The organism is Castellaniella sp. (assembly GCF_034674885.1).
GTDB lineage: Bacteria > Pseudomonadota > Gammaproteobacteria > Burkholderiales > Burkholderiaceae_B > Castellaniella.
The window spans coordinates 1-52,283 of record NZ_JAUCDS010000023.1 but is presented as its reverse complement, the minus strand read 5'-3'; the positions used below and the strand labels follow the sequence as shown (position 1 = coordinate 52,283).

Genomic DNA, 52,283 nt, shown 5'->3' with positions numbered 1-52,283 from the left:
TGGACTTGCCACAGCCGTTGGGACCCACCACGCCGACCAGTTCACTGGGCGTGGGGATCACGGTCGGATCCACAAAGGACTTGAATCCGGCAAGTTTGATCTGCGTGAGGCGCACGGAAGTCTGGTGGGCAAAATTCGGGGGTGAATCGCAACAGCGTATGATAACGCACCAGAATGAGCCCCTTGGCGGGGCCGCCCCGTCCTGGCCCAGTAACCCGCTATACTGCAACTCCATTTTACAGTCGCGCACCCCGGTGCCGACCTGCCACCACTCACTTCGGGGTCCGCGATTGAACAAGGGCTTTTACATGGTCATGGCCGCGCAGGCGCTCTCGTCCGTCGCGGACAACGCCCTGCTCATCGCCGCGATCGGGCTGATCGCCGACCTCAGCGGCCCGGACTGGATGGCCCCCATGATGAAGTGGTGGTTCGCCCTGGCCTACGTGGTGCTGGCCGCCTTCGTCGGCGCCTTTGCCGACTCCTTCCCCAAGGGCCGGGTCATGTTCGCCACCAACGCGCTCAAGACCTGTGGCTGCCTGCTGATGTTCAGCTATGGGGCCTTCGGATTCACCCACGAACACCAACTGGTGCTGATCTTCGTCGCCTACACCATTGTCGGCGTCGGCGCGGCCGCCTATTCCCCGGCAAAATACGGCATCGTCACCGAAATGCTGGCACCCGAACTGCTGGTCAAGGGCAATAGCTGGATCGAGGGCCTGACGGTGCTGTCCGTGATCATCGGCACCGTGCTGGGCGGCGTGCTGATCAGCCCGGCGGTATCGGCCTGGCTGATGTCCTTTGACTGGGTGGACAGCCTGGCCGACAACACGGCGCAGTGCGCGATCCTGATGATCGGCCTGGTATACGTGGCCGCCGCCATCTGCAACCTGCTGATTCCGGACACCCACGCCTTCTACCCTCGCCAGCAGACCCGTCCGGCGGCGCTGATCCGCAATTTCACCGCCTACGTGCGCATCCTGTGGTCCGACAAACTGGGGCAGATTTCCCTGGCAGTCACGACCCTGTTCTGGGGGGCGGGCGCCACCCTGCAGTTCATCGTCATCGAATGGGGCGCCCAGCACCTGGGCTACCGTCTGGACCAGGCATCCGTGCTGATGGGGGTGGCGGCCTTTGGCACCGTCATCGGCGCCATGCTGGCCGGCCGCGTGCCGCTGCGCCGCGCCCTGTCGGTGCTGCCCGTCGGCGTCGTGATGGGCCTGGTCGTGCTGTTGATGCCGCTGGTCTATCAGCCCTTCACCGTCTACTGCCTGCTGCTGCTGATCGGCGGTTTGTCAGGGTTTTTCGTGGTGCCCATGAACGCCCTGCTGCAGCATCGCGGCCATGTGTTGCTGTCGGCCGGGCATTCGATCGCCGTACAGAATTTCAACGAGCAGCTGAACATCCTGCTGATGCTGGCCGTCTACAGCCTGATGCTGTGGATGGGCCTGCCCATCAATGCCATCATCGCGCTCTTTGGCGTGCTGGTCGCCTGTCTGATGGTCGTGTTCATCCAATGGAACCGCCTGAACCACCGGGCCAACCCCGAACTGGAACACCAGATCGGGCAGACCGGCCACGGAACCGCCCTGCATTAGGCCGGTTCTGCGGCTGCGCTGTCCGGCTCGGCCGCGCGCACTGCCTGCGCCAGGCCCACCAGATCTCGCCAGGCCTCGGCCTTCAGCGCCGAGCGCACCAGCAAGGACGCCGGCTGGTGCGTGACCCAGACCGGGATTTCGCGACCGTCTTCCTGCCGATAGCGATGCGGGGCGCCGCGCAGGGCGTCCAGATCTGCAGCATCGCCCAGCACGGCCTGGGTAGCCACACGCCCCAAGGCCAGGATCCAGCGCGGCTGCAGCAGGGCGATTTCACGATGCAGGTGCGGCACACAGGCAGCGATCTCGGCCTGGCTGGGCTCATGCCCGCCCGGCGCCCGGCATTTCATCACATACGTGCCGTAGCGGGCCTCCGCATGCGGCAGACGAACGGCAGCCAGCATGGCGGTCAGCAGGCGACCGGAATCGCCCTGGAAGGGCTGACCGGCAACCTCGTCGTCGATACCCGGCTGTTCCGCCACGATCAGGTAATAGGGTCGATCGGCCTGACCGGCCCCGGGCACGGCCCGCAGCCGCTGCTCGTGCCGAGGGCATTGCCGACAAGCGCCGACGATCCGGGCCAGGGTCGGCAGATCGGCGTCCGCGAGCGACGGGATGGCCTCGGACGCAGCGATCGGAGCGGCGGGATCGGACGCCCGGCTCGATGGACGCGGCATCGGGGCGCGAGTGACGGGAGCCTGCGCAGGCAGGCGTTCCGTCGACGCATCGTGGGCGGGCTTGGCCATCTGCCCGGCCACCGCCGCCGGAGCGGGCTGCGGTGTCTGCGCATCAAGCGCAAGTGTCTCGGCCGTGATCGGCCGCACATCCAGCCAATGCATGTCCAGCCCGATTTCTGCCAGCCAGGCAGCCTGCGCGGGACGCAACTGGGGTTTCATGCCGGGGTTTCCTGAAAGGTCAGGGTCATGATCCAGGCGTCCTCGCGGGCGCCATGGGCAGCCGGATAATAGCCGCGCCGCAGCCCCAGTTTCCGAAAGCCATGCTGCTGGTAGAAGGTGATCGCCTGCATGTTGCTGGGGCGCACCTCCAGGGTCAGCGCCGGCAGGCCGGCCTGGTGGCAGTGTGCCGTGCAATACCGCAGCAGTTCGGCCCCCACGCCCCGCCGCTGGCTGTCCGGGCGGACCCCGATGACCAGCAGATGCGCCATGTCCGGGGCATTCATGACCAGAGCGAAGCCCAGCAGAGCCCCCAGGCGGCGCACGATCCAGCCGTGATATCCGGCCGCCAAGCCATCGGCGAAATTCTGCCGCGTCCAGGGAAAGGACTGGACTTGTCGTTCGATGGCGGCGACCTCGTCCAGATCGCTCATGCTCATGTTGTGCACCGACCAGTGCGCCGCGTCGGCCTGGGGATTGCCGCCCAGCCCCTGGGCCCGTTCGACCGTGGTGTAGGCGACCTTGTCGCGCACGTACGCCGGCGCCGCCAGCGCTGCATCCAGGGATTCTCCGCGCTGCCAGGCGCGAGCGCCCAGGCGGGCGACCGTCGCGGCGTGGGCGCAGACCCGATCGTCGCTGGCTGCCGCGACTTCGGCGCCCAGAGCCCGCAATTCATCGGCCAGGCCGGGGAAGACGTCCAGAGCATCCCCATGCGCTGCCCAGCCGCCCCCGGCCCGCATGGCCCAGGCCGCCGATTCGCTGGCGACCCAGGCCGTGACATCGGATCGGGCAATCAGGGCCGGCGCCTGCAGGACGGTCCATTCGTCGTCGATGCATTGATAGGCAGCCGCATAGATTTCATTCATGCGCGCATCCTGCAGCACCAGGTGGACGCCGGAGGCATCCGTTCCGGCCTGCTGGAAGGCCAGCGCGCACAGCGTATCCACGGGCAGTACCGGAACACCCAGGGCGACTGCCAGCCCCTGCGCCACCCCGCACGCCACCCGCAAGCCGGTGAATCCCCCCGGCCCCTGGCCAAAGGCCACCGCCGACACGTCGGCGCGGCTCAGGCCGGCCTCGTCGAGCAGCTGCTGGGCCAGCGGCAGGATGCGCTCGGCGTGTTCCTGGCGTCCTTCGTGTTGCGCGGTGCGCAGGCGCACGCGGCCGGCCGCATGCGACAGCAAGGCGACGCTGCAAAGAGTACTTGATGTCTCAAACGCTAGAATGTGAAAATCGTCCATGGCGCCGTTATTTTAATGGAGGAGCGACCAAACCCGGATCCGGCCGCACCGGACTCGACACGACCAAACGCTTATTGTGTAATTTGTTGTGATAAGCGCTGGTGCCGTTTTCCCGACCCTGTTACATTTTCCTCATGAACACACATAACCAGACCCTCACACGCAAGATCCTGATCGTAGACGACGATCCGCGCTTGCGCGACCTGTTGCGGCGTTATCTGTCCGAACAGGGATTCAACGTCTACGTGGCCGAAGACGCAAAAGAAATGGCCAAGCTCTGGCAACGAGAACACTTCGACCTGCTGGTGCTTGATTTGATGCTGCCTGGTGAAGATGGCCTGTCGATCTGCCGCCGCCTGCGGGGCAACCACGACAACACGCCCATCATCATGCTGACCGCGAAGGCCGAGGAAATCGACCGCATCGTGGGGCTGGAAATGGGCGCGGACGACTACCTGACCAAACCCTTCAACCCCCGCGAACTGCTGGCCCGCGTCAACGCGATCCTGCGCCGCCGGGGCACCGAAGAACACCCAGGAGCACCCAGCCAGGAAAACGAATCCGTCGAATTCGGGCCGTACGTGCTGAACCTGTCCACCCGCACCCTGATGAAAAGCGGCGAATCCGTCCCGATCACGACCGGTGAATTCTCGGTGCTGAAGGTCTTTGCCCGCCACCCCAAGGTCCCGCTCTCGCGCGACAAGCTGATGGAACTGGCCCGGGGCCGCGAATACGAGGCCTTCGACCGCAGTCTGGACGTCCAGATCTCACGCCTGCGAAAACTCATCGAACCCAACCCCTCCAAGCCCGTATTCATCCAGACGGTCTGGGGGCTGGGCTATGTCTTCGTCCCCGACGGCGGACAGTAACCCTTGCCCGGCCTGCGAGACTCGTTCTCGCAGGCCTTCCCGGTCATGATGCTCGTCAAACAGCTCCGGCGCGCCATCCTGCCCCGGTTGCGCCTGGGGTTATTCACCCGTTCCTTCCTGCTGATCGCATTCCTGATGCTGGTCAGCCTGGGCGCGTGGCTGCAGATCGTCTTCAACATCGAAGAAGGCCCCCGCGCCATGCAGCTGGCGCAGCGCATCGCCACCACGGTCAGCATCACGCGTTCGGCCCTGGTCTACGCGCCGACCCAGGTCCGTCCGGCCCTGCTGCTGGACCTGGCCACCCAGGAAAGCCTGCGGGTCCAGCCCCGCGAATCCACGGACGTCCTGGAGCCCCTGCCGCATACGGCCTACTGGGACAACGTCTCGACCGAGATCCGCAACCGCCTGGGATCGCAGACCGCCATGATGTGGGCCGTCAACCAGGTGCCCGGCATCTGGATCAGCTTCCAGATCGACGACAGGCTTTACTGGCTGGTGTTCGACCGCGACCAGCTGCGGCTGACCACAGGCCGCGAATGGCTGGGCTGGGTGGCTGCATCCCTGATGCTGGCGCTGCTGGGGGCCGCCGTCAGCGTGCGCTTCATCAACCATCCTCTGGCGCAACTGGCGAAAGTCGCGCAACAGCTGGCGCGAGGGGAAACCCCCACCCCTCTGCCTGAAAAGGGCCCGATCGAAATCCGCGACATGAACATCGCCTTCAATCGCATGGCGCGAGACCTGAGACAGAACGAGGCCGACCGGGAAATCATGCTGGCAGGGATCTCGCACGACCTGCGCACGCCCCTGGCCCGTATCCGCCTGGAAATCGAAATGAGCCACATGAGCGACGAGGCGCGCCAGGCGATCGACGACGACCTGGCGCAGATCAATCACAGCATCGGCCAGTTGATGGAATACGCCCGCCCGGCAGGCATGGTGCCCGAGACCGGCATCGACGTCTCGCGCGTGCTGAAAGACCTGCTGGAACGCGAACGCAGCCATACCGAATCCCTGGGCGGCGATCTGCAGGCCAGCATCGAGCCTGGCCTGCAGGCACGGATCAGCGCCAACGATCTGAAGCGCATCGTCAGCAACCTGATCGAGAACGCCCGGCGCTACGGCCGCAGCATCAGCGACGACCGCGCCCACATCGTTCTGCGGGCCTACCAGAGCGGCAACGCGCTGCGCATCGAGGTGCAGGACCGCGGCGTGGGCATTCCACACGCCGATGTCCAGCGCCTGCTGCGCCCCTTCGCCCGGGGAGAATCGGCGCGCACCGGCGTCAGCGGCGCCGGCCTGGGCCTGTCCATCGTGGAACGGCTGCTGGGCCAGGTGGGCGGAAAATTCGAACTCATCTCGCAGCCTACGCAAGGCCTGCTGGCGCGTATCGAAATCCCCAAGGCCAAGGCGCGGCCGGCCGACAAGGCCATGGCGTAGAATGGCAAAGCGGCCCGATTGGCCGTCCTTCAACTCAGGAGCCCCGATGAAAACCATAGGCGACAAGCTCGAGGCCTTCCGCGTCACCGGCGTCAAACCCGGATTCAATCAGCACGAGGAAAACGGCGTTTCAGCCTTCGAAGACATCACCGAATCATCCTTCCCCGGAAAATGGAAGGTGATCTACTTCTACCCGAAAGACTTCACCCAGGTCTGCCCCACCGAAATCATCGGCTTCAACGCGCTGGCCGATGCCTTCGAAGAACGCGATGCCGTGCTGATGGGCGGATCGACCGACAACGAATACGTCAAGCTCGCCTGGCGGCGCGAAAATCCGGAGCTCAGCAAACTGAACCACTATCAGTTCGGTGACACCAACGGCGCCCTGATCGACCAGCTGGGCATTCGTGAAAAATCCGAAGGCGTCGCCCTGCGGGCGACCTTCATCGTCGATCCGGACAATCTCATCCAGCATGTCTCGGTGAACAACTTCAAGGTCGGCCGCAGCCCCGAAGAAACCCTGCGCATCCTGGACGGTCTGCTGACCGACGGGCTGTGCGCCTGCAACCGCGCCATCGGCGGCGGTACGCTGTAGCGCGACCAGCGCCTGCCGGCATGCCGGCCCGGGTCCCGCCGTCTGGCGCCTGGGCATGGGCCGCAGGGTCTGCGGCCCGATCAGGCCTGCGGATAGGCGGCCAGCAGCACGGCGGCGCTGGCGGCAATGCCTTCGCCACGCCCCAGATATCCCAAGCCCTCGTTGGTCTTGGCCTTGATGTTGACAGCCGCTGCATCGATCCCCAGATCCTGGGCGATGCAGGCGGCCATCGCAGCTGCATGAGGGCCGATCTTCGGCGCCTGGGCATGCACGGTGGCATCCACATTGACGGCTTCCCATCCGGCCTCGCGAGCCAGGCGGGCGGCCTCGCGCAGGAACAGCCGGCTGTCGGTGCCCGCCCAGCGCGGGTCTCGATCCGAGAAATGACGCCCGATGTCCCCCAGGCCGGCAGCGCCCAGCACGGCATCCGTCACGGCATGCAGCAGCACGTCGGCGTCGGAATGGCCGTCCAGGCCCCGGTCGTAGGGAATCGTCACCCCACCGATGATCAGGGGGCGGCCTGGAACCAGCACATGCAGATCGTGGCCCTGCCCCACGCGAAAGGGAAAGCGTTGCGTCATTGTCGTCTCTGCTGATGTTCAAGCGCCGATTTTAGCCGGGGCCGGGCGGCATGCCGGCATCAGGCGTCCGGCCGCCCGCGCAGCCACGATTCGAACCATTCGAAATCTTCCGGCCAGGTGAGCTTGTCGTTGCGGCGGCTGCCCGGCACCAGCAAGGGCGGCGGCCCGCCCGACAATTCCACCGCCGAGGCCTCATCGGTGACCCGGGCGTCGGCCACGCACGCCGCCAGGGCAGCACCCAATTCCCCCGCGCGGAACATCTGCGGAGTCTGCGCCAGCCACAGGCCGTCGCGCGACAAGGTCCGAGCGACGACATCCGGTGGCACGGGCGCGGCCTGCTTGACCGTATCGGCCACCGGCAGGGCCAGCAAGCCACCCCGATCCTGCTGCAAACAGGCATCGATCAGACGCGCCAACGCCGGCGCCGGCAGGCCGGGGCGAGCCGCATCGTGCACCAGCACCCAGGCGTCCGGCGCCAGGGCGGCATCCTGCAGCGCCGCGCGGACGGTGGCCGCCCGCGTGGGGCCGCCGCAAGGGCGCCAGACCGTGCGCGGCAGGCCATCCAGGGCCTGCTCGACCCAAGGATCGTCCGCCACCACGGCAACCCGCACCTGGGCAATGCGCGCATCGGCCAGCAGGGCGCGCACGGCGTGGCGCAGCATGGGTTCCCCCCGCAGCAGGCGGTACTGCTTGGGCACGCCGTCGGCACGGCCGGCCCGGGCGCCGATTCCGGCAGCGGGCACAAGGGCTATCAGGTGGGGTTTCATAGAGGCGGATTTTAGCCGAGCCCGCCGGCATCACAGTCCCGGACCGGCAGGAATCCATCCAAGGCCTTCCCGGCACCACGATAAGTAGTTAAATAATTAAAATTTGTAGATTCACCATATAATTCATTGAATATGTAGAATAGCTACATCAGACTCGATCGACCCACACCTTTTTCTTCGCCAGTCCATATGAACGCCCTGGAACTGCTTGCTCATAGCCCGGTCATGCCGGTCATCGTCATTCAGGACACGGAATCCGCTGTGGACCTGGCCCGGGCGCTGGTAGCCGGCGGCATCCGATCCCTGGAAATCACGCTGCGCTCGCCCGCCGCCCTGGACGCCATTCGCGTCATTCGGGATCAGGTGCCGGGCGCTTTGGTCGGCGTGGGCACGGTTCGCACCCCCGACCAACTGCAGGCCGCCCTGCAGGCCGGGGCCTGCTTCGGCGTCAGCCCCGGCCTGACGCCCGCGCTGGCGCAGGCTGCCCAATCGGCCGGCATTCCCTTCTTGCCCGGCGTCGCCACGGCATCGGAAGCCATGCAGGCCGCCGACTGGGGCTTCAACGTCCAGAAACTGTTTCCCGCCGAGGCCGTCGGCGGCGCGGCGCTGCTCAAGGCCTGGCATGGCCCCCTGCCGGATCTGATGTTCTGCCCCACAGGGGGCATTCACGCCGGCAATGCCGCCAGCTACCTGGCCCTGCCCAACGTCGGTTGCGTCGGCGGGTCGTGGCTGACGCCGGCGCAAGCCGTGGTGAACCGCGACTGGGATGTCATCACTCAGCTGGCCCGCCAGGCCTGCTCCCTGGCGGTCTGAACGAACCGGGGCCAGCGCCAGGCCGGGCCGACACCGGTCGGGGCGCTACGCCGCCGGCAGGGGATAGGCCGCCAGCGGCGCCTCGCCCCGCAGCACCTGCAGCAGATTGCTGACGGCCATGTCCGCCATGGCCCCGCGCGTCTCATGGGTAGCCGACCCGATATGAGGCAAGGCCAGGATGCGGGGGTGGTCCTTCAAGGGCGAGTCCGCCGGCAAGGGTTCCACATCGAATACGTCCAGTCCGGCCGCGCGCAGGCGGCCGCTGTCCAGGGCATCCAGCAGGGCGCGTTCCTGGACGATCGGCCCGCGCGCGCCATTGATCAGAATGGCGCCAGGCTTCATGCGGGCGAAGGCCTGGGGCCCGATCAGACCCCGCGTCTGGTCCGTCAAGGGCAGCACCAGCACCACGAAATCGGCGGTTGCCAACAATTCATCCAGGACCACGGCCCTGGCCTTGCCAGCCGGCAGGCCGCTGTCGACCAGGCGGCGGCTGTGATAGAGCACCTGCATGCCAAAGCCCAGGGCCGCCCGGCGGGCAAGCGCCTGGCCAATCCGGCCATAGCCAACGATGCCCAGGGTCTTGCCATGCACGTCCCAGCCGTACTGATCGGCGCCCACGTTGCGCTGCCAGCGGCCTTCGCGGACCATGGTCGCCAATTCAAAGACGCGGCGGCTGGTTGCCAGCACCAGGGTGAACAGCAGATCGGCCACCGATTCCGTCAGCACGTCGGGGGTATGACACAGGACAATACCCCGGTCCCGCAGCGCTGCCAGCGGATAGGCATCCACCCCCACAGAAATGCTGGATACCACGCGCAGCCTTGGCGCCCGATCCAGCATGGCCGCATCCAGGCGGACGCTGGACCCGATCATGCCATCGACCTGCGGCAAGGCATTGAAGAAAGCCGCCCGCTGGTCCTCGCGCCGGGGGTCGGCCTGGATGACCTCGTGTTCCTGCAGAATCCTGTCCAGCTGAGGCTGAGGCAGGTCGCGGTAGACGAGAACGCGCTGGCGGCTCATAGACGGGCCTGCTGCAGGATCGCCCGCGTCGGCAGGCCTTCGGTGTCGCCCCGGACCTGCACGGCGCGCGCGCCGATCCAGGCGCCCCGGATCACTGCGCTGCGCAGATCCAGGCCTTCCAACAGGGCGCTGATCACGCCGACGGCAAAACCGTCGCCCGCGCCCACCGTGTCGACCACCTGTTCGACCGGGCTGGCCGGGACGTGCCCCTGTTTGGCGCCATCGTCGTAATACGCGCCATCGGGTCCCAGCTTGATCACCACCAGCCGCGCGCCGCGATCCAGATAGAAGCGTGCAATCGCCTCGGGCTGTCGCTCTCCCGTCAGCAGACGCCCTTCCTCGATACCGGGCAGGACCCAATCGGCCAGGGCAGCCAATTGATTGATGCCTGCGCGCATGGCGTCCTCGGACGCCCACAGCGTGGGGCGCAGGTTCGGGTCAAAGGACACGGTCCTGCCAGCCTCGCGCATCAGGCGCATGGTCTGCAACGACACCTGGAAGCTGTCGGCGGACACGGCCGCAAACACGCCCGTGGAATGCAGGTGACGAGCCTTCAGCAGCCAGTCCCGATCCACGTCGGCCGGCGCCATGCGGCTGGCGGCGGAACCCGCCCGATGATATTCGACCAGGGGATCGCTGCCATCCTCGACCCGGCCCTTGAACAGCATGCCCGTGCGCTCACCGGCAACCAGATCGACGTGAGAGCAATCCACACCTTCGCCCCGGATGCTGGCCAGCAGATACCGGCCCATCGAATCCTGCCCCAGGCGGCTGCCCCAGCCCACCTTCAGCCCCAGCCGGGCCAGTCCGATGGCGACATTGGTTTCCGCGCCCGCCGTCCGTTTGTGGAAGACGTCCACCTGTTCCAGCGGTCCGGGCGTACCCGCCACCAGCATCATCATCGCCTCACCCAGGGTGATGACATCCAAGGCATCATTCATCAGTGACTTGCTCCAGTTGACGCAACGCGTTCAGGGCCTGCCGGGTGACCTGTTCCAGATCGGCGCCCACCAGGGGATACTCGATCGCCCGGAATGCAGTGACCGGCAGCGCCCGCAAGACCGAACGCCACGGCGCGGCAGACGTCTGCAGGGGAACGGCAACCCAGCGGTCCGGGCGCCGCAGCACCCCTTTGCAATGTATGTAGCGGACCCGCGACGCAAAGACTTGCGCAGCCTGCAGCGGGCTCTCGCCGACCCAATGCCAGTTTCCGACATCGAAGGTCATGCCCAGCGAAGCGCCTGCCGCATCGGCCGCACGAAAAAAGGATTCCAGGGCCGGCACGCTGCCCGCCGATGCCGTCTGGTCGTTTTCCACCAACAAGGTCACGGGGCTGTCCGCCAGCATGCTGCGCAAGGCAGTCATACCCGCCGCATCGCCGGAACGACGGCCGCCGATGGACATCTTCAGAACTGCCGCGCCCAACCGCCGGGCACACGCCAGGCCGTCCCGGACGGCGACGTCATCGAACCGGCCCCCGGCATCCCACATGCCCCGAGCGCTGGAATACACGCAGGCCATCGCCGATTCCGCCACCAGATCCGCCAGCGCATCGAGTTCGGCCGCATCGCCACACAGCAGTTCGCTGCGGATCTCGATGCCGTCCGCGCCCGCCGCATGCGCCAGGCGCGCAAAGCCGATCTGGCCGTGGCGGCGCACTTCATCGGCGCCATAGGCCGTCAGGGAAACGAGCACGCTTCCCGCAGAAATCATGTCCGCCATGCTCGCGCCCTTCAGTGATTCAGAATCTGACCCAGGAAACTGCGGGTCTTTTCGTGCCTGGGCTGACCAAAGAACTGGTCCGGCGGTGCCTGTTCGATGATGACGCCATCGGCCATGAAGATCACGCGGTCGGCCACGCTGCGCGCAAAGCCCATCTCGTGCGTAACGCACAGCATGGTCATGCCATCGCCCGCCAGGCTGATCATGGTGTCCAGCACTTCCTTGACCATTTCCGGGTCCAGCGCCGAAGTGGGCTCGTCGAACAGCATCACCTTGGGGGTCATGCACAGCGCCCTGGCGATCGCCACCCGCTGCTGCTGCCCGCCGGAAAGCTGGCTGGGGTACTTATGCGCCTGCTCGGCGATGCGGACCCTCGACAGGTATTCCATGGCCAGGGCCTCGGCCTGGTCTGCCTTGAGGCCCCGCGAGCGCATCGGCGCCAGCATGCAGTTGCGCAGCACCGTCATGTGCGGAAACAGGTTGAACTGCTGGAACACCATGCCGACTTCCTGCCGGACGGCCTCCACCCCGCGCCCGTCCGGGCTGAGGGTGGTGCCGTTGACCACGATCCGGCCGTCCCGGATGGTTTCCAGACCGTTGATGCAGCGGATGAGCGTTGATTTTCCCGAGCCCGAAGGCCCGCAGATCACAATGCGTTCACCCGCCGCCACAGTCAGATCGATATCCGTCAGCGCGTGAAACTGGCCATACCATTTGTTCAGTTTCTCGATCTGGATGATCGGGCTGGCGGCATCCGGGGGCGGGGGCGTAGTCATGACAGGCATTCAGGTTCAATCAGGATTATTGCTTCAGTTCCGGCAGCGGGGAACCCAGCCATTTCTGGTAGAACTGGCTGAACTGGCCGTTCTGGATGTTGCGGCTGATCACCTCGTTGACGGCCTTCAGGGTTTCGGGCTGGCCCGGGCGGATCGCCACCGCCATTTCCTGCTGCAACAGCACGAACTTGTTGTCGAAACGATCCGGCGCGCGCTTGGCGATCCCGGCCGCCACCGTGGTTGAACATCCGATCGCGTCCACCTGCCCCGACAGCAGGGCCTGCATGGCCGATGCGTCGTCATCGAAACGACGAACGTCCGCGTCCTTGGGGGCGATCTTGGTAACAGCAATATCCTGAGTGCTGGCGCGCGCCACGCCGATCCGCTTGCCCGACAGCCCTTCGGGGCCCGAAATCTTCAGGTCCTTGCCACCGAACACCACGATCTGGGCAGCGGAATACGGCCGCGAAAACTGGACTTGCTTGGCGCGTTCCGGAGTGATGGCCAGCGAGGCCACCAGCATGTCGACCTTGTCGGTCAACAGGTAGGGAATGCGGTTGGGGCCGGTGACAGGAACGATCTTGACCTTGACGCCCAGGTCCTTGGCCAGCGTCTTGGCGACGTCGGCATCATAGCCATCGGGCTGGTTGTCGGTGTTCATGATGCCGTAGGGCGGGAAGTCGACCAGCATGCCGACGGTGAGTTCGCCCTTTTGCTTGACCTGATCAATGGTTTCAGCGGATGCCGCCGGCGCCAGGCCGACCGCCATGCTCGTGCAGGCAGCCAGCAGGGTGGCCCCCAGAACGCCGCGCAAGGTATGAAGCTTGAACATAGGATGTCTCCATGAAATGACTGGCCGCAGCCAGGATGAGGCGCGACGCACCCCGAAACCGTTACCCTCGCGCCTGAGAAATCGACAGGCGCCGTTCCATCCGCCCCGCCAGCAGCGACAAGGGCCAGCACAGCAGAAAATACAAGACTGCTACGACGGAAAACACCATCATGGGTTCGAACGTCGCGTTGTTGACGATCTGCCCCGCGCGGGTCAATTCGGTGAAGCCGATGATGGCCGCGAGCGACGTGCCCTTGATGACCTGCACCAGATAGCCCACAGTCGGCGGGACGGCGATCTTCAGCGCCTGCGGCAGGATCACGTCGCGCAGCAGGTAGCGGTATTTCAGCCCCAGCGCAGCGGCGGCTTCCCATTGGCCCTTGGGGACGGATTCGATACAGCCGCGCCAGATTTCGCCCAGGAAGGCACCGGCATTCAGGGCCAGCGCCACGGCAGCGGCCGTCCAGGGGTCGACCTCGAACCCGATCACCGGGGCGCCGAAGAACACCAGGAACAACTGCAGCAGCAGGGGCGTGCCCCGGAAGATCTGGATGAAACCCATGGCCAGCGCACGGGCAGCGCGGTTGGTGCCGGTGCGCGCCAGGGCCACCGCCAGCCCGACCAGGCCGCCGCCGGCAAACGCCGTCAGCGACAGCAGCACCGTCCATTGGGCAGCGTAAACGATGTACCAGAAATCAGAGGGTCCGAATGTTCTCATGACCGACCGTCCGGATAATGCAGGTACCGCTGATGAATCCTATGGAACACATAAGAGAAGAACAGAGTCAGCAGCAGATAGATCACCGTGATCACGATGTAGATCTCGAAGCTGCGAAAGGTTTCGGACTGCAGCGTCGCCGCCACGGATGTCAGGTCGTCGGCCGAGATCACCGACACCACGCTGGAGGCCAGCATCAGCAGGATGAACTGGCTGGTCAGGGCCGGATAGATGGCGCGCAGGGCAGGCTTGAGAACGACGAAGCGGAAGATCTCGACGCGCGACAGGTTCAGCGCAAGGCCGGCTTCGATCTGGCCCCTGGGGATGGCCTCGATGCCAGCGCGGACGATCTCCGTGGCATAGGCCCCCAGATTGACCGTCATGGCCACCAGTGCTGCCATGTAAGGCGACCAGCGCACGCCGATGGCGGGCAGCGCGAAAAAAAAGAAGAACAGCTGCACCAGGAACGGTGTGTTGCGGATCAGTTCGATATAGACCTGGATCACGGCTCGGACGGGCATCGGGCCGGCGGTCTTTCCCCAGGCGCACAAGACCGCCACCACGCCGCCCAACAGCATGGCCAGGGCGGACAGCTGGATCGTCATCCAGGTGCCGTGAAGCAGCAAAGGCCAGGCCTCGAACACGGGGCCGAACTGAAAGGTGTAATTCATGAGGTGCCGGTAAATCGATATCCGGGCGCTATTGAAACCGGTTTCAACATACTAGGCAAGCCCTATGACGAGGAACATCGGGAATTACCCTAGCCGCGTTGAGCCTCGCACCACCAGAGAACCCGGCAGGCGGATGGCGCGGGCGGGCGCATCCAGCCCCGCCATGCGCTCGATCAGGCACTGCGCCGCCAGATTGCCCAGGGCATCCGTGGGCTGCGCGACGGCGCTGATGCCCGGCCCCACATACGGAGCCCACAGCGTGTCGTCGATGCCGACCAGCCCGATGTCCCGACCCAGCTGCCAGCCCAGTTCCGCGACCGCCGCGACGATCCGCATGGTGACGACGGCATTGCCGGCGATCAGCGCCGGCGTGTGCCGGGCACGGCGGCGCAACGCGCGCAGCGCGTCGACCAGCCCCGCATGATCATCGGGACGGGCTTCCAGCCATTGGCCGGAGACGGGGCCCTGCAGCGCCTCGAAGGCCGCGACCCGTTCCATCCGGGAACTGATCCCGTCCAGCGGTTCGGTCACCAGCAGGAATTCTCCGTAACCGGCCTGCTGCAGGTGCCGGATGCACATGCCGATGGCCTGCTGGTTGTCCAGGGACACGAAATCGACGTCCATGCCCTGCCGCAGGCGATCCACCAGCACGACCGGGCGCCCCTGGAGCGCCTGCGTCACCACGGCCTCCTGTTCCAGGCCCATCGTGTTCAGGATGAAACCCTCGACCTGATAGCTGGACAGGATACGCAGGCCGACGCTTTCGCGTTCGCGATCATTGCCCAGGTTGAACAGCATCATCAGGAACCCCGCCTGGCGGCAGGCTTGCTCGGCGCCGCTCAGGACGGCCACCGAGTACGGGTTGGTGATGTCGGCGACCACCAATCCCACCAGGCGGGACCGGCCTCGTTTGAGCGCCTGCGCCATCGGGCTGGGGGTGTACGACAAGGCCTCGACCGCAGCAGCGACTCGATCCGAGATCTCAGGCGACAGCAGCGTGTCCCGGTGATTCAGGAACCGGGACACCGTGGCCTTCGATACCCCGGCGTGGCGGGCGACGTCGGCGATCGTGGCTCGGGGCGCGGTGTTCTTGCGAATGATATCGGCCATTGAAAAATCGGTTTCCCATGGAAGCGGGCAGCGCCCGCCCTGCAAGCCCGGACAGGCTGGAGCGCGCGAGCGCGATGCTTGCGGGATCATATCAGCCCCCCGGGGCAACTGCCACGCACCCCGCCCGGCCTTTATACTAAGCCCTCCATGAACACCCCCATCCTGCCCGAGCTGCGCAACCGCCTGCCACACCTGAGCCGCGCTGCCGCCCGCGTCGCCCGCCTGGTCATCGCCCGGCCGGCCGATACGTCACGCATGGCGATCAGCGATCTGGCCCAGGCGGCCGATGTCAGCGAACCCACCGTGATCCGACTGTGCCGCACCCTGGGCTACGCCGGCTGGCCGGATTTCAAGGTCCAGCTGGCGGCCAGCCAGATCAGCGGCGTGCCCTACGTCCATTCGGCGCTGACGCCCGGCGATGGCGTGCCCGCACTGACGGGCAAGGTCTTCGACAATGCCGTATCGGCCCTGCTGCGCGTGCGCAATGGCCTGGACCCCACCCAGGTCGAAGCCGCCATCGACCGGCTGGCGACAGCCCGGCGCATCGAGTTCTACGGCATCGGCAATTCGGGTATCGTCGCCACCGACGCCCAATACAAGTTCTTCCGCTTCGATCTGGCGGTGGCCGCCTACGCCGACAGCCACACGCAAAGCATGGCGGCCTCGCTGCTGGGCCCCGGCGATGCGCTGGTGGCGATCTCGCATTCCGGGCGTTCTCGCGAACTGCTGGATGCCGTCGCCCTGGCCCGCGACAATGGCTGCCCCATCATCGCCATCACGGCGTCGGGCTCGCCGCTGGCCGGCATGGCAACCATCCTGCTGCGGGCCGACACCCAGGAAGACACCGAACTCTACAGCCCGATGATCTCGCGCCTGGCACACCTGGCCATCATCGACGTGCTGGCGCTGGGCCTCGCCCTGCAGCGCGGCGACCAGGCCAGCCGGATGCTGGCCAAGACCAAACACAGCCTGAAGAACAAACGAAAGCCCTGATGTCCGACCGCTCCACCCGCCCCATCACCCCCGCTCTGCCCACCCTGCCGGCAACCCTGGCCGCCCTGAGGCCGGGCCAACGTTACGCACAGCCGCGCCCCCCCGGATCCGGGGACGCGTTGTGGCTGGCCGCACTGGCCCGACAGGCCGGGCACCCGCTGGCGGCGTTCTGCGCCGACCCGCTGGCGGCCCAGCGGCTGGCCGACGAGATCACGCTGTTCGACCCCGACCTGCGGGTGCGGTTCCTGCCGGACTGGGAAACACTGCCCTATGACAGCTTTTCCCCGCACCAGGACCTGATCTCCGAACGACTGCGCACCCTGCATGCCCTGGGACAAGGCGCCGTGGACGTGCTGGTCGTGCCGGTCACGACGGCCCTGGTGCGCCTGGCGCCCCCGGAGTTCCTGGCCGCCTACACCTTCCAGTTCCGCCAGGGCGACACCCTGGACGAAGAACGACTGCGCGCGCAACTGACGCTGGCCAACTACAGCCACGTCACCCAGGTCGGCGCGCCCGGCGAATTCTGCATCCGGGGCGGCCTGATCGACCTGTTCCCCATGGGGTCGGCGCTGCCCTACCGCATCGACCTGTTCGACCGCGAGATCGAGTCGATCCGCAGCTTCGACATCGACACCCAGCGCAGCCTGTATCCCGTACGCGAGATCGAGCTGCTGCCCGGCCGCGAATTCCCCATGGACGAGGCGGCCCGCAATCGTTTCCGCGCCCGCTTCCGGGAAATCTTCGAAGGCGACCCTTCGCGCGCGCTGCCCTACAAGGACATCGGCAACGGCATCGCCTTTGCGGGGATCGAATACTACCTGCCGCTGTTTTTCGAACACACCGCCACCCTGTTCGACTACCTGCCTGCCGACACCCTGGCGGTGACGCTGGGCGACGCATCAGCCGCCATCGGCCGATTCACGCAGGACGCGCACAATCGCTGGCAATTTCTGAAAGCCGATCCCGAACGGCCCGTGCTGCCGCTGGACACGCTGTTTCTGGACGACGAGGGCTTTCACGCCCGGCTGCGCGAACTGGCCCGCCTGGCCCTGGTGCACGACCAGGCCCACCCGGACTTCGCCGCGTGCCCGGACGTCGCCATCAACCGCCGGGCCGAGGATCCCCTGTCCGGCCTGCGCCGCCATCTGGGCGCCAGCCCGCTGCGCACGGCCATCTGCGTGGATTCTGCCGGCCGGCGCGAAACCATCACCGAACTGCTGGGCGACTATCGCATCCGGCCGGATGCGACCTTCGACACCTGGCAGGACTACCTGGACAGCGACGCCCGCTTCGCCCTGATCGTGGCGCCGCTGACAGGCGGCTTCCTGATGCCCCCGGCCGGGCTGGCCATCCTGACCGAGAACGATCTGTATCCGGCCCAGGCCGCCCGCCCCACGCGCAGTCGCCGCCGCCGATTCGAGCAGCACAGCGACATCGACGCGATGGTGCGCGATCTGGCCGAGCTGCACGTGGGCGATCCGGTGGTGCACGTGCAGCACGGCATCGGCCGCTATCGGGGCCTGGTCAGCATGGATCTGGGCGACGGTCCGATCGAACTGCTGCACCTGGAATACGCACGCGAAGCGACCCTGTACGTGCCGGTGTCACAGCTGCACCTGATCGCCCGCTACAGCGGCGCCGACCCGGACCAGGCGCCGCTGCACCCCCTGGGATCCGGCCAATGGGAAAAGGCCCGCCGCAAGGCCGCCCGCCAGGCCCGCGACACCGCCGCCGAACTGCTGGCCCTGTATGCCAAGCGCGCCGCCCGGGAAGGCCTGCACTTCCAGTTCCCGGCCCGCGACTACCAGGCCTTCGCCGAAGGCTTCGGCTTCGAGGAGACCCCCGACCAGGCCGCCGCCATCACGGCGGTGATCCAGGACATGACGTCCGGGCGGCCCATGGACCGGCTGGTCTGCGGCGACGTGGGTTTCGGTAAGACCGAGGTCGCCCTGCGGGCCGCCTTCCTGGCCGCCATGAACGGACGCCAGGTCGCCCTGCTGTGCCCCACCACGCTGCTGGCCGAACAGCATGCGCAGAATTTCGCCACGCGATTCGCCGACTGGCCGGTGCGCATCGCCGAGCTGTCGCGTTTTCGCACCGGCAAGGAAACGGCCAAGGCCATCGAAGGGCTGGCCGATGGATCGGTGGACATCGTCATCGGCACCCACAAGATCCTGTCCAAGGACATCCGCTACAAACAGCTGGGACTGGTCATCATCGACGAAGAACATCGTTTCGGCGTGCGCCAGAAGGAAGCCCTGAAGGCCCTGCGCGCCGAAGTCGACGTGCTGACCCTGACTGCGACCCCGATCCCCCGCACACTGGGCATGTCGCTGGAGGGCATCCGCGATTTCTCCGTCATCGCCACCGCGCCGCAGAAGCGCCTGGCCATCAAGACATTCGTACGCCGCGAGGATGGCAGCACTATCCGTGAAGCCATCCTGCGCGAACTCAAGCGCGGCGGGCAGGTGTATTTCCTGCACAACGAAGTCGAGACCATCGGCAACCGCCGGGCGCGCCTGGAAGAACTGGTGCCCGAGGCCCGCATCGCCGTGGCCCACGGCCAGATGGGCGAGCGCGAACTGGAAGACGTGATGAAGGGCTTCTACCAGCAGCGCAGCAACATCCTGCTGTGCACCACCATCATCGAGACCGGCATCGACATCCCCTCGGCCAACACCATCATCATCCACCGCGCCGACAAACTCGGCCTGGCCCAGTTGCACCAATTGCGCGGCCGGGTGGGCCGGTCCCACCACCAGGCCTACGCCTATCTGCTGACTCCCGGCGAGGACGCCATTACCAGCAACGCAAAAAAGCGCCTGGAAGCCATCCAGTCCATGGAAGAACTGGGGGCGGGGTTCTTCCTGGCCATGCACGACCTGGAGATCCGCGGCAGCGGCGAAGTCCTGGGCGAATCGCAGTCCGGCAACATCCAGGAAATCGGCTACACCCTGTACAACGACATGCTGGCCGCCGCAGTGCGCGCCTTGAAATCCGGCGAGGAACCCGATCTGGACGCGCCCTTTGGATCCCAGTGCGAGATCAACCTGCACGCCCCTGCCCTGCTGCCCTCGGACTACTGCGCCGACGTGCAGGCCCGCCTGGGGCTGTACAAACGCCTGTCGCACGCCGCCGATGCCGACGCCCTGACGCTGATCCAGGAAGAACTGATCGACCGCTACGGCAAGCTGCCCGAGGCCGGCCAGACGCTGCTGTCCCTGCACCGCCTGCGCCTGCTGGCGCAATCCCTGGACGTCATCAAGATCGACGCCGGGGAATCCCAGGCCGCAATCCAGTTCGCTGCCCAGCCCAAGGTCGACCCCCTGCGCATCATCGAACTGGTGCAGCAGGATCGCCAGGTGCGCCTGAACGGCCCTGACCGGCTGAAAGTCGCCTTTGGCGGCATGGTGGACGTGCCTGGCCGCGTGCAGAAACTGCGCGGCCTGCTGCAGCGCCTGGGTGGGGTCGCGGCGTGAACCCCCGCAGATAAAAACGTCGCGCGCCGCCTTCGCCCCGCAGTCGGATCTCCCTTCCGTATCATTTCTGCGCAATTTCTCCTTAATTTGAATCGTGAACGATTCTCGTTTAGAATTCATTTCCTAATTGAGAATGATTTTCATGATATTTATCATTACAGGGAGATTTTGGTGGAAGACTCTATAGAACCTCGATCCGGAAAACTGGCCGGCAGCCTGGCCACAGCGCTGGCCACCCCCAGTCTGCTTTTGCTGCCGCAGGCTGCGCAGGCCCAGAATACGGACCCGGCTCAGCTCAGTCCCATCAAGGTCCAGGGCGAGAACCCCGCACCCTTCCTGGTGAAGTCATCGGCTTCCGACAAATTCACGGCGCCCGTGCTGGACACGGCCAAATCCCTGCAGATCATCCCGAAGGAACTGATCCAGAGCCAGGCCGCCACCACCCTGACCGATGTACTGCGCAATTCGCCGGGCATCACCTTCGGCGCCGGCGAAGGCGGCAACCCCCTGGGCGACCGCCCCTTCATCCGCGGCTATGACGCGCAATCCAGCACCTTCATCGATGGCATGCGCGATATCGGCGCCACATCCCGCGAAGTCTTCAACCTGGAACAGGTCGAAGTCATCAAGGGCGCCGACGGCGCCTATGCAGGCCGAGGCGGCGCGGGCGGCAGCATCGACCTGATCAGCAAGACCGCCAAGCTGCGCGACTTCACCGACGTGTCGGCCGGATTCGGCACCGCCAAATACTTCCGCCAGACCGTGGACAGCAACTGGCAGCTGGGCGAATCCACCGCCTTCCGACTGAATGCCATGAACCACAGCCAGGACGTCGACGGCCGCGATGCCGTGGACTACAAGCGCTGGGGCGTGGCGCCGACGATTTCCTTCGGCCTGGGCACGCCCACACGGGTCACGCTGAGCTATTTCCACATGGAATCGGACGATACGCCGGACAGCGGGATTCCGTATACCTATTCGAAAGACCCCAAATTCCATCGGACGCCCGTCGACGTGGACCGCGACAACTTCTACGGCCTGGACAGCGACTACCGCCGCACTCGCAACGACATGGGCACGCTGCGCGTCGAGCATGATTTCAGCGACCGCCTGACGCTGCGTAACCAGACCCGCTACACGCGCGGCACGCAGCGCTACGTCGTGACGCAGCCAGACGACAGCAAGGGCAATGTCAACAACGGCATGGTCTGGCGCCGCGCCAACACCCGCGACAGCCGCGTCAGCACTTGGGCCAACCAGACGGAACTGCTGGGCGACTTCCAAACGGGCCAGCTCAAGCACCGCTTCCTGGCAGGGATCGAACTGTCGGTGGAAGACGGGCGCAAGGATTCACTCGACATCAACCGATCCGGCAACTTCCCCCCAAAAAGCAACAATTGCGCATTGGGCGGTGGTATTGGCGCTGGCTCCAACTACAACTGCACCAGCCTCTACAACCCCAACCCCAGCGACCCCTGGGTCAACACCGGCAGCGGTGGCCCCAACGGAGCGCTGACCTATTCCCGCACCCAGACCAAATCGATCTACGGATTCGACACCATCGAATTCAACGAGCAGTGGCAAACCACATTGGGCCTGCGCGTGGATGACTACACCACCCGCATGGACCCCTACGACTCGGCGCTCAAAACCCAGGGCCCCCGCATCGAGCGCCACGACACTCTGTTCAACTACCAACTGGGCCTGGTCTACAAGCCGGCCTCCAACGGCAGCATCTATGCTTCCTTCGGCACATCTTCGACGCCTGCGGGGGCCACGCTAAGCGAAGGCAGTGAAACGCAGGGCCTGACCCCCGGGCGCGGCGGCGTCGGCCTGAACGCAGACGACATGGCCCCGGAAAAAAACCGCACCATGGAATTGGGCACCAAGTGGGACTTCCTGGACGGCCGCCTGGGTCTGACCGCTGCCATCTTCCGCGTCGAAACCACCAATGCCCGGATCACCCAGGCCGATGGCGACTACGCCATGGCAGGCAAGAAGCACGTGGACGGCTTCGAACTGGGCCTTTCAGGCAGCATCACTCCGCAATGGCAGGTCTATGGCGGCTACACCTACCTGAAGAGCCGCATCGACGAGAACGGCAATTACGTCAGTAACGGCCGCAGCAGCGCCGAGGACGAAGGCAACGCCTTCCCCAACACACCGGAACACAGCTTCAGTCTGTGGAACACCTATGCCTTCACGCCACAACTCACGGCCGGTGTTGGTGCTTACTATGTGAGCAAGCAGTACGGCAATACCGCCAACACCATCAGCATCCCATCCTACTGGCGCTTCGATGCCATGGCCGGCTACAAATTCAGCAAGACCGTGGACCTGCAGATCAACGTGAACAATCTGTTCAACAAGACCTACTACGACAAGGCCTACGCCTCGCATTACGCCTCGATCGCTCCGGGACGCTCGGCGGTCGCCACGGTGAACCTGCACTTCTGATGAGAGGAGGCGCGCCTTCGGCTGTTGCGCTGGATAGCCACACCATCAACCACACCGACCCCGGACAGCTGGCCACCGACCTGCAGCGCATCCTGGCCGGCCCGCCCGAACAGGCGGCCGCCACCCTGAAGGCTGCGGCCGAAGGCGGCGTCGTCCAGGCGCAGCTGGTCTATGGCCAGTGGCTGCTGGACGGCCGGGGCGTCGCCTGCGACCCCGCGCAGGCCGTGCAGTGGTTTGAACATGCCAGCCGCCATGGCGAGCCCATGGCCCTGAACATGCTGGGCCAATGCCATGCGCACGGCTGGGGCGTGCCACCCAACGCCTTCATGGCAGCCTACTGGTTCCGGCTGGCGGCCATCGGTGGCCTGGACTGGGGCATGTACAACTACGCCACCGCGCTCTCCCTGGGCCAGGGTATCGCCTCGGACCGCACTGCCGCACTGGAATGGTTTCGAAAGGCGGCCGTCCTGGGCCATGCCAAATCCATGAACATGATCGGCAGCTTCTACGAAGACGGCTGGGTGGTCGGCCCGGACACAGGCCGGGCGCTGGACTGGTACCAGCAGGCGGCGGCGGCCGGCGATTTCCGGGGGCAATTCAACACCGCCCGCCTGCTGCTGGCGCTGGGCGACACGGAGACCGCGCTGGCATGGCTGCGCAAAGTCCCAGAAACCGCCACCCCCGCATTCCTGGACAAGGCCGGGACCTGGCTGCGTACCCACCTGGATCCGGGCTGGAACTGGACGCCCTCATGCTGATCACGATCCCCGACCTGCTGAGCGCCGATGAAGTCCGGCAATGCCGCGCCGCCCTGGAAGGGGCATCCTGGACGGATGGCCGCGCCACTGCCGGCCATGTCGCGACTCACCTCAAGGCCAACCGCCAGCTTTCGTTGGACGACCCCATCGGCCGCCAGATCGGCGGGCTGATCGTCCAGGCGCTGCGGCAGCATCCGGTCTTCCAGTCCGCCGCCCTGCCCGCCCACATCCTGCCACCGCGCTTCAACCGCTACGAAGGCGGCGAGCACTACGGCTTTCACATCGACAACGCGATCTTCAGGCTGCCGACCGGCGGCGGGACGAACCCCGCGCGCGCCACCGGGGGCACCCCGCCGCCGCACGGTGCACCGCTTGCAACAGCCCCCGCATCCGGCCTGCTGCGCACCGATATTTCAACTACCGTGTTCTTCAGCGACCCCGACGAATACGAGGGCGGCGAGCTGATCATCCGGGACACCTACGGTGAACAGCGCGTGAAGCTGCCCGCCGGCCAGGCCGTGGTCTACCCCGGCACCAGCCTGCACCGCGTCGCTCCGGTTACGCGGGGGGTGCGCTACGGATCGTTCTTCTGGACACAGAGCCTGGTGCGCGACGACACGCAGCGCGGCATCCTGCTGCAGCAGGACATCGCCATCCAGCGCCTGATCCAGTCCGGCGCCGACCCCGACACCGTCGGCCAGCTGACCGGCGTGTATCACAACCTGCTGCGCCTGTGGTCCGAGCCCTGAGCCAGCCATCGACGAAACCGCGCAGGTCCGCCGCCATCGGGTAGATATACCAAGCGATGTGCCCGGTCGGCGCGCGCTTGCGAAAACGTCAGTACCTACGTGCTGTTCACCTGATTGCCGGATCGTCAGGGCGACCTCAGCCATATCAAGAGAAGACCGAGCTGCAGCTTCGATCAATGCTGGCGCCGGAACCAGTTCAGCACGGCATCCAGAGGGCTGACATTCAAGGCAAAGCGCGCCTGTTCACGCACCACGGGCTTGGCGCGGTAGGCGACCGAATAATGGGCCTGCGCCATCATCGGCAGGTCATTGGACCCGTCTCCCAGCACGATGATCTGTTCCGGTGTCGCGCCCAGCGACTGCGCCAGGACCTGCAGGTGGCGGGCCTTGGCGGCGCCATCCACGATGTCGCCCAACACCTGCCCCGTCAACACACCGTCCACGACTTCCAGGGTGTTGGCATGTGTCTGGTCCAGCATCAGTCCCCGGCGCAGGCGTTCGGTAAAGAACGTGAAGCCACCCGACACCAGCAGGGTCTTCAGGCCATGGGATCGGGCGGCTTCGATAAGATTTTCCGCCCCTGGGTTCAGGCGCAGACGCTGCGTGAAGACATCTTCCAGGGCGGATTCCGGCACGCCCTTCAGCAAGGCCACCCGACGGCGCAGGCTTTCGGAAAAATCCTTGATCTCGCCGCGCATGCTGGCCTCGGTGATGGCGGCAACTTCGGCCTTGCGTCCCACGGCGTCGGCGATCTCATCGATGCATTCGATGTTGATCAGCGTGGAATCCATATCCATCGCCAGGATCCTGCAGTCCGCCAGGCGATGGATGGCATCCAGCCAGGCCGCATCGATCCGGGCCGCCTGCGCCATGGGCATGACCTCGTCGCGCGTGGACGGGTCCACGTTCAGCAGGCGGATCGCCGTGGGGTTCAGTTCCTGCACGCCTTCCGCGCAGGCGACCGCCGCCAGCCGTTCGACGTCCGACGCCAGCAGGCGCGGCGCCTGCAAGATAATATGTGCCATGAATCCGGTCTCCGCAACAGTGCGCGGCCATTTTACCCGCCAGGCGCTGGGCTGGACGGCCGGCCAGTCCTGGATGGCAGGAACGTCACGGACATGCCATACGCAAAACCGCTTATCCTTCCCAGAAAGCGTCTTGCCGAACCGGAATGCCCCTGCTCATGAATGCACCAGCCCCACAACCCCTCTGCGCCCAGGATTACGCCGATCTCGCCCGCCAGCATCTGGCCCCTGCCATCTGGGCCTGGCTGGAATCCGGCGGCGCAGACGAAATCACCGTCCGGTCCAATCGTGCAGCCTATGACGGCACGCGGCTGCGCAGCCGCGTGCTGCGGCCACTGGCCGGCGCGCACACACGGCTGGACCTGTCTGGGCAGGCCCTGGCGCACCCCCTCTTGATCGCCCCGATGGCCTGGCACGGCCTGGTCCACCCGGACGCCGAACAGGCTACCGCACTGGCGGCAGCGGCCACCGGCACGCCCTTCATCGTCAGCGCCCAATCAGGCACCCCCATCGAGACCCTGGCCGCACTGCCCGGCCCACCGCACCTGTGGTTCCAGCTGTATGCCCAGACAAGTCGGGAAGACACGCTGGCGCTGGCCCGCCGCGCCCTGGCTGCCGGCGCCCGGGCCCTGGTGCTGACCGTGGACGCCCCCGTCAACGGGGTGCGCAATGCCGAACAGCGCAGCAGCTTCCGCCCGCCCAGCCATATCCGCTCCGTCCACCTGGATGGCCTGTCTCCCCCATCCTCACGGCCAACGCCGCCCGGCGGCAGTCCGCTGTTCGACAGCGGGCTGCTGGACGCCGCCCCTACCTGGGACGAGGTCACGTGGTTGCGAGAGCAACTGCCGGATACGCCGCTGTGGCTGAAGGGCATTCTGGACCCGGACGATGCGCGTGCGGCGCGGGCTCACGGCATCGACGGCCTGATCGTCTCCAATCACGGCGGCCGCTGCCTGGACACGCTGCCATCCACGCTGGATGCGCTGCCGGGCGTCGCCCGCGCAGTCGAGGGACGTATTCCCATTCTGATGGATGGCGGCATCCGACGCGGTACGGACATTCTGAAAGCCCTGGCGCTGGGGGCCCGGGGCGTGCTGATTGGCCGACCTGTGCTGCACGCGCTGGCCGTGGGCGGCGCGCCGGCGGCAGCCCATCTGATTCAGATTCTAAGAGGGGAACTGGAAGTAGCGATGGCGCTGACCGGCTGCCCGACGCTGGCCGACATCGGGCCAGACGCGCTGTGGGATCGATAGCACCGACGGGCAAGACCGCCCGGTCGCCCCGGCATGCGCGGGGGCAACGGCCCTGGCAGGGCCGCCGTCGGCAAACCGGCAGCGCGCTAGCGCCGGCGCCGTTGCAGCATGTACCGCCAGACAAAGCCCGGATAAGCCAGCACCAGGAACAACGACAGGGTCACGGCGTAGAATTCCCAGCCCTGGGGAAAGGCGTTGCCCAGGTCAAGTTCCATCGTGAAGCCCAGCGTGCCGACCAGCACATAGCCGACCAGGACTTCCAGGAAACGGTCGATGAAGGGCTTGTTGGACGCAGGAGCCCGACCGGGCTTTCCGACCGCAGCCGACGCAGGATCTGCGCCTTGAGCCATCCACCCCGGCACATACAGCAGCAGCGCCGCCAGGGCAATACTGATCAATAGCTTGACGGCAAACAGGACGCTGCCCACCCCGCCAAAGGCGCCGCCCACCAGGCGCAGCGTGCCCCAGGCCCAGACCACCAGCAGGACAAGGAATCCCAGGCCGATCACCCAGCGGGACAGCTCGCCGAAGGATCTGCAGGCCTGTCCCCAGGGCCAGGGCGCCAGGGGGCGATCGACCAGGAACGGCAGGTTGGCCAGCAGCAAGGCGCCCAGGATCACCAGCCAGACCGCAAGCGTCAGGGTCATGAAGCCCGGGTCCTTAGAAGCGCAGCGACTGCTGGATGACGTTGATGCACAGCGTCATCAGCCCGCCGGGCAGGATCCCCAGGCCGATCACCAGCAGACCATTCAGCGACATCACACCGCGCGTGGCCACCGTGCCGGAATTGAGCGTGACGCCGTCTTCCGGTTCGTCGAAATAGGCCATCTTGACGACGCGCAGGTAGTAGAAGGCACCGATTACGGACATCAGCACGGCGAATACCGCCAGCGGCACATGACCCGCGCCCACCAGGGCCTGCAGCACCACCAGCTTCGCATAGAAGCCGGACAGCGGCGGAATCCCGGCCAGCGAGAACATGGACAGCAGCAGCACGCCGGCCAGCAGCGGATTGCGGCGGTTCAGGCCTTTGAGGTCGTCAATCTGCTCGCACTCGAAGCCCTGGCGCGACATCAGCATGATCAGGCCAAAGGTGGACAGCGTCGTCAGCACGTAGATGACGATGTAGAACAGCGAGGCGCCATAGGCGGACGCGCTGGCCCCCGCCTGACCTTCATAGACACCCGACAGCAGGCCCAGGAAGACGAAGCCCATGTGCGAGATGGTCGAATAGGCCAGCATGCGCTTGAAGTTGGTCTGGGCAATGGCGACGATGTTGCCGATGGCCAGCGACAGGGCTGCCATGATCAGCAGCATGGGCTGCCAGTCGATGGCGATGCCGTGCAGGGCCTCGATCAGCAGGCGCAGGGTGATGGCGAAGGCGGCGAATTTCGGCGCAGCCCCCACCAGCAGCGTGACCGTGGTCGGCGCGCCCTGGTAGACGTCAGGCGTCCACATGTGGAAGGGAGCAGCCGTCAGCTTGAAGGCCAGGCCGGAGACGATGAACACCACGCCGAACACCAGCGGCAGGCGCTGGGCGCCGCCGTCGCGGATGACCTGGGCGATTTCAGCCAGGCCCAGCTGGCCGGTAGCGCCATAGATCATGGACATGCCGTACAGCAGGATGCCGGAAGCCAGGCAGCCCAGCACGTAGTACTTCATGGCGGCTTCCGTGGCCGGCAGATGGTCGCGGCGCAGGGCCACCAGCGCATACAGGGCAAAGGACATCAGTTCCACGCCCAGGTACACGGTCAGCATGCTGCCCGCCGAGATCATGACGAACTCGCCCAGCAGCATCAGCAGGGTCAGGGAATAGAGTTCCCCCCCGCGCGCCATCATGTCGCGCTTTTCCGCGTAGGCGCGGCCATAGATCAGCGTGACCGCCACGGCGATGGCCGAGAGGATCTTCAGGAAGTGGGCCAGGGAATCGGTTACGTACAGGCCGCTGAAGGTACGGCCGGCGACGCCTTCTCCCCACTGCCCCCAGGACACCAGCACGGCCACCAGCAAGGTGCCCATGGTCAGCATGAAGGTCATGCGCCGCTGGGGTTCATTGCCAAAGGCATCGATCAGCAGCACGGCCCCGGTCAATACCAGCAGCACGATCTCGGGGGTCGCCAGCGCGAAGTCGAAAAGATTTTGCATCGTGATTCCGGTCTACAGTTTCGAGTGAGCGACGTGATCCAGCAGCGCCTGCACGGAAGGGTGCATCAGATCGGTGAAGAAGCTGGGGTAGATCCCCATGAACAGCGTGAAGATCGCCAGCAGGCCCAGGATCAGGAATTCGCGGCGGTTGATGTCCTTCATGCCATCGACCTGTTCGTTGACCACCGGGCCGAAGGCGACCCGCTTGACCATCCACAGGGAATAGCCCGCGCCCCAGATCAGGGCGGATGCCGCCAGCAGGCCGATCCAGAAGTTGTACTGCACGGCCCCCAGGATCACGGTGAATTCACCCACGAACCCGCTGGTGCCGGGCAGGCCGGCGTTGGCCATGGAAAACAGCACGAAGTAGGTCACGAAGCGCGGCATGCGGTTGATGATGCCGCCGTAGGCGTCGATGCGGCGCGTGTGCAGGCGGTCGTACATGACGCCGATGCACATGAACATGGCGCCCGACACGAAGCCGTGCGAGATCATCTGGATGATGGCGCCTTCCAGGCCGGTGATGTTGAAGACGAAGAAACCCAGGGTGACGAAGCCCATGTGCGCCACGGACGAATAAGCCACCAGTTTCTTCATGTCGTCCTGGACGATGGCGACCAGGCCGATGTAGATCACCGCCACCAGCGACAGGGCGATCATCATGCCCGCCAGGCTGTGGGATGCGTCCGGCGCGATCGGCAGCGAGAAGCGCAGGAACGCGTAGGCGCCCAGTTTCAGCATGATGGCGGCCAGCACGATGGACCCGCCCGTAGGGGCCTCGACGTGGGCGTCGGGCAGCCAGGTGTGGATCGGCCACATCGGGATCTTCACGGCGAACGCGGCGAACAGCGCGATGAAGATGAACATCTGTTCGGTGTAGCTGAGCGGCAGGCGATGCCAGGTGGCGATGTCGAAGGAGCCGCCAGCCGCATGCCACAGGTAGATGAAGGCAATCAGGGTCAGCAGCGAACCCAGCAGCGTGTACAGGAAGAATTTGAACGCCGCGTAGACCCGGTTGGGTCCGCCCCAGGCGCCGATGATGATGTACATCGGGATCAGGGTCGCCTCGAAGAACACGTAGAACAGCATGCCGTCCAGCGCGCTGAAGACGCCGATCATCAGGCCCGAAAGAATCAGGAAGGCCGCGTTGTACTGCGCCACGCGGGACTTGATGACTTCCCAGCCAGCCAGGATCACGATGATGGTGATGAAGGCCGTCAGCAGCACGAACCAGATCGAGATCCCGTCGATGCCCAGGTGGTAATTCAGGTTGAAGGCCTCGATCCACGGGGTGTTCTCGACGAACTGCATGTCCGCCGTCTTTGCGTTGAAGCCCGTGTACAGAGGGATCGTGACCAGCAGGCCGACGATGGACCCGACCAGCGACAGCACCCGCGAGGGGCCCGGATTGTCGTCCCGGCCAGTCAGCAGGACCAGCAGCCCGAAGATGATCGGGACGAAGATCGACAGAGTCAGCCAGGGGAGTGTAGAAGACGCCATTTCGCTAGCCATCAATGAACCATCAGGACGAAGAATGTGAGAAACACCATGATGCCGATGATCATGGCGAAGGCGTAGTGATAGATGTAGCCGGACTGCAGCAGGCGCGTGGTGGCGGCGGCGGCCCCCACCAGGCGGGCGCTGCCGTTGACCACGATGCCGTCGATGATGCCGCGATCACCACCCTGCCACAGGCCGCGCCCCAGGGCGCGGGCGAAGCGGGCCACGACCTGTTCATTGAACCAGTCGAAGTAGTACTTGTTGTCCAGCAGGCGATACACCGGCGCAAAGGTCCGGGCCAGCGCCGCCGGCACCGCCGGGTTGACCAGCCAGCAATACCAGGCCACCACGAAACCGGCCAGCAGCAACAGGAAGGGGACGGACGTCAGGCCATGCAGCCCGAAGCCCACCCAGCCGTGCCATTCCTCGGCCAGCGTGGCCATGGCCGGGTGCTGCGCCAACACGGTGATGGATTTGCCGAAATAGCCGTCGAACAGCAGCGGATCGACGAACCACACGCCCGCCACGATCGACATGACGGCCAGGATGGACAGCGGCAGCGTGACCACCCAGGGCGATTCCTTGGGCTTGGCGCCGTGCAGCGAGTGGATGCCGGGACCGTCGCCATGATTTTCCCAATGACCGTCGCCATGGGCATGATCGTGGCCGTGAGCATCGTCCGGGTAGCGTTCTTTTCCGTGGAACACCAGGAAGTACAGGCGGAAGGAATACAGCGAGGTCACGAACACGCCCGACAGGGTCAGGGCGTAGGCGAAGCCCGCGCCCGGGATGTTCGCGGCCTCGGCGGCTGCGATGATGCTTTCCTTTGAGTAGAAGCCCGAGAAGAACGGCGTGCCCACCAGGGCCAGCGTGCCGATCAGCATGGTGATCCAGGTGATCGGCATGCGCTTCCACAGGCCGCCCATGTGGCGCATGTCCTGATCGTGCAGCATGCCCATGATGACCGAGCCGGAACCCAGGAACAGCAGGGCCTTGAAGAAGGCGTGCGTCATCAGGTGGAAGATCGCCACCGAGTAGGCGGATGCGCCCAGCGCCACGACCATGTAGCCCAGCTGCGACAGCGTGGAATAGGCCACGACGCGCTTGATGTCGTTCTGCACCACGCCCAGGATGCCCAGGAACAGGGCCCCGAAGGCGCCGATCACCATGATGACCGACAGCGCGGTTTCGCTCAGTTCATAGATCGGCGAGAAACGCGCCACCATGAAGATGCCCGCCGTCACCATGGTGGCGGCGTGGATCAGGGCGGAAATCGGGGTCGGGCCTTCCATGGAATCGGGCAGCCAGACGTGCAAGGGGGCCTGGGCGGATTTACCCATGGCGCCGACGAACAGGCACAGGCAGGCGACCGTCAGCATTTGCCAGTCGGTGCCCGGGAAGACGATGGCGCCCAGCTTGTCGGCCTGGGCGAAGACTTCGCCGTAGTTCAGGCTGCCGGCGTAGGCGTACAGCAGGCCGATGCCCAGCACGAAGCCGAAATCCCCCACCCGGTTGACCATGAAGGCCTTCAGGTTGGCGAACACGGCCGATGGCTTCGAGTAATAGAAACCGATCAGCAGGTAGGACACCAGGCCGACCGCTTCCCAGCCGAAGAACAGCTGCAGCATGTTGTTCGCCATCACCAGCATCAGCATGGAGAACGTGAACAGCGAAATGTAGGAGAAGAACCGGTTGTAGCCGGGGTCTTCGGCCATGTAGCCGACGGTGTAGATGTGCACCATCAGCGACACGCCCGTGACCACCACCATCATCAGGGCCGTCAGCGGATCGATCAGGAAGCCGATCTCGTACTTGATGGCCCCGATCATGGTCCAGGTGTAGACCGTACCGTCGAAGGTCTGGCCGTCGAGCACCTGCTGCAGAACGACCAGCGAGCCCACGAAGGACACCGCGACGCCCAGGATGGCCAGGGTATGGGTGCCCCGGCGCCCGAGCCACGAACCCATGAAGCCCGTAGCGAAAAATCCGATCAGCACAGCCGTCGCCAGCGGCGCCAGGGCGATCAACAGATAGAGACTTTGCGCAGTCATGACGCCCTTACCCCTTCAGCTGGTCGAGCTTGTCGACATTGATGGTGCTGAGATTGCGGAACAGCAGCACCAGAATGGCCAGCCCGATGGCCGCCTCGGCGGCCGCCACCGTCAGCACGAAGAACACGAAGACCTGCCCGGCGGGGTTGCCAGACCACATGGAGAAGGCCACGAAATTCATGTTGGCCGACAACAGGATCAATTCGATCGACATCAGCAGCACGATCAGGTTGCGCCGATTCAGAAAGAAGCCGAACACGCCGATGGCGAACAGGATGGCTCCGACGATCAGATAATGGCTCAGTCCGATTTGCATCATTTTTCGGCTCCTTCGGATTCAGGGGCGGCGGGCGTATCCACCACCGACGGCATCTGCACGATGCGGATGCGATCGGCGGCAGTCACGCGCACCTGCTGGCTGGGATGGGTACGCTTGTAGTCGCTGCGCTTGCGCATGGTCAGCGCGATGGCGGCGATCATGCCCACCAGCAGGATCAGGCCGCCCACCTGCACTGCGTAGGCGAAGTCGGTGTACATGGCCGTGCCCAGGGCCAGGGTATTGTCGAAATTGTCGGCAGGCTGCGGCAGCGCCGGGGCGTCGCCCCAGGAACGCAGGACCACGAAAGCCATTTCCAGCACCATGATGCCGCCGATGGTCAGGCCCAGCGGCAGATAGACCTTCAGGCCGCTTTTCAGGCCTTCCAGGCGCATGTCCAGCATCATGACGACGAACAGGAACAGCACCATGACCGCGCCGACATACACGATGACCAGCGCCAGGGCCAGGAATTCCGCCTGGATCAGCATCCACATCATGGACGCCGTGAAGAAGGTCAGGATCAGGTGCAGCACCCCGGTGACGGGGCTGGTGGCCGTGATGACGCGAAACGCCGCCACGACCAGCACGATGGCCAGCAGATAGAACAGGATTGAATCAAAACTCATGGTCGGTTTTCCGGCATCAACGATAAGGTGCGTCGGCGGCGCGACGGGCGGCGATTTCCGATTCGTAGCGGTCGCCCACGGCCAGCAGCATGTCCTTGGTGAAATACAGATCGCCACGCTTTTCCCCATGGTATTCATGCAGGTGCGTTTCGACGATGGCGTCGGTCGGACAGGCTTCTTCGCAGAAACCGCAGAAAATGCATTTCGCCAGATCGATGTCGTAGCGCGTGGTACGGCGGCTGCCGTCTTCGCGCTGTTCGGATTCGATGGTGATGGCCAGGGCCGGGCACACAGCTTCGCACAGTTTGCAGGCGATGCAGCGCTCTTCGCCGTTTTCATAGCGGCGCTGGGCGTGCAGCCCCCGGAAACGCGGCGAGGTCGGCGTCTTTTCCACCGGGTAGCGCAGGGTGATCTTGCGCTTGAAGAAATATTTGCCCGTCAGGCGCATGCCCTCGAACATTTCCTTCAGCATCAGACTGCCGAAGAAGTCCTTGATTGCTTCCATGATGTACCCCTTACTGCCAGATGTTCCAGGGCGTCTGCATCCAGATCGCCACGATCACCAGCCAGACCCCCGTCAGGGGGATGAAGACCTTCCAGCCCAGACGCATGATCTGGTCATAGCGGTAGCGCGGGAAGGTGGCGCGGAACCAGATGAACATGGACACGACGAAGAAGGTCTTGAGCCCCAGCCAGATCCAGCCCGGAATCCAGGTGAACGGCGCGAAGTCCAGCGGCGGCAGCCAGCCCCCCAGGAACATGACGGCGGCCATGGCCGACAGCAGGATCATGTTGGCGTATTCGCCCAGGAAGAACAGGGCGAAGCCCATGCCCGAATATTCCACCATGTGGCCCGCGACGATTTCGGATTCGCATTCCGCCATGTCGAAGGGGTGGCGGTTGGTTTCCGCCACGGACGCGATCACGTAGATGATGAACAGCGGCAGCAGCGGCAGCCAGTTCCAGGACAGGACCCCGACGCCATGGTCGGCGAACCAGCCCGTGCCCTGCCCCTGGACGATGCCCGACAGGTTCAGCGTGCCCGATACCAGCAGCACCGTGACCATGACGAAACCCACGGCCAGTTCGTAGGACACCATCTGAGCCGAGGCCCGCAGCGCCGAGAGCAGCGCGTATTTGGAGTTGGATGCCCAGCCGGCCACGATCACGCCATAGACGCCCACCGAAGTGATCGCCATGATGAACAGCAGCCCCGCGTTGATGTTGGCCAGCACGACATCGGGCTGGAACGGAATCACGGCCCAGGCCGCCAGCGCCGGCGTCAGCGTGACCACCGGGGCCAGGATGTACAGCACCGGATTGGCCTTGGACGGCACGATCAGTTCTTTGGTCAGCAGCTTGAAGACGTCGGCAAACGGCTGCAGCAGGCCGCGATAGCCCACGCGGTTGGGCCCCAGGCGCACGTGCATGAAACCGATCATCTTGCGTTCCCAGTACGTCAGGTAGGCCACGCACAGGATGATGGGCACCGCAATGACGACGATCTTGATCAGGGTCCAGACGACCAGCCAGGGCGTTTCGCCGATCAGGCCGGCGCCGTAGGCGTTGAGGATGTTCAACCAGTCCATTAGCGTCGCTCCAGCTGGATGGCGCCCGAGCCCATGCCCAGGGCGGCGGTCTGTTCAAAGGCGCCTGCGATCCGCACGGCGCCGTCGGCCACGGTATCGTCCAGTGCGGCAGTCAGGTCGGCCGAGCCGTGGGCGGTGGACACCCGCACGGCATCTCCCGCCGACAGGCCCAGGGATTGCAGAGTGGCGGCGCTGGCTGCCGCCTCAGGCGGCGCGGAACTGACGTGTTCCTGCAACGGCTGCGAACGGCGCACCAGTGCGTCGGTGCGATAGATCGGCAGTTCGGCCACGCGTTCCAGGCCGTCGACCGCAGCGGCCGTGCCGGCCGCCAGGCGGATCTCGTTGGACAGGCGACCGTCGACGCCGCCCACCATCACCGTGTCGCGCACGGATTCGGAGGTCTCGTCGTCGAAGCCCTGCAGGCCCAGCAGATTGCCCAGCACGCGCAGGACCTTCCAGCCAGGGCGGGTATCGCCCACGGGGGCGGCCACGCCCTTGAAGCTCTGCACCCGGCCCTCGGCATTGACGAAGGAACCGGACGTTTCGGTGAACGGCGCGATGGGCAGCATCACGTCGGCCCAGTCTTCGGCAGCGGAACGGAAGGCCGTGAAGGCTACCGCCATCGCCGAACCCTGCAGGGTGCGCACGGCGCGATCGCCCAGTTCGCTGTCCAGGCGAGGTTCGGCGTGCAGGACCAGATAGGCCTTCAGGGGGTCGCCGCCCAGCATGCGCCGGGCATCCAGGCCGCCATCGGCCGGCACGGCACCGGCCAGATAGCCGCCCACCGTATTGCCGCCCGGGGTCAGGAAGCCGAAACGGCCGCCGGCCAGTTGGGCGATGGCCTGGGCGTTGGCGGCCAGCAGGGCCGCCTGATCGTCCGTGACGGCCAGATTGCCCATGAAGACCGCCACGCGCTCGCCCGAGGCCAGGCTGTCGGCGATCGCACGGGCGGCGTCGCCAGGCTGCACGCCTGCCAGACCGGCGGGCACGGGTTGGGATTTCAGACCGGCCAGGGCCACGGCGATCTCGCCCAGGGCCTGGGCCAGCCCGGAAGGCTTGACCGTGATGCGGCCAGTGACCGGCACCAGCGGATCGGCCGCCACGCTGTCCACCAGGGACAGCTGCATGCCGTGTTTGGCCGCCTGGCGCAGGCGCTGCGCCATCAGGGGGTGGTCTTTACGCAGGAAGGACCCGACGACCAGCGTGCGGTCCAGGGTGTTCAGATCGGCGATCGGCATGCCCAGCCAGGGAGCGCCGCTGCGCACGGCATCCAGGGCCGCGCCATCGCCGCGCAGGCGGAAGTCGATGTTGTCCGACCCCAGGGCGCGGGTCAGCCGCGCCAGCAAGGCCAGTTCTTCGAGAGTCGCCGTCTCGGTGCCCAGAGCGCCGATCTGCGCCCCGCCGCCGTCCTCGCGCACCTGATTCAGGCCGGTGACGACCGATTGCAGGGCGTCCGTCCAGGAGGCTTCGTGCCATTGGCCGTCACAGCCACGCACCATGGGGTGTTGCAGGCGGTCTTCGACGTACAGGCCCGCGTAGGAGAAGCGGTCGCGGTCGCTGATCCAGCATTCGTTGACGGGTTCGTTTTCGAACGGCACCACGCGCAGCACGCGGTCCATCTTGGACTGCACGACCAGGTTGGCACCCACGCTGTCGTGCGGGCTGATGGATCGGCGGCGGGCCAGCTCCCAGGTCCGGGCGCCCATCATGAAGGGCTTGGACAGCAGCGCGCCCACCGGGCAGACGTCGATCATGTTGCCGGAGAGTTCGGATTCGACGGCCTCGCCCACGAACGTGGTGATCTCGGAGAATTCACCCCGATTGAGCATGCCGATTTCCATGATGCCGCCGATTTCCTGGCCGACCCGCACGCAGCGGGTGCAGTGGATGCAGCGCTGCATCTGTTCGGCCGAGATCAGCGGACCCATGGGCTTATGGAAGACCACGCGCTTGGTTTCTTTATAGCGCGAGGCCGATTCGCCATAGCCCATGGCCAGATCCTGCAGCTGGCACTCGCCGCCCTGGTCGCACACAGGGCAATCCAGGGGGTGGTTGATCAGCAGGAATTCCATGACCGCGCGCTGGGCGGCCACGGCCTTTTCGGAGCGCGTGTACACCACCATGCCGTTGGTCACGGGAGTGGCGCAGGCCGGCAGCTGTTTCGGGGCCTTTTCGACCTCGACCAGGCACATGCGGCAGTTAGCGGCGATGCTGAGTTTCTTGTGATAGCAGAAATGCGGGATGTACAGCCCGGCCGCGTGCGCAGCCTGGATGACCATGCTGCCTTCTTCGGCTTGAACCTTCAGCCCGTCGATGGTGAGTTCTACCATGGCGTGTCCTGACCCTACAGATACTTGGCGACCACACAGTCTTTGTGGTCGACGTGGTGGACGAATTCTTCGCGGAAATGCTTGATGAAACTGCGCACGGGCATGGCGGCGGCGTCGGCCAGGGCGCAGATCGTGCGGCCCATCATGTTGTGCGCCACCGAATCCAGGGTTTCGATGTCTTCCATCGTGCCCTGGCCGTGTTCCATGCGCTGCATCATGCGGTACAGCCAGCCCGTGCCCTCGCGGCAGGGCGTGCACTGGCCGCAGGATTCTTCCATGTAGAAGTAGGACAGGCGCATCAGCGATTTGACCATGCAGCGGGTTTCATCCATGACGATGACCGCGCCCGACCCCAGCATGGACCCGGCCTTGGCGATCGAGTCGTAATCCATGTTGGTGTTCATCATGATGTCGGCAGGCAGCACCGGCGAAGACGACCCCCCGGGGATGACGGCCTTCAGTTTGCGCCCGCCCTTCATGCCGCCCGCCAGTTCCAGCAGTTTGGAAAACGGCGTGCCCAGCGGGATTTCGTAGTTGCCGGGCAGTTCGACGTCACCGGAAATGGAGAAGATCTTCGTTCCGCCAGCCTTTTCGATGCCCAGTTCCAGGTAGGCCTGGGCGCCCATCTGGAACACGAAGGGCACGGCCGCAAACGTTTCGGTGTTGTTGATGGTGGTGGGCTTGCCGTACAGGCCGAAGCTGGCCGGGAACGGCGGCTTGAAGCGCGGCTGGCCCTTTTTGCCTTCCAGGGATTCCAGCAGCGCGGTTTCTTCGCCGCAGATGTAGGCGCCAAAACCATGGTGCCCATGCAGCTGGAACGAAAAGCCCGACCCCAGGATATTGTCACCCAGGAAGCCCGCCTGGCGGGCCTGTTCCAGGGCTTCTTCAAACCGGGTGTAGATCTCGAAGATTTCGCCGTGGATATAGTTGTAGCCCACGGATGCGCCCATCGCGAACCCGCCGATGATCATGCCTTCGATCACGGAATGCGGGTTGTAGCGCAGGATGTCGCGGTCCTTGAAGGTACCGGGTTCGCCCTCGTCGGAATTGCAGACCACGTATTTCTGGCCAGGCAGGTTGCGCGGCATGAACGACCATTTCAGGCCCGTGGGGAACCCGGCGCCGCCGCGCCCGCGCAGGCTGGAGGCCTTGAGCTCGGCGATCACGTCATCGGGCTTCATGCCGGTGGTCAGGATTTTCTTCAGGGACTCATAGCCGCCTCGGGCAATGTAGTCCTGGATCCCCCAGTTGTTGCCGTCCAGGCCCGCCAGAATGTGCGGCTGGATATGCCGGCCGTGAAAGATCATGCTGCGGGAGGCGTCGTCGCCCAGGTTCGGATTCAGCGCATCCGTGCCATATTTCTGCAAGACATCCAGGGCGCTCATGCCGACTCCTTCAGGTCACGGATCAGGGCGTCGATTTTCTCGGGCTGCATGCGGCAGCACATGTGCTTGCCATTGGCCAGCACCACCGGCGCATCGCCGCAGGCGCCCATGCATTCGCCTTCGGCCAGGGTGAACAGGCCGTCGGGCGTGGTTTCGTGGAAACCGATACCGAGCTTTTCCTTCAGGTATTCGGCCGCCTCGCCGCTGCCCTGCAAGGCACAGGGCAGATTGGTGCAGATGGTCAGGGTAAAGCGGCCCACCGGCTGGGTGCTGTACATGGAATAGAAGGTCGCGACCTCCTGGACCGCGATCGGCGGCATGCCCAGGTAGCCGGCCACGTCGCGGACGACTTCCGGCGACACCCAGCCCTTTTCGGTCTGGGCGATGGTCAGCGCGGCCATCACGGCGGATTGTTTCTGATCCGCCGGGTATTTGGAGATTTCCCGGTCGATATCCCGGTAGGCTTGTTCGGAAAGCAGCATCGTCATAGTCCTGTGGTGTCCGGGCGTCTAGCGGTCGATCTCGCCAAACACGATGTCCTGGGTGCCGATGATCGTCACCACGTCGGAAATCATGTGGCCCTTGGACATTTCTTCCAGTGCATGCAGGTGGGCAAAGCCCGGCGCGCGGATCTTCATGCGGTAGGGCTTGTTGGCCCCGTCGGACACCAGGTAGATGCCGAATTCGCCCTTGGGGTGTTCCACGGCAGCGTAGGATTCGCCTTCGGGCACGTGCATGCCCTCGGTGAAGAGCTTGAAGTGATGGATCATGTCTTCCATCCCGGTCTTCATGTCTTCGCGTTTCGGTGGCGCGACCTTATGATTGCCGGTGATCACGGGGCCGGGATTGTTGCGCAGCCATTCGATGCACTGGCGGATGATTCGGTTGGACTGGCGCATTTCCTCGATGCGGCACAGATAGCGGTCGTAGCAGTCGCCGTTTTTACCCACGGGGATGTCGAATTCGACCTTGTCGTAGACTTCGTAGGGCTGCTTTTTACGCAAGTCCCATTCGATGCCCGAACCGCGCAGCATGGGGCCGGTGAAGCCCAGCGCCAGGGCGCGTTCGGGCGACACGACGCCGATGTCCACCAGGCGCTGCTTCCAGATGCGGTTTTCCGTCAGCAGGACCTCGTATTCGTCCACACAGGCGGGGAAGCGATTGGTGAAGTCCTCGATGAAGTCCAGCATCGAGCCGGACCGCGATTCGTTCATGGCCCGCAGTTCCTTGTCGGAACGGTATTTCGAGCCCTTGTACAGCGGCATGGTGTCGGGCAGGTCGCGGTACACGCCGCCGGGCCGGTAGTAGGCCGCGTGCATGCGGGCGCCGGAGACGGCCTCGTAGCAGTCCATCAGGTCTTCGCGTTCGCGGAAGGCATACAGGAACACCGCCATGGCGCCCACGTCGAGGGCGTGCGAACCCAGGGACATCAGGTGGTTCAGAATGCGGGTGATCTCGTCGAACATCACGCGAATGTACTGCGCGCGTTCCGGCACCTGGATGCCCAGCAGGCGTTCGACCGCCATGCAGTAGGCGTGCTCGTTGCACATCATGGACACGTAGTCCAGACGGTCCATATAGGGCAGCGTCTGCAGGAAGGTGCGATGTTCCGCCAGTTTTTCAGTGGCGCGATGCAGCAGGCCGATGTGCGGGTCGGCGCGCTGGACGACTTCGCCGTCCAGTTCGAGCACCAGGCGCAACACCCCGTGCGCGGCCGGGTGCTGCGGGCCGAAGTTCAGGTTGTAGTTCTGGATTTCTGCCATGTCAGTACCGTTCTATGCCGTAGTGGTCTTCGCGCACGACGCGCGGGGTGACTTCGCGCGGTTCGATCGTGACGGGCTGGTAGACGACGCGCTTCTGTTCGGGGTCGTAGCGCATTTCCACGTGCCCGGAAATCGGGAAATCCTTGCGGAACGGGTGGCCGATGAAGCCATAGTCCGTCAGGATGCGGCGCAGGTCGGGGTGGCCTTCGAAGACGATGCCGTACAGATCGAAGGCTTCCCGTTCGTACCAGTTGACCGCCGGCCAGACATCGACCAGCGAGGCCACCACCGGGAATTCGTCGTGTTCGGCGTATACCCGCACCCGCAGGCGCCAGTTGTGCGTGACCGACAACAGGTGGATGACGACCGCGAAGCGATGCGGATGGGTGTGGGTATGGTCGGTCGCGTAGGTAGGGGCCTTCCAGGCGGAATAGTCCAGCCCGCACAGGTCCATACAGGATTCGAAGCGCAGGCTGGCATGGTCGCGCAACACGCGGCAGGTATCCGCCCAGGCAGCCTGGGACAATGTCAGCGTCAGTTCGCCCAGGGATTCGGTCAGTTCGACCGAGGCCCCCAGGACATCGCGCAAATTGGTTTCTAAGGTCTGTAGCCGTGTCATATGCAGATCGTCAGATTCGGATCGGTTCGGATTCGCGCCGGGCAGGCCTGTGCCTTCGCCCCTGGCGCCCCAGCTAGCGAGCGATGGTATTGGTCAGGCGGATCTTGTTCTGCATCTGCAGCAGGCCGTAGACCAGGGCTTCCGCCGTGGGCGGGCAGCCCGGCACGTACACGTCCACCGGCACAATGCGGTCGCAGCCGCGCACCACCGAATAGGAATAGTGGTAGTACCCGCCGCCGTTGGCACAGGACCCCATCGACACGACCCAGCGCGGTTCCGGCATCTGGTCGTAGACTTTACGCAGAGCCGGAGCCATTTTGTTGCACAGCGTGCCGGCCACGATCATCAGGTCGGACTGACGGGGGCTGGGCCGGAAGATGATACCGAACTGGTCCAGGTCATAGCGCGCTGCGCCGGCATGCATCATTTCGACCGCGCAACAGGCCAGGCCGAACGTCATCGGCCACAGGGAACCCGTTTTCGCCCAGTTCAGGAATTTATCCGCACTGGTGGTCATGAAGCCTTTTTCCATGACGCCTTCAACTGCCATTTTGCTCACCCCCAATTATTCCCAGTCCAGGGCGCCGCGGCGCCATTCGTAGATGAAGCCCACCGTCAGGATGCCCAGGAAGATCGCCACCGCCCAGAAACCCACCATGCCCACGGCGCCGTTGGCCATGGCCCAGGGGAACAGGAAGGCGATTTCCAGATCAAACATGATGAACAGGATCGCCACCAGGTAGTAGCGCACGTCGAATTTCATGCGCGAATCGCCGAAGGATTCGAAACCGCATTCGTAGACGGACAGCTTTTCGGCGTCGGGCACGTTGCGGCCCAGCAAACGCCCCGCAGCCAGCAGGGCAGCGCCGATCAGCGTGGCGACAACAATGAAAAGCAGCACGGGAAAGTACTGTTCCAGATTCATGGATGGCCCCTGCCTCAGAAGATCAAACTACGGGATTGTAGCATTTCGACAAGCCCCGGCGTCGGGAAAACCCGAGGCTGAAACACAATTGATGGGGGTCAACTCAGCTAAGCACAGATCTGCTTTCAGAAGCCTGAAATACCGTGCGGGAATGAGGGTGCCGGCCAGGAATACCCGCCGCGCATGACGTCGGGTCCCGGGCAACATGCGCACGCAGCGTGCACCGATCTTGCCGGGTACAGATGCGAAAAAGTCCGCCGCGCCTTGAGGAGCGCGGCGGACTTTCCAGATTGACGCTGCAATGCCAGTCTTTACGACGGATGCACTGCGGTGTTATCGACGATGACCTGGCCGTTGATCTCGGCTTGCCTAAGTTGAGCCAACACTTGGGCGCGGCTCAGTGCCGGGCCGCCGGTCTGCAGTTGGGGATAGTTGGTTTGCTCACCCTCGGTGACCTGGCCTTCGGACTGCGCCACGCGCAGTTCATGAACGACTTCCGCACGGGTCTGTGTGCTGGGTGTCACGACATCCGGGTAATTGCTCTGATCGGCCTGGGCCATGCCCGCGGAGACAAGGCCTAGAGACAGGACTGCGATAGAGGCGGCAGTAACAGTTTTCATGATGGCTTCCTTCATGTTCAAGCGCCTGTGAAAGCAGGGCCTCACGGGCTTTTCGCTGATAAGTCACCTCCTGCTCCACGGAGACAGTGTGCGCTTTTGCTGCGCAGCAATACATCGCACTAGCGAAAATTTTGTTTTCTATTTTTGACGGCAATCGACAGCCTGACGCCTGACAGCCCCCCCCCAGAGATGCGCACCCATGCCGGACATATACGCAAGAAAGCCACCCGAAGGTGGCTTTCTTGTTGCCGGGAACTGAAGCCCCCGGCGGCGTTCGTGACAGCCCGGCAAGCCGGGCTGCATCGCAGCGTGGACAAGCCACGCGAGGCGATTAGAACTTGTGGTTCAGGCCGACACCGGCTTCCGTACCCTTCAGATCCTTCACGTAACCGACGTTCTTCATGTAAGAAGCGTAGGTGTACAGGCTGGTGCGCTTGGACAGCGGGTACACGTAGTTGACCTGGTAGGCGCTGATGTTGCCAGCTTCTTCGTTCCACTTGTCCGCATCGTCCAGGTTGGACGTGGAATAGTTCCAGCCAGCGTACAGGGTACCGCCAGCCAGAGGAGCGCTGACGCCAACGTGGTAGTTGTTGGACTTGAAGTCTTGGTAGCCGTTGTCGAGGCGGGCATCAAAGACGGTAGGCGTCGTCGTGCTGTCGCCAAACGGAGTGCTCAGACCCGAGTAGCCACCAGCACTGCCGTTCCAGCCCAGCTTGCCGTTGCGGTCCTGACCATAGGCCAGAGACAGCTTCGCGACTTCGAAGTCGTAGGAAGCGTTCAACTGCCACGCCGTCATGGCATCCACATCATTAGCCTTCACGTTTTGGCGGTCATAGCTGGCGCCCACACCGATCGGGCCGTTGGCGTACAGAGCGCCAACAGACACGCGGGAACCGCGATCCGCAAAGGAAGACCCATCGGTATAGCGACCCACCGTGGTGGAGCCTTGATCGCCCGTGCCGTACAGAGCGATGACCTTGAAGCCGGACAGATCAGGCGTCACGTACTTGAAGGAGTTTTCGACGCGGGTGCCTTCGCTCAGGCCGACCGAACCGAAGACCTTATCCATATCGCCCAAGTTCACGCCATTGGCGGTCAGGTTGGTTTCGGTGCCGGCGGAGTACTGGCGACCCATCGTGAAGGTACCCCAGCTGTCGCTGGACAGACCGACGAAGGATTGACGGGCAAAGCCACGTTGACCGTTACCGGCTTGGCCACCCAGGTTAGCGCTGGCTTCCAGTTGGAAGATGGCGCGCAGGCCGTCGCCCAGGTCTTCGGCGCCCTTCAGGCCCCAACGGCTGCCGTTGAAGGTGCCGTCGCGCAGGCCGGAAGACTTGGCGGTGACGTCAGCACCTTTGTGGTCATACTTGAAGTTCTGGTAGCCGTAGCCGGTATCCAGGATACCGTACAGCGTCACGGACGTTTCTGCTTGAGCAACGCCAGCGGTAGCGAAACCGGCCAGCAGAGCAGCAGCGAGCAGAGTCTTTTTCATGTAAGAAATCTCCGTAGATTTGTGTGAATCAGAGCAGGCCAACAACATCCTTTGCTGCTGCTCCTTCTAACTCCGCGAAGGGAAGTTGTTGGTATTGCATCAAAAATCCGGGACGAATGCCATGTTGAACTGTGTAAACCCGGTAGTTTTCCGGGAAAGGCGTTGCAGATCCACAACAAGCCGCCCGTGGAGCGCTCGACTGCGCAGCAATCGCCGGACATGAATCTGGAGCCGCACCCGGCCTGACGCGGCGGCGCGACGCACCCTACAATGCACACGATTCCTGTTGGCGTGCCGCCAACGATCAGCGCTACGCACCCCGCCCTTTGGTGAACCTTCTCCATGTCTGTCATCCTGCTGATCCTGCCCGACTTCCTGTTGATCGCTCTGGGCTGGCTGCTGCTGCATCGCTTCAAGTTCGACCGCCTGTTTTTCAACCAGGCAGAAAAGCTGGTGTATTTCGTGCTGTTCCCCGCCCTGCTGTTCCATTCGATCACGCGGGCGCCCATGGCGCTGGGCAGCACGACGGTGCTGCTGGCGGCAACGGTGGGGGTGATGCTGGGCGGGATCGCCCTGGCCTGGCTGGGGCGGCTGGCGATGCGCCCGGACCCGGCGGCGCATGCGGCGACGGCGCAGTGCGCGTTTCGCTTCAATAGTTACCTGGCGCTGTCACTGGCAGCTGGCCTGGGCTGGGACCAGGCCCAGGCGACCATGGCCGTGATCCTGGGGTTTGCAGTACCGATCAGCAACGTGGGTGCCGTGCACGCTCTGGCCAGCCGCAATGGCGGACGGGCACTGAGCGAGATGGCGCGCAACCCCTTCATCCTGGCGACGCTGGCCGCGCTGGCCTGCAACTTCCTGCAGGTGCCGATTCCGCACATCGCGGAAGTCGCCCTGGGACGACTGGGGTCCTGCGCCATCGCCCTGGGCCTGCTGTGCGTGGGCGCCACGCTGTCGCTGGAAGGCGGGCGCCAGCACGCGCCACTGATGGCCTGGATGATCTCAGCCAAGCTGATCCTGCTGCCGGCCTGGACCCTGGCCCTGGCCTGGGCGATGGGCCTGCCGGCCCAGGAACGCCTGGTGCTGCTGCTGTTTTCGGCGGTACCGACATCATCGGCCGCGCACGTGCTGGCGGCCCGCATGGGCGGCGACGGCCGGCTGGTGGCGGTCACGATGTCGCTGGGCACGCTGCTGTCGGCCGCGACGCTGCCGGTGTGGCTGGGGATTGCGGGCTGAAGGCGGCATACAATGCCCCACGGATCGGAACGCCTGAACATCATGACTTTTCCCCTGCCTCCCATCGAGTGGCTTTTGCCCGACGAAGACGCGACCGTGGCCCTGGCGCAACGCCTGGCGGCGCTGGTCTGCGGCCATGCCCCGGAATCGCTGCCTGCGGGCGGACGCATCCACCTGCGCGGAGAGCTGGGCGCAGGCAAAACCAGTCTGGCGCGCGCCCTGTTGCGGGCGGGCGGCGTGGCCGGGCGCATCAAAAGCCCCAGCTATGCCCTGCTTGAAAGCTATAATGTTTCTAACTTATACTTCTATCACTTTGATTTCTATAGATTTAGCGATGCGCACGAATGGCGGGATGCAGGGTTTGGCGAACTGCTGGACGATCAGGCAGTCGTTCTGATCGAATGGCCCGAACAGGCTGGCACCCGCCTGCCCCCTCCGGATCTGGATATTTTGCTGGAATATGCCGGCACCGGTAGACGCGCATGGTTGACTGCCTGCAGCGAAAAAGGACAGCTATGGCTGACTCACCTGACCTCATCGCGCCGATGAATCCCGCTCCCGTCCCATTGCGACGCAAACTGATCGCGGGCGGCTGCACGCTGCTGCTGTTGCCGGTCATTCCCCGCCTGGCCCAGGCTGCGACGATCCTGGCAGTGCGAACCTGGCCGGCCGACGAATACACCCGCGTCACCCTGGAAATGGACACGGAACTGAAGGCCGAACAGTTCACGCTGGATCATCCGCACCGCCTGGTGGTGGATATCGAGGGCCTGCAGATGGACGCAGCCATCAGCAATCTGGTGTCCAAGATCAAGCCCAATGACCCCTATATCAGCACCGTGCGCGTGGGCCAGAACCGGCCCAACGTGGTGCGCCTGGTCTTCGACCTGAAGCAGGATGTCGCGCCCCAGGTCTTCACGCTGAAGCCCATCGGCGAATACAAGTACCGCCTGGTGCTGGACCTGTATCCCAAGATCGCCCAGGATCCGCTGATGGCCCTGCTGAAGGACGCGAAAAACGACCCCCTGGCCGGCATCCTGGAAGAACTGGCACAGAACAGCCCCACCGAAGCCCCGGTGCCTGCCGTCAAGGGCCAGGAACTGCCGCCACCCATGACGCCCGCGCCCGAACCACCCGTCGCGGTGTCCCCAAAACCGGTGCCTGGCCAGCGCCGCGACCGCCCCATCCTGATTGCGCTGGACCCGGGACACGGCGGCGAGGACCCAGGCGCCACCGGCAAGCGCGGCACCCGCGAAAAAGACATCGTGCTGCAGATCGCCCAGCGCCTGAAGAAACTGATCGACGCCCAACCCAACATGCGAGCCTACCTGACCCGCGACCGGGACTACTTCGTGCCCCTGAACGTGCGGGTGCAAAAGGCCCGCCGGGTGCAGGCCGACCTGTTCATCTCCATCCACGCCGACGCCTGGATCAAACCCTCGGCCAGGGGGTCATCGGTCTGGGCGCTGTCGGAACACGGGGCGACCAGCTCGGCCGCCCGCTGGCTGGCGAAAAAGGAAAACGACGCCGACCTGATCGGCGGCGTAAACCTGGGGTCTCACAACGCCCAAGTCGCCAAAGTGCTGCTGGACCTGTCTACCGGGGCGCAGATCAACGATTCGATCAAAGTCGGCACCCAGGTGCTGCAGGAAATCGGCAAGATCAACCAGCTGCACAAGAACCGCATCGAGCGCGCCGGCTTCGCCGTCCTGAAGGCACCGGACATCCCGTCCATCCTGATCGAGACGGCATTCATCAGCAACCCCCAGGAAGAAGCCCTGCTGCGCACCCCTGCGCACCAGCAGAAGATCGCCGCCGCCGTGCTCAGCGGCGTACAGGATTACTTCGCCGCCAACCCGGCACTGGCACGGCGGGCGTAAGGTCTGGCGGGCAGGCCGGGTGCGAATCAGGCCTGATCGGGGGCCTTGCGCCGCAGCAATTTCCACAGGACGCCGGCCAGGGCCGGAATGGCGGCGGCGCCGACGCCGACCAGGACGATGGTGTTCAGGTGTTCCCGCACGATGGGGACGTTGCCAAAGAAATAACCCAGGGTGATCAGGCCGGCGATCCAGACGATGGCGCCGATGGCGTTGTACAGCTGGAACAGCGCCAGCCGCATGCCGGCCACGCCGGCCACGAACGGCGCAAAGGTCCGAAACAGCGGCAGGAAACGCGACAGCACGATGGTCTTGCCGCCATGTTTTTCATAGAACGCGTGGGTCTTCAGCAAGGCCTTGCGGTCCAGGAAGCGGTAGTCGTGGGAAAAGACCTTGGGGCCGATGAAGCGCCCCACCGAATAATTGACCGTGTTGCCCAGGATGGCGGCCACGATCAGGATGCCGCCCATCAGCACAGGGTCCAGATGGCCCGTGGCGCCGAACGCACCCGCGATGAACAGCAGGGAATCACCCGGCAGAAAAGGCAGGACGACCAGGCCGGTCTCGCCGAAAATGATCAAGGCCAGGATCAGGTAGATCCAGGCGCCGTACTGCGCGACCCAGATGCCCAGGGACTGGTCGATATTCAGTACCAGATGAAAGAACTCCGCCATGATTTGCCTGCAACCCCGTGGAAAATAGACGCTTACTATAATCGCTTTCATGACGCGACCCATTTCCGCACTGCCCGACACCCTGATCAACCAGATCGCCGCCGGCGAAGTCATCGAACGGCCGGCGTCCGTGCTGAAGGAACTGCTGGAAAACGCTCTGGACGCCGGCGCCCGGGCCATCGAAGTCCGGCTGGACGGCGGTGGCATCCGACGTATCCTGGTAGCCGACGACGGGCACGGCATTCCCCGCGACCAGCTGAGGCTGGCCCTGCAGCAGCACGCCACCAGCAAAATTGCGTCCCTGGCCGAACTGGAATCCGTCGCCACCATGGGGTTTCGCGGCGAAGCGCTGGCGTCGATCGCCTCTGTGGCGCAACTGACACTCAGCTCCCGCACGGCGGATGCGGACCAGGCCTGGCAAATCGGCCCGGGGCAGCAGGAACCCGTTCCCGCCGCCGGGCCGGCCGGCACCCGGGTGGACGTGCGCCAGCTGTTCGACCACATCCCCGCCCGCCGCAAATTCCTGCGATCCGAGGCCACCGAATACGGCCACTGCATCGTGGCGATCGAACGCATCGCGCTGGCGCACCCCGAAGTCGCGCTGCGGGTATTCCACAACGACAAGCCGCAGCGAAACTGGCCCATGACGGACATCCACGGCCGGATCCGCGACGTGCTGGGGGTGGAATTCCAGGACCAGGGCCTGCCGGTCTGCACGGATCAGGGCTTGATTACCCTGGAAGGCTGCATCACCCGCCCCACGTTCGCCCGCAACCGGGCGGATCGCCAGTACCTGTACGTGAACGGCCGCTTCGTGCGCGACCGGACCGTATCGCACGCCATCCGCCAGGCCTATGCCGACGTGCTGCATGGCGACCGGCAGCCCGCCTATGTGCTGTTCCTCAGCCTGGACCCGACAGGCGTGGACGTGAACGTGCATCCCGCCAAAAGCGAAGTCCGCTTTCGCGACAGCGGGGCGATACACCGCTACGTGGCGCAATCGCTGGGCCAGGCCCTGGCGCAACGCGGCGGCACGGCGGGCGAGGCGGCCGACACGCCGCCTGACCCCAGCAGCGGCGATGCCATGCAGCCCGGCGACGCAGGCTCAAGCGCCCCGCCTACCGCAGCCTCCGGATCCACCCCGCAATCGGCGCTCTCGCCCGCCGTATCCCCACCAACGCGTACGCTCTCCCGCTACCCAGGCCAGGTTCCAGTGCAGCAGCGTTTCGCTCTGCACGACTCGAGCCCCAGCCAGGACTGGCGCACGCTGTACCGCCCCCTGGAACCCGTCGATCCATCCCGGACGGCGCCGTTCACCGACGCGCGGCCGGGAACATCCACCAATACGGATCGCTCACCCGCCGCCTCGCCCCGCGCTCAGCCAGCGACACCCCCTGCCGGCGACCTGCCGCTGGGCCTGGCCCTGGGCCAATTGCACGGCATCTACATCCTGGCGCAGAATGCGCGCGGCCTGATCCTGGTGGACATGCACGCAGCCCATGAACGGGTGGTGTACGAACGCCTGAAAGGCGCGCTGGACGAAGCCCCCCTGCCCGCCCAGGACCTGCTGGTGCCCGTGGTATTCACAGCGACGGAAACCCAGGTGGCTGTCGCTCAGGATCACCAGGACACGCTCGACGCGCTGGGCTTGCGCATTCGTGCCACCGGCCCGACTTCCCTTGCGGTGCGAGCCGTACCTGCGCTGCTGGCCCAGGGCGACATCGAATCCCTGGCGCGCGGCGTGCTGGCCGACGTGGAACGCTTTGGCCAGTCTGCCCGCCTGACAGAACAGCGCAACGAACTGCTGTCCACCATGGCCTGCCATGGCGCCATTCGCGCCAACCGCCGCCTGACGATCGACGAAATGAACGCCCTGCTGCGCCAGATGGAACGCACCGAACGCGCCGACCAGTGCAATCACGGCCGCCCCACCTGGTTTCAATGGAGCCTGTCCGACCTGGACAAGCTGTTCATGCGGGGGCAGTAAGCCACACCGATAGGTGTTACTCTAGTAGCACTGCCCCACACATCTCGGCACAGTCATGACCACGACCTCACTCAAACTTTCCGATGCGCTCAAGACCCGCGCCATTCATGCTGCCCGGGAATTGGGCATATCGCCACACGCCTTCATGGTGTCTGCCATCGAACAAGCCGCCATTTCGACCGAACAGCGGGCGCAGTTCATCGCGCAGGCCAAGGTCGCCCGCCAGCAAATGCTGGATGCAGGCCTGAGCTACACCGGCGACGATGTCCATGCCTACCTGCGGACACGTGCCGCAGGCGTGCCGACCGCGCGACCCAAAGCGTATCCGTGGCGACCCTGAACTACGCCGATCAGGCCCTGCAGGATCTTGAGCGCCTGACGGACTTTCTGCTGGACACTGACCCTGCCGCCGCCCGCGACACGGTGGAACTGATCATCGAAGCGCTTTCCATCCTGCGGCGTCACCCCCTGATCGGCCGCACGGTCGACGATCCTCTAAGGGAACTGGTCATTTCCCGAGGCAAGACCGGCTACGTCGCGCTGTACAGCTACGAATACCCTGCCGATGCCATCCTGATCCTGGGTATCCGCCACCAACGCGAAGCTGGCTATCCGGCATCCTGACAGGCTCTGCCGGCCAATTCCCTCGTTCTCCATGATCCCTGCCCTGTGAACTCCAATCATCCCCCCTTGCTGATCTGCCTGGCCGGACCCACCGCATCGGGCAAGTCGGCGGCGTCGATGGCGCTGGCGCAGCGCTGGCCGATTGAACTCATCGTCATGGACTCGGCGACCATCTACCGGGGCATGGACATCGGCACGGCCAAGCCCAGCGCCCAGGAACAGGCGCAGGTACCCCATCACTTGCTGGACATCCGCGATCCGGCGCAATCCTATTCGGCAGCGGAATTCGCGCGCGACGCGGCGGCGCTGGCGCAGGACATCCGCCGCCGAGGCCGCATCCCGATCCTGTGCGGCGGCACCATGCTGTACTACAAGGCGCTACGCGAAGGGCTGAACGAACTGCCTGGCGCAGACCCGGCGATCCGCCAGGCCCTGGACGAAGAGGCGCGGGCACGTGGTTGGCCAGCGCTGCATGCCGAACTGGCCCGCGTCGACCCGGCCACCGCCGCACGCCTGGCGCCCAACGACAGCCAGCGCCTGCAACGCGCCCTGGAAATCTGGCGCGGCAGCGGCCGTGTCATGAGCGACTGGCTGGCCCGGCCTCCGCAACCGGTGCTGCCGGGTTGGCAGTTCCTGACGATCAGCCTGGAACCTTCCGACCGGGCAGCGCTGCATGAACGCATCGCGCAACGCTACCAGTCCATGATCAATGCGGGGCTGCTGGACGAGGTCCGCGCCCTGCGCGCCCGCGCCGATCTGCATCCGGGCCTGCCGTCCATCCGCTGCGTGGGCTACCGGCAATTATGGGATCACCTGGATGGGCGCGCGTCCCTGGACCAGGCCATCACCCAGGCCATCGCCGCGACGCGTCAATTGGCCAAGCGCCAGATCACCTGGCTGCGGTCGCTGCCGCAGCGCGTCAGTGTGGATTGCCTGTCGGACCAGGCCGTACCCGAAATCACCCGGCATTGCGCTCGGGCGCTGGACGCCTGATCCGGGTGGAAACGCGCGGCGGTGCGATGAGCAACCGCCGATCTGCAGCGCCCCCGATCAGGCGACGATGGTCTGGGCGCCGCCTGCGGCCTGGGTTTCGATCTGCCCCAGCGTGTAGACGGTTTCGCCCTGGGCCCGCAGGGTGGCCGTGATGGCGTCGGCCTGGGCGGCGTCGACCACCAGCACCATGCCGATGCCGCAATTGAAGACACGAGCCATTTCCTGGTCGGCCACGCCACCCTGGGCCTGCAGCCACTGGAACAGCGCCGGCCACTGCCAGGCGTCGCGATGCAGGCGGGCGCAGAATCCATCACGCAGGATGCGCGGCACGTTTTCCAGCAGGCCGCCGCCCGTGATGTGCGCCAGGCCCTTGATGGCGCGCCCGTGCGCAGCCAGCGCAGCCAGCACGGATTTGACGTAGATGCGGGTGGGTTCCATGACCACGTCGCCCAGGGGGCGGCCACCCAGATCCTGATCCGGGCGGGCACCGGCGTGCTGCAGGATTTTACGCACCAGGGAATAGCCGTTGGAATGCGCCCCGCTGGAAGCCAGCCCCAGCACGGTGTCACCCACCCGGATGTCGGCGCCATCGATGATGGCGGACTTTTCCACAGCCCCCACGGCAAAACCGGCCAGATCGTATTCGCCATCCGGGTACATGCCCGGCATTTCAGCGGTTTCACCGCCGATCAGGGCGCAGCCCGCGAGTTCGCAACCCCGGGCGATACCCCCGACGACCTGGGCGGCGGTATCCACGGACAATTTGCCGCATGCGAAATAATCCAGGAAATAGAGAGGTTCGGCGCCCTGCACCAGGATGTCGTTGACGCTCATGGCCACCAGGTCGATGCCCACGGTGTCATGGCGCTGCCATTCGAAGGCCAGACGCAGTTTGGTACCCACCCCGTCGGTGCCCGACACCAGCACGGGTTCGCGCAAATGCGTGGGGATCTCGAACAAGGCCCCGAAACCGCCGATGCCGGCCATGACGCCCGGCCGCATGGTGCGCGCCGCCAGCGGTTTGATGCGGTCGACCAGAGCATCGCCCGCGTCGATGTCGACGCCCGCGTCGCGATAGGTCATGGAGGGAGTGGTGCCTGATGTCATGAGAAAAGCCGTCGAATGTGCAAGAATTGCAGGTTTGGACAATATAGTGGCCTGATTTTACGATGAACTC

49 protein-coding genes and 1 pseudogene are annotated in these 52,283 nt (G+C 65.0%); 18 read left to right on the top strand and 32 right to left on the bottom strand.

Features of this window, described 5'->3' with window-relative positions; all coding sequences use genetic code 11:
• The first annotated feature begins 290 nt into the window (after positions 1-290).
• Positions 291-1,595 (top strand): lysophospholipid transporter LplT, encoded by a 1,305-nt coding sequence (gene lplT / locus VDP74_RS12155; protein WP_322999897.1) that lies wholly within the window; start codon positions 291-293, stop codon positions 1,593-1,595.
• On the opposite strand, the gene VDP74_RS12150 is transcribed toward lplT, so the two are convergent.
• Together VDP74_RS12150 and tsaB are read right to left on the bottom strand one after the other, a co-directional pair.
• A complete protein-coding gene (locus VDP74_RS12150; RefSeq protein ID WP_322999896.1) occupies positions 1,592-2,488 on the bottom strand; it encodes a uracil-DNA glycosylase in 897 nt (298 codons plus the stop codon). The genes lplT and VDP74_RS12150 overlap by 4 nt on opposite strands.
• Positions 2,485-3,726 (bottom strand): tRNA (adenosine(37)-N6)-threonylcarbamoyltransferase complex dimerization subunit type 1 TsaB, encoded by a 1,242-nt coding sequence (gene tsaB, locus VDP74_RS12145; protein ID WP_322999895.1) that lies wholly within the window; start codon positions 3,724-3,726, stop codon positions 2,485-2,487. The genes VDP74_RS12150 and tsaB overlap by 4 nt, the downstream gene beginning before the upstream one ends.
• A gap of 134 nt (positions 3,727-3,860) precedes the next feature.
• Between tsaB and ompR the strand changes: the two genes are divergently transcribed.
• The 3 genes from ompR to VDP74_RS12130 are packed head-to-tail and all read left to right on the top strand — an operon-like array spanning position 3,861 to position 6,627.
• Positions 3,861-4,595 (top strand): two-component system response regulator OmpR, encoded by a 735-nt coding sequence (gene ompR / locus VDP74_RS12140; protein ID WP_298013833.1) that lies wholly within the window; start codon positions 3,861-3,863, stop codon positions 4,593-4,595.
• 45 nt (positions 4,596-4,640) lie between these two features.
• Entirely contained in the window at positions 4,641-6,032 is a 1,392-nt protein-coding gene (locus tag VDP74_RS12135) for an ATP-binding protein (RefSeq protein ID WP_322999903.1), read from the top strand.
• A 46-nt stretch (positions 6,033-6,078) separates the two neighbouring features.
• A complete protein-coding gene (locus VDP74_RS12130) occupies positions 6,079-6,627 on the top strand; it encodes a peroxiredoxin (protein ID WP_322999894.1) in 549 nt (182 codons plus the stop codon).
• Positions 6,628-6,707: 80 nt separating this feature from the next.
• Here VDP74_RS12130 and ispF read toward each other — a convergent pair whose 3' ends face one another.
• Together ispF and VDP74_RS12120 are read right to left on the bottom strand one after the other, a co-directional pair.
• Positions 6,708-7,208: a 2-C-methyl-D-erythritol 2,4-cyclodiphosphate synthase gene (gene ispF, locus VDP74_RS12125; RefSeq protein ID WP_322999893.1), complete on the bottom strand. Its 501-nt coding sequence runs from the start codon at positions 7,206-7,208 to the stop codon at positions 6,708-6,710.
• Positions 7,209-7,267: 59 nt separating this feature from the next.
• Entirely contained in the window at positions 7,268-7,975 is a 708-nt protein-coding gene (locus VDP74_RS12120) for a 2-C-methyl-D-erythritol 4-phosphate cytidylyltransferase (protein ID WP_322999892.1), read from the bottom strand.
• A 189-nt stretch (positions 7,976-8,164) separates the two neighbouring features.
• Between VDP74_RS12120 and VDP74_RS12115 the strand changes: the two genes are divergently transcribed.
• A complete protein-coding gene (locus VDP74_RS12115; protein WP_322999891.1) occupies positions 8,165-8,788 on the top strand; it encodes a bifunctional 4-hydroxy-2-oxoglutarate aldolase/2-dehydro-3-deoxy-phosphogluconate aldolase in 624 nt (207 codons plus the stop codon).
• Positions 8,789-8,833: 45 nt separating this feature from the next.
• On the opposite strand, the gene VDP74_RS12110 is transcribed toward VDP74_RS12115, so the two are convergent.
• The 8 genes from VDP74_RS12110 to VDP74_RS12075 form a co-directional block, all read right to left on the bottom strand.
• Positions 8,834-9,808, bottom strand: a complete 975-nt coding sequence (locus VDP74_RS12110) for a D-glycerate dehydrogenase (protein WP_322999890.1) — start codon at positions 9,806-9,808, stop codon at positions 8,834-8,836.
• Positions 9,805-10,749, bottom strand: a complete 945-nt coding sequence (locus VDP74_RS12105; RefSeq protein ID WP_322999889.1) for a sugar kinase — start codon at positions 10,747-10,749, stop codon at positions 9,805-9,807. The genes VDP74_RS12110 and VDP74_RS12105 overlap by 4 nt, the downstream gene beginning before the upstream one ends.
• The gene (locus tag VDP74_RS12100; protein ID WP_322999888.1) at positions 10,742-11,521 is read right to left on the bottom strand and encodes a sugar phosphate isomerase/epimerase family protein; all 780 of its coding nucleotides are present in this window, start codon (positions 11,519-11,521) and stop codon (positions 10,742-10,744) included. The genes VDP74_RS12105 and VDP74_RS12100 overlap by 8 nt, the downstream gene beginning before the upstream one ends.
• A 20-nt stretch (positions 11,522-11,541) precedes the next feature.
• Positions 11,542-12,306 carry an amino acid ABC transporter ATP-binding protein gene (locus VDP74_RS12095; RefSeq protein ID WP_322999887.1) on the bottom strand — a complete coding sequence of 255 codons (765 nt, stop codon included), beginning with the start codon at positions 12,304-12,306 and terminating at the stop codon, positions 11,542-11,544.
• Positions 12,307-12,331: 25 nt separating this feature from the next.
• Positions 12,332-13,138: a transporter substrate-binding domain-containing protein gene (locus VDP74_RS12090; protein WP_416232984.1), complete on the bottom strand. Its 807-nt coding sequence runs from the start codon at positions 13,136-13,138 to the stop codon at positions 12,332-12,334.
• Positions 13,139-13,199: 61 nt separating this feature from the next.
• A complete protein-coding gene (locus VDP74_RS12085; RefSeq protein WP_322999886.1) occupies positions 13,200-13,856 on the bottom strand; it encodes an amino acid ABC transporter permease in 657 nt (218 codons plus the stop codon).
• Positions 13,853-14,527: an amino acid ABC transporter permease gene (locus VDP74_RS12080; protein ID WP_322999885.1), complete on the bottom strand. Its 675-nt coding sequence runs from the start codon at positions 14,525-14,527 to the stop codon at positions 13,853-13,855. The genes VDP74_RS12085 and VDP74_RS12080 overlap by 4 nt, the downstream gene beginning before the upstream one ends.
• An 84-nt stretch (positions 14,528-14,611) precedes the next feature.
• Positions 14,612-15,637, bottom strand: coding sequence for a LacI family DNA-binding transcriptional regulator (locus VDP74_RS12075; RefSeq protein WP_322999884.1), 1,026 nt, complete (start codon positions 15,635-15,637; stop codon positions 14,612-14,614).
• A 147-nt stretch (positions 15,638-15,784) separates the two neighbouring features.
• Between VDP74_RS12075 and VDP74_RS12070 the strand changes: the two genes are divergently transcribed.
• The 5 genes from VDP74_RS12070 to VDP74_RS12050 all read left to right on the top strand — a co-directional run bounded on the left by VDP74_RS12070 (position 15,785) and on the right by VDP74_RS12050 (position 24,073).
• Complete coding sequence (locus VDP74_RS12070) at positions 15,785-16,630, top strand: SIS domain-containing protein (RefSeq protein WP_322999883.1); 846 nt, start codon at positions 15,785-15,787, stop codon at positions 16,628-16,630.
• On the top strand, positions 16,630-20,109 hold the full coding sequence (mfd, locus tag VDP74_RS12065; RefSeq protein ID WP_322999882.1) for a transcription-repair coupling factor: 3,480 nt from the start codon (positions 16,630-16,632) through the stop codon (positions 20,107-20,109). Before VDP74_RS12070 ends, mfd begins: the two co-directional genes overlap by 1 nt.
• Before the next feature lie 168 nt (positions 20,110-20,277).
• Positions 20,278-22,566, top strand: coding sequence for a TonB-dependent receptor (locus VDP74_RS12060; RefSeq protein ID WP_416232983.1), 2,289 nt, complete (start codon positions 20,278-20,280; stop codon positions 22,564-22,566).
• A complete protein-coding gene (locus VDP74_RS12055) occupies positions 22,566-23,324 on the top strand; it encodes a tetratricopeptide repeat protein (RefSeq protein WP_322999880.1) in 759 nt (252 codons plus the stop codon). Before VDP74_RS12060 ends, VDP74_RS12055 begins: the two co-directional genes overlap by 1 nt.
• The gene (locus VDP74_RS12050) at positions 23,318-24,073 is read left to right on the top strand and encodes a Fe2+-dependent dioxygenase (protein WP_322999879.1); all 756 of its coding nucleotides are present in this window, start codon (positions 23,318-23,320) and stop codon (positions 24,071-24,073) included. The genes VDP74_RS12055 and VDP74_RS12050 overlap by 7 nt, the downstream gene beginning before the upstream one ends.
• A 173-nt stretch (positions 24,074-24,246) precedes the next feature.
• Here VDP74_RS12050 and serB read toward each other — a convergent pair whose 3' ends face one another.
• The gene (serB, locus tag VDP74_RS12045; RefSeq protein WP_322999878.1) at positions 24,247-25,098 is read right to left on the bottom strand and encodes a phosphoserine phosphatase SerB; all 852 of its coding nucleotides are present in this window, start codon (positions 25,096-25,098) and stop codon (positions 24,247-24,249) included.
• Between the two features lie 158 nt (positions 25,099-25,256).
• Here serB and VDP74_RS12040 point away from each other — a divergent pair, with 158 nt between their 5' ends.
• Positions 25,257-26,351, top strand: coding sequence for an alpha-hydroxy acid oxidase (locus VDP74_RS12040; protein ID WP_322999877.1), 1,095 nt, complete (start codon positions 25,257-25,259; stop codon positions 26,349-26,351).
• Positions 26,352-26,437: 86 nt separating this feature from the next.
• Here VDP74_RS12040 and VDP74_RS12035 read toward each other — a convergent pair.
• The 17 genes and pseudogenes from VDP74_RS12035 to VDP74_RS11955 all read right to left on the bottom strand — a co-directional run.
• Positions 26,438-26,635 (bottom strand): annotated as a pseudogene (locus tag VDP74_RS12035) (DUF2818 family protein); the annotation flags it as partial.
• Positions 26,636-27,011: 376 nt separating this feature from the next.
• Positions 27,012-28,496, bottom strand: a complete 1,485-nt coding sequence (nuoN, locus tag VDP74_RS12030) for an NADH-quinone oxidoreductase subunit NuoN (RefSeq protein ID WP_322999876.1) — start codon at positions 28,494-28,496, stop codon at positions 27,012-27,014.
• A 12-nt stretch (positions 28,497-28,508) separates the two neighbouring features.
• On the bottom strand, positions 28,509-29,996 hold the full coding sequence (locus VDP74_RS12025) for an NADH-quinone oxidoreductase subunit M (RefSeq protein ID WP_322999875.1): 1,488 nt from the start codon (positions 29,994-29,996) through the stop codon (positions 28,509-28,511).
• A gap of 11 nt (positions 29,997-30,007) precedes the next feature.
• Positions 30,008-32,047, bottom strand: a complete 2,040-nt coding sequence (gene nuoL / locus VDP74_RS12020; protein WP_322999874.1) for an NADH-quinone oxidoreductase subunit L — start codon at positions 32,045-32,047, stop codon at positions 30,008-30,010.
• 7 nt (positions 32,048-32,054) lie between these two features.
• Entirely contained in the window at positions 32,055-32,363 is a 309-nt protein-coding gene (gene nuoK / locus VDP74_RS12015) for an NADH-quinone oxidoreductase subunit NuoK (protein ID WP_322999900.1), read from the bottom strand.
• Complete coding sequence (locus tag VDP74_RS12010) at positions 32,363-32,992, bottom strand: NADH-quinone oxidoreductase subunit J (RefSeq protein ID WP_322999873.1); 630 nt, start codon at positions 32,990-32,992, stop codon at positions 32,363-32,365. Before VDP74_RS12010 ends, nuoK begins: the two co-directional genes overlap by 1 nt.
• Before the next feature lie 16 nt (positions 32,993-33,008).
• On the bottom strand, positions 33,009-33,497 hold the full coding sequence (gene nuoI, locus VDP74_RS12005; RefSeq protein WP_322999872.1) for an NADH-quinone oxidoreductase subunit NuoI: 489 nt from the start codon (positions 33,495-33,497) through the stop codon (positions 33,009-33,011).
• Between the two features lie 10 nt (positions 33,498-33,507).
• Complete coding sequence (gene nuoH / locus VDP74_RS12000) at positions 33,508-34,581, bottom strand: NADH-quinone oxidoreductase subunit NuoH (protein ID WP_322999871.1); 1,074 nt, start codon at positions 34,579-34,581, stop codon at positions 33,508-33,510.
• A complete protein-coding gene (nuoG, locus tag VDP74_RS11995; RefSeq protein WP_322999870.1) occupies positions 34,581-36,911 on the bottom strand; it encodes an NADH-quinone oxidoreductase subunit NuoG in 2,331 nt (776 codons plus the stop codon). Before nuoG ends, nuoH begins: the two co-directional genes overlap by 1 nt.
• 14 nt (positions 36,912-36,925) lie before the next feature.
• Positions 36,926-38,296: an NADH-quinone oxidoreductase subunit NuoF gene (gene nuoF, locus VDP74_RS11990; RefSeq protein ID WP_322999869.1), complete on the bottom strand. Its 1,371-nt coding sequence runs from the start codon at positions 38,294-38,296 to the stop codon at positions 36,926-36,928.
• A complete protein-coding gene (gene nuoE, locus VDP74_RS11985; RefSeq protein ID WP_322999899.1) occupies positions 38,293-38,775 on the bottom strand; it encodes an NADH-quinone oxidoreductase subunit NuoE in 483 nt (160 codons plus the stop codon). The genes nuoF and nuoE overlap by 4 nt, the downstream gene beginning before the upstream one ends.
• A 30-nt stretch (positions 38,776-38,805) precedes the next feature.
• Positions 38,806-40,059 (bottom strand): NADH-quinone oxidoreductase subunit D, encoded by a 1,254-nt coding sequence (locus VDP74_RS11980; protein ID WP_322999868.1) that lies wholly within the window; start codon positions 40,057-40,059, stop codon positions 38,806-38,808.
• A gap of 1 nt (position 40,060) precedes the next feature.
• Positions 40,061-40,678: an NADH-quinone oxidoreductase subunit C gene (locus VDP74_RS11975; protein ID WP_322999867.1), complete on the bottom strand. Its 618-nt coding sequence runs from the start codon at positions 40,676-40,678 to the stop codon at positions 40,061-40,063.
• A gap of 73 nt (positions 40,679-40,751) precedes the next feature.
• The gene (locus tag VDP74_RS11970) at positions 40,752-41,228 is read right to left on the bottom strand and encodes a NuoB/complex I 20 kDa subunit family protein (RefSeq protein ID WP_066457841.1); all 477 of its coding nucleotides are present in this window, start codon (positions 41,226-41,228) and stop codon (positions 40,752-40,754) included.
• Positions 41,229-41,243: 15 nt separating this feature from the next.
• Entirely contained in the window at positions 41,244-41,603 is a 360-nt protein-coding gene (gene ndhC / locus VDP74_RS11965) for an NADH-quinone oxidoreductase subunit A (RefSeq protein WP_322999866.1), read from the bottom strand.
• A 311-nt stretch (positions 41,604-41,914) separates the two neighbouring features.
• Positions 41,915-42,223: a DUF4148 domain-containing protein gene (locus VDP74_RS11960; protein WP_322999865.1), complete on the bottom strand. Its 309-nt coding sequence runs from the start codon at positions 42,221-42,223 to the stop codon at positions 41,915-41,917.
• A gap of 331 nt (positions 42,224-42,554) precedes the next feature.
• Positions 42,555-43,715 carry a porin gene (locus VDP74_RS11955; protein ID WP_322999864.1) on the bottom strand — a complete coding sequence of 387 codons (1,161 nt, stop codon included), beginning with the start codon at positions 43,713-43,715 and terminating at the stop codon, positions 42,555-42,557.
• A gap of 342 nt (positions 43,716-44,057) precedes the next feature.
• Here VDP74_RS11955 and VDP74_RS11950 point away from each other — a divergent pair, with 342 nt between their 5' ends.
• Genes VDP74_RS11950 through VDP74_RS11940 form a run of 3 tightly spaced genes read left to right on the top strand, consistent with a single transcriptional unit; the run spans position 44,058 to position 46,831 of the window.
• Entirely contained in the window at positions 44,058-44,951 is an 894-nt protein-coding gene (locus tag VDP74_RS11950; RefSeq protein WP_322999863.1) for an AEC family transporter, read from the top strand.
• Positions 44,952-44,993: 42 nt separating this feature from the next.
• Complete coding sequence (gene tsaE / locus VDP74_RS11945) at positions 44,994-45,500, top strand: tRNA (adenosine(37)-N6)-threonylcarbamoyltransferase complex ATPase subunit type 1 TsaE (protein WP_322999898.1); 507 nt, start codon at positions 44,994-44,996, stop codon at positions 45,498-45,500.
• Positions 45,467-46,831 carry an N-acetylmuramoyl-L-alanine amidase gene (locus VDP74_RS11940; RefSeq protein ID WP_322999862.1) on the top strand — a complete coding sequence of 455 codons (1,365 nt, stop codon included), beginning with the start codon at positions 45,467-45,469 and terminating at the stop codon, positions 46,829-46,831. The genes tsaE and VDP74_RS11940 overlap by 34 nt, the downstream gene beginning before the upstream one ends.
• A 26-nt stretch (positions 46,832-46,857) precedes the next feature.
• Here VDP74_RS11940 and VDP74_RS11935 read toward each other — a convergent pair whose 3' ends face one another.
• Positions 46,858-47,502 (bottom strand): VTT domain-containing protein, encoded by a 645-nt coding sequence (locus VDP74_RS11935; protein WP_322999861.1) that lies wholly within the window; start codon positions 47,500-47,502, stop codon positions 46,858-46,860.
• 49 nt (positions 47,503-47,551) lie between these two features.
• Between VDP74_RS11935 and mutL the strand changes: the two genes are divergently transcribed.
• From mutL to miaA, 4 genes are read left to right on the top strand one after another with little or no spacing between them, the layout of a single operon-like run.
• Positions 47,552-49,489 carry a DNA mismatch repair endonuclease MutL gene (gene mutL / locus VDP74_RS11930; protein WP_322999860.1) on the top strand — a complete coding sequence of 646 codons (1,938 nt, stop codon included), beginning with the start codon at positions 47,552-47,554 and terminating at the stop codon, positions 49,487-49,489.
• Positions 49,490-49,544: 55 nt separating this feature from the next.
• Positions 49,545-49,829, top strand: coding sequence for a hypothetical protein (locus VDP74_RS11925; protein WP_322999859.1), 285 nt, complete (start codon positions 49,545-49,547; stop codon positions 49,827-49,829).
• The gene (locus VDP74_RS11920) at positions 49,817-50,113 is read left to right on the top strand and encodes a type II toxin-antitoxin system RelE/ParE family toxin (RefSeq protein ID WP_322999858.1); all 297 of its coding nucleotides are present in this window, start codon (positions 49,817-49,819) and stop codon (positions 50,111-50,113) included. Before VDP74_RS11925 ends, VDP74_RS11920 begins: the two co-directional genes overlap by 13 nt.
• A gap of 45 nt (positions 50,114-50,158) precedes the next feature.
• The gene (gene miaA, locus VDP74_RS11915) at positions 50,159-51,106 is read left to right on the top strand and encodes a tRNA (adenosine(37)-N6)-dimethylallyltransferase MiaA (RefSeq protein ID WP_322999857.1); all 948 of its coding nucleotides are present in this window, start codon (positions 50,159-50,161) and stop codon (positions 51,104-51,106) included.
• Positions 51,107-51,163: 57 nt separating this feature from the next.
• Here the strand turns inward: miaA and purM are convergent, their stop codons facing one another.
• Positions 51,164-52,213 carry a phosphoribosylformylglycinamidine cyclo-ligase gene (gene purM / locus VDP74_RS11910; protein ID WP_322999856.1) on the bottom strand — a complete coding sequence of 350 codons (1,050 nt, stop codon included), beginning with the start codon at positions 52,211-52,213 and terminating at the stop codon, positions 51,164-51,166.
• Positions 52,214-52,283 lie beyond the last annotated feature (70 nt).

Coding starts and splice junctions, on each gene's coding strand:
- VDP74_RS12050 (WP_322999879.1), top strand. CDS start 23,318: ATGCTGATCACGATCCCCGACCTGCTGAGCGCCGATGAAGTCCGGCAA.
- ndhC (WP_322999866.1), bottom strand. CDS start 41,603: ATGAATCTGGAACAGTACTTTCCCGTGCTGCTTTTCATTGTTGTCGCC.
- VDP74_RS11940 (WP_322999862.1), top strand. CDS start 45,467: ATGGCTGACTCACCTGACCTCATCGCGCCGATGAATCCCGCTCCCGTC.
- nuoF (WP_322999869.1), bottom strand. CDS start 38,296: ATGAGCGCCCTGGATGTCTTGCAGAAATATGGCACGGATGCGCTGAAT.
- VDP74_RS12040 (WP_322999877.1), top strand. CDS start 25,257: ATGAATGCACCAGCCCCACAACCCCTCTGCGCCCAGGATTACGCCGAT.
- VDP74_RS12130 (WP_322999894.1), top strand. CDS start 6,079: ATGAAAACCATAGGCGACAAGCTCGAGGCCTTCCGCGTCACCGGCGTC.
- VDP74_RS12100 (WP_322999888.1), bottom strand. CDS start 11,521: ATGATTTCTGCGGGAAGCGTGCTCGTTTCCCTGACGGCCTATGGCGCC.
- VDP74_RS11975 (WP_322999867.1), bottom strand. CDS start 40,678: ATGACACGGCTACAGACCTTAGAAACCAATTTGCGCGATGTCCTGGGG.
- mutL (WP_322999860.1), top strand. CDS start 47,552: ATGACGCGACCCATTTCCGCACTGCCCGACACCCTGATCAACCAGATC.
- VDP74_RS12105 (WP_322999889.1), bottom strand. CDS start 10,749: ATGAATGATGCCTTGGATGTCATCACCCTGGGTGAGGCGATGATGATG.
- VDP74_RS12120 (WP_322999892.1), bottom strand. CDS start 7,975: ATGAAACCCCACCTGATAGCCCTTGTGCCCGCTGCCGGAATCGGCGCC.
- VDP74_RS12090 (WP_416232984.1), bottom strand. CDS start 13,138: ATGTTCAAGCTTCATACCTTGCGCGGCGTTCTGGGGGCCACCCTGCTG.
- VDP74_RS11980 (WP_322999868.1), bottom strand. CDS start 40,059: ATGGCAGAAATCCAGAACTACAACCTGAACTTCGGCCCGCAGCACCCG.
- VDP74_RS12010 (WP_322999873.1), bottom strand. CDS start 32,992: ATGAGTTTTGATTCAATCCTGTTCTATCTGCTGGCCATCGTGCTGGTC.
- VDP74_RS11970 (WP_066457841.1), bottom strand. CDS start 41,228: ATGGCAGTTGAAGGCGTCATGGAAAAAGGCTTCATGACCACCAGTGCG.
- nuoI (WP_322999872.1), bottom strand. CDS start 33,497: ATGGAAGCAATCAAGGACTTCTTCGGCAGTCTGATGCTGAAGGAAATG.
- VDP74_RS12075 (WP_322999884.1), bottom strand. CDS start 15,637: ATGGCCGATATCATTCGCAAGAACACCGCGCCCCGAGCCACGATCGCC.
- VDP74_RS12095 (WP_322999887.1), bottom strand. CDS start 12,306: ATGACTACGCCCCCGCCCCCGGATGCCGCCAGCCCGATCATCCAGATC.
- VDP74_RS12115 (WP_322999891.1), top strand. CDS start 8,165: ATGAACGCCCTGGAACTGCTTGCTCATAGCCCGGTCATGCCGGTCATC.
- VDP74_RS12070 (WP_322999883.1), top strand. CDS start 15,785: ATGAACACCCCCATCCTGCCCGAGCTGCGCAACCGCCTGCCACACCTG.
- nuoK (WP_322999900.1), bottom strand. CDS start 32,363: ATGCAAATCGGACTGAGCCATTATCTGATCGTCGGAGCCATCCTGTTC.
- tsaE (WP_322999898.1), top strand. CDS start 44,994: ATGACTTTTCCCCTGCCTCCCATCGAGTGGCTTTTGCCCGACGAAGAC.
- serB (WP_322999878.1), bottom strand. CDS start 25,098: ATGGCACATATTATCTTGCAGGCGCCGCGCCTGCTGGCGTCGGACGTC.
- tsaB (WP_322999895.1), bottom strand. CDS start 3,726: ATGGACGATTTTCACATTCTAGCGTTTGAGACATCAAGTACTCTTTGC.
- purM (WP_322999856.1), bottom strand. CDS start 52,213: ATGACATCAGGCACCACTCCCTCCATGACCTATCGCGACGCGGGCGTC.
- VDP74_RS12110 (WP_322999890.1), bottom strand. CDS start 9,808: ATGAGCCGCCAGCGCGTTCTCGTCTACCGCGACCTGCCTCAGCCTCAG.
- VDP74_RS12135 (WP_322999903.1), top strand. CDS start 4,641: ATGATGCTCGTCAAACAGCTCCGGCGCGCCATCCTGCCCCGGTTGCGC.
- mfd (WP_322999882.1), top strand. CDS start 16,630: ATGTCCGACCGCTCCACCCGCCCCATCACCCCCGCTCTGCCCACCCTG.
- VDP74_RS11935 (WP_322999861.1), bottom strand. CDS start 47,502: ATGGCGGAGTTCTTTCATCTGGTACTGAATATCGACCAGTCCCTGGGC.
- nuoH (WP_322999871.1), bottom strand. CDS start 34,581: ATGGACTGGTTGAACATCCTCAACGCCTACGGCGCCGGCCTGATCGGC.
- VDP74_RS12080 (WP_322999885.1), bottom strand. CDS start 14,527: ATGAATTACACCTTTCAGTTCGGCCCCGTGTTCGAGGCCTGGCCTTTG.
- VDP74_RS11925 (WP_322999859.1), top strand. CDS start 49,545: ATGACCACGACCTCACTCAAACTTTCCGATGCGCTCAAGACCCGCGCC.
- VDP74_RS12025 (WP_322999875.1), bottom strand. CDS start 29,996: ATGGCGTCTTCTACACTCCCCTGGCTGACTCTGTCGATCTTCGTCCCG.
- nuoG (WP_322999870.1), bottom strand. CDS start 36,911: ATGGTAGAACTCACCATCGACGGGCTGAAGGTTCAAGCCGAAGAAGGC.
- nuoN (WP_322999876.1), bottom strand. CDS start 28,496: ATGCAAAATCTTTTCGACTTCGCGCTGGCGACCCCCGAGATCGTGCTG.
- ispF (WP_322999893.1), bottom strand. CDS start 7,208: ATGACGCAACGCTTTCCCTTTCGCGTGGGGCAGGGCCACGATCTGCAT.
- VDP74_RS11955 (WP_322999864.1), bottom strand. CDS start 43,715: ATGAAAAAGACTCTGCTCGCTGCTGCTCTGCTGGCCGGTTTCGCTACC.
- nuoL (WP_322999874.1), bottom strand. CDS start 32,047: ATGACTGCGCAAAGTCTCTATCTGTTGATCGCCCTGGCGCCGCTGGCG.
- VDP74_RS12055 (WP_322999880.1), top strand. CDS start 22,566: ATGAGAGGAGGCGCGCCTTCGGCTGTTGCGCTGGATAGCCACACCATC.
- VDP74_RS11950 (WP_322999863.1), top strand. CDS start 44,058: ATGTCTGTCATCCTGCTGATCCTGCCCGACTTCCTGTTGATCGCTCTG.
- ompR (WP_298013833.1), top strand. CDS start 3,861: ATGAACACACATAACCAGACCCTCACACGCAAGATCCTGATCGTAGAC.
- VDP74_RS12150 (WP_322999896.1), bottom strand. CDS start 2,488: ATGAAACCCCAGTTGCGTCCCGCGCAGGCTGCCTGGCTGGCAGAAATC.
- VDP74_RS12085 (WP_322999886.1), bottom strand. CDS start 13,856: ATGAGAACATTCGGACCCTCTGATTTCTGGTACATCGTTTACGCTGCC.
- VDP74_RS11960 (WP_322999865.1), bottom strand. CDS start 42,223: ATGAAAACTGTTACTGCCGCCTCTATCGCAGTCCTGTCTCTAGGCCTT.